At 68.1% G+C, this 56409-nt stretch carries 54 protein-coding genes (1 of these 54 only partly in view); 33 read left to right on the plus strand and 21 right to left on the minus strand.

All coding sequences use genetic code 11. From position 1 onward, the window contains the following. The first annotated feature begins 46 nt into the window (after positions 1 to 46). Positions 47 to 784, plus strand: coding sequence for a class I SAM-dependent methyltransferase (locus ACFORO_RS08730; RefSeq protein WP_377896516.1), 738 nt, complete (start codon positions 47 to 49; stop codon positions 782 to 784). Here ACFORO_RS08730 and ybaK read toward each other — a convergent pair. Next, a complete protein-coding gene (gene ybaK, locus ACFORO_RS08735; protein ID WP_377867871.1) occupies positions 781 to 1260 on the minus strand; it encodes a Cys-tRNA(Pro) deacylase in 480 nt (159 codons plus the stop codon). The two genes, ACFORO_RS08730 and ybaK, sit on opposite strands and share 4 nt — an antisense overlap. A 189-nt stretch (positions 1261 to 1449) precedes the next feature. Here ybaK and ACFORO_RS08740 point away from each other — a divergent pair, with 189 nt between their 5' ends. Further along, positions 1450 to 2076 carry a sigma-70 family RNA polymerase sigma factor gene (locus tag ACFORO_RS08740; protein WP_037355674.1) on the plus strand — a complete coding sequence of 209 codons (627 nt, stop codon included), beginning with the start codon at positions 1450 to 1452 and terminating at the stop codon, positions 2074 to 2076. After that, a complete protein-coding gene (rsrA, locus tag ACFORO_RS08745) occupies positions 2073 to 2396 on the plus strand; it encodes a mycothiol system anti-sigma-R factor (protein WP_116202568.1) in 324 nt (107 codons plus the stop codon). Before ACFORO_RS08740 ends, rsrA begins: the two co-directional genes overlap by 4 nt. A gap of 65 nt (positions 2397 to 2461) precedes the next feature. On the opposite strand, the gene ACFORO_RS08750 is transcribed toward rsrA, so the two are convergent. Further along, a complete protein-coding gene (locus tag ACFORO_RS08750) occupies positions 2462 to 2536 on the minus strand; it encodes a 50S ribosomal protein bL37 (RefSeq protein ID WP_098515123.1) in 75 nt (24 codons plus the stop codon). 192 nt (positions 2537 to 2728) lie between these two features. Here ACFORO_RS08750 and ACFORO_RS08755 point away from each other — a divergent pair, with 192 nt between their 5' ends. Together ACFORO_RS08755 and ACFORO_RS08760 are read left to right on the plus strand one after the other, a co-directional pair. Next, positions 2729 to 4249, plus strand: a complete 1521-nt coding sequence (locus ACFORO_RS08755) for a sensor histidine kinase (protein ID WP_344270812.1) — start codon at positions 2729 to 2731, stop codon at positions 4247 to 4249. Positions 4250 to 4293: 44 nt separating this feature from the next. Next, positions 4294 to 5250: a GNAT family N-acetyltransferase gene (locus ACFORO_RS08760; protein WP_377867870.1), complete on the plus strand. Its 957-nt coding sequence runs from the start codon at positions 4294 to 4296 to the stop codon at positions 5248 to 5250. 458 nt (positions 5251 to 5708) lie between these two features. Here the strand turns inward: ACFORO_RS08760 and ACFORO_RS08765 are convergent, their stop codons facing one another. Then, entirely contained in the window at positions 5709 to 5963 is a 255-nt protein-coding gene (locus tag ACFORO_RS08765) for a WhiB family transcriptional regulator (protein WP_009082948.1), read from the minus strand. 271 nt (positions 5964 to 6234) lie between these two features. After that, positions 6235 to 7161, minus strand: coding sequence for a diacylglycerol/lipid kinase family protein (locus tag ACFORO_RS08770; protein ID WP_116202565.1), 927 nt, complete (start codon positions 7159 to 7161; stop codon positions 6235 to 6237). Positions 7162 to 7517: 356 nt separating this feature from the next. Between ACFORO_RS08770 and ACFORO_RS08775 the strand changes: the two genes are divergently transcribed. Together ACFORO_RS08775 and ACFORO_RS08780 are read left to right on the plus strand one after the other, a co-directional pair. Beyond that, complete coding sequence (locus tag ACFORO_RS08775) at positions 7518 to 8000, plus strand: hypothetical protein (protein ID WP_370934327.1); 483 nt, start codon at positions 7518 to 7520, stop codon at positions 7998 to 8000. A gap of 120 nt (positions 8001 to 8120) precedes the next feature. Next, a complete protein-coding gene (locus tag ACFORO_RS08780; RefSeq protein ID WP_377867869.1) occupies positions 8121 to 9704 on the plus strand; it encodes an alpha/beta hydrolase in 1584 nt (527 codons plus the stop codon). 51 nt (positions 9705 to 9755) lie between these two features. Here the strand turns inward: ACFORO_RS08780 and ACFORO_RS08785 are convergent, their stop codons facing one another. Both ACFORO_RS08785 and ACFORO_RS08790 read right to left on the minus strand, forming a co-directional pair. Continuing rightward, positions 9756 to 10238, minus strand: a complete 483-nt coding sequence (locus tag ACFORO_RS08785) for a GNAT family N-acetyltransferase (protein ID WP_009082938.1) — start codon at positions 10236 to 10238, stop codon at positions 9756 to 9758. 1 nt (position 10239) lies between these two features. Beyond that, positions 10240 to 10830 (minus strand): acid phosphatase, encoded by a 591-nt coding sequence (locus tag ACFORO_RS08790; RefSeq protein WP_344270839.1) that lies wholly within the window; start codon positions 10828 to 10830, stop codon positions 10240 to 10242. Between the two features lie 86 nt (positions 10831 to 10916). Here ACFORO_RS08790 and ACFORO_RS08795 point away from each other — a divergent pair, with 86 nt between their 5' ends. Next, positions 10917 to 11393, plus strand: a complete 477-nt coding sequence (locus tag ACFORO_RS08795; protein ID WP_354750376.1) for a hotdog fold domain-containing protein — start codon at positions 10917 to 10919, stop codon at positions 11391 to 11393. A 124-nt stretch (positions 11394 to 11517) separates the two neighbouring features. Continuing rightward, positions 11518 to 13140: a GMC oxidoreductase gene (locus tag ACFORO_RS08800; RefSeq protein WP_377867868.1), complete on the plus strand. Its 1623-nt coding sequence runs from the start codon at positions 11518 to 11520 to the stop codon at positions 13138 to 13140. Here the strand turns inward: ACFORO_RS08800 and ACFORO_RS08805 are convergent. After that, positions 13137 to 13745 carry a dTDP-4-dehydrorhamnose 3,5-epimerase family protein gene (locus ACFORO_RS08805; protein WP_377867867.1) on the minus strand — a complete coding sequence of 203 codons (609 nt, stop codon included), beginning with the start codon at positions 13743 to 13745 and terminating at the stop codon, positions 13137 to 13139. The genes ACFORO_RS08800 and ACFORO_RS08805 overlap by 4 nt on opposite strands. Positions 13746 to 14116: 371 nt before the next feature. Between ACFORO_RS08805 and ACFORO_RS08810 the strand changes: the two genes are divergently transcribed. Together ACFORO_RS08810 and ACFORO_RS08815 are read left to right on the plus strand one after the other, a co-directional pair. After that, positions 14117 to 15298, plus strand: a complete 1182-nt coding sequence (locus ACFORO_RS08810) for an NAD(P)-dependent malic enzyme (RefSeq protein ID WP_377867879.1) — start codon at positions 14117 to 14119, stop codon at positions 15296 to 15298. A gap of 102 nt (positions 15299 to 15400) precedes the next feature. Then, positions 15401 to 16270: a TIGR03620 family F420-dependent LLM class oxidoreductase gene (locus ACFORO_RS08815; RefSeq protein ID WP_377867866.1), complete on the plus strand. Its 870-nt coding sequence runs from the start codon at positions 15401 to 15403 to the stop codon at positions 16268 to 16270. Between the two features lie 7 nt (positions 16271 to 16277). Here the strand turns inward: ACFORO_RS08815 and ACFORO_RS08820 are convergent, their stop codons facing one another. Together ACFORO_RS08820 and ACFORO_RS08825 are read right to left on the minus strand one after the other, a co-directional pair. Further along, the gene (locus ACFORO_RS08820) at positions 16278 to 17531 is read right to left on the minus strand and encodes an ATP-binding protein (protein WP_377867865.1); all 1254 of its coding nucleotides are present in this window, start codon (positions 17529 to 17531) and stop codon (positions 16278 to 16280) included. Between the two features lie 157 nt (positions 17532 to 17688). Further along, on the minus strand, positions 17689 to 19113 hold the full coding sequence (locus ACFORO_RS08825) for a bis-aminopropyl spermidine synthase family protein (RefSeq protein ID WP_354750702.1): 1425 nt from the start codon (positions 19111 to 19113) through the stop codon (positions 17689 to 17691). A 96-nt stretch (positions 19114 to 19209) separates the two neighbouring features. Between ACFORO_RS08825 and ACFORO_RS08830 the strand changes: the two genes are divergently transcribed. The 4 genes from ACFORO_RS08830 to ACFORO_RS08845 are packed head-to-tail and all read left to right on the plus strand — an operon-like array spanning position 19210 to position 22578. After that, on the plus strand, positions 19210 to 20298 hold the full coding sequence (locus tag ACFORO_RS08830) for an ABC transporter ATP-binding protein (protein ID WP_377867864.1): 1089 nt from the start codon (positions 19210 to 19212) through the stop codon (positions 20296 to 20298). Beyond that, positions 20298 to 20990 carry an ABC transporter permease gene (locus ACFORO_RS08835; RefSeq protein WP_354750700.1) on the plus strand — a complete coding sequence of 231 codons (693 nt, stop codon included), beginning with the start codon at positions 20298 to 20300 and terminating at the stop codon, positions 20988 to 20990. The genes ACFORO_RS08830 and ACFORO_RS08835 overlap by 1 nt, the downstream gene beginning before the upstream one ends. Then, positions 20987 to 21691, plus strand: a complete 705-nt coding sequence (locus tag ACFORO_RS08840; RefSeq protein ID WP_377867863.1) for an ABC transporter permease — start codon at positions 20987 to 20989, stop codon at positions 21689 to 21691. The genes ACFORO_RS08835 and ACFORO_RS08840 overlap by 4 nt, the downstream gene beginning before the upstream one ends. Further along, positions 21688 to 22578 (plus strand): ABC transporter substrate-binding protein, encoded by an 891-nt coding sequence (locus ACFORO_RS08845; RefSeq protein WP_377867862.1) that lies wholly within the window; start codon positions 21688 to 21690, stop codon positions 22576 to 22578. Before ACFORO_RS08840 ends, ACFORO_RS08845 begins: the two co-directional genes overlap by 4 nt. Here ACFORO_RS08845 and ACFORO_RS08850 read toward each other — a convergent pair. From ACFORO_RS08850 to ACFORO_RS08860, 3 genes are read right to left on the minus strand one after another with little or no spacing between them, the layout of a single operon-like run. Beyond that, on the minus strand, positions 22575 to 22844 hold the full coding sequence (locus ACFORO_RS08850; RefSeq protein ID WP_377867861.1) for a hypothetical protein: 270 nt from the start codon (positions 22842 to 22844) through the stop codon (positions 22575 to 22577). The genes ACFORO_RS08845 and ACFORO_RS08850 overlap by 4 nt on opposite strands. Next, on the minus strand, positions 22841 to 23212 hold the full coding sequence (locus ACFORO_RS08855) for a hypothetical protein (RefSeq protein WP_377867860.1): 372 nt from the start codon (positions 23210 to 23212) through the stop codon (positions 22841 to 22843). Before ACFORO_RS08855 ends, ACFORO_RS08850 begins: the two co-directional genes overlap by 4 nt. Before the next feature lie 18 nt (positions 23213 to 23230). Next, a complete protein-coding gene (locus ACFORO_RS08860; protein ID WP_377867859.1) occupies positions 23231 to 24685 on the minus strand; it encodes a helix-turn-helix domain-containing protein in 1455 nt (484 codons plus the stop codon). 184 nt (positions 24686 to 24869) lie between these two features. Between ACFORO_RS08860 and ACFORO_RS08865 the strand changes: the two genes are divergently transcribed. Next, positions 24870 to 25133: a hypothetical protein gene (locus tag ACFORO_RS08865; protein ID WP_377867858.1), complete on the plus strand. Its 264-nt coding sequence runs from the start codon at positions 24870 to 24872 to the stop codon at positions 25131 to 25133. 30 nt (positions 25134 to 25163) lie between these two features. Then, positions 25164 to 25949 carry a Scr1 family TA system antitoxin-like transcriptional regulator gene (locus ACFORO_RS08870; RefSeq protein ID WP_377867857.1) on the plus strand — a complete coding sequence of 262 codons (786 nt, stop codon included), beginning with the start codon at positions 25164 to 25166 and terminating at the stop codon, positions 25947 to 25949. On the opposite strand, the gene ACFORO_RS08875 is transcribed toward ACFORO_RS08870, so the two are convergent. Beyond that, the gene (locus ACFORO_RS08875; RefSeq protein WP_354747324.1) at positions 25922 to 26449 is read right to left on the minus strand and encodes a GNAT family N-acetyltransferase; all 528 of its coding nucleotides are present in this window, start codon (positions 26447 to 26449) and stop codon (positions 25922 to 25924) included. The two genes, ACFORO_RS08870 and ACFORO_RS08875, sit on opposite strands and share 28 nt — an antisense overlap. A 63-nt stretch (positions 26450 to 26512) precedes the next feature. On the opposite strand from ACFORO_RS08875, the gene ACFORO_RS08880 reads away from it, so the two are divergent. Next, positions 26513 to 26992, plus strand: coding sequence for a WapI family immunity protein (locus ACFORO_RS08880; RefSeq protein ID WP_377867856.1), 480 nt, complete (start codon positions 26513 to 26515; stop codon positions 26990 to 26992). Here the strand turns inward: ACFORO_RS08880 and ACFORO_RS08885 are convergent, their stop codons facing one another. Both ACFORO_RS08885 and ACFORO_RS08890 read right to left on the minus strand, forming a co-directional pair. Continuing rightward, positions 26993 to 28189, minus strand: coding sequence for an MFS transporter (locus ACFORO_RS08885; RefSeq protein WP_377867855.1), 1197 nt, complete (start codon positions 28187 to 28189; stop codon positions 26993 to 26995). It abuts the gene before it with no gap. 57 nt (positions 28190 to 28246) lie between these two features. Beyond that, on the minus strand, positions 28247 to 29485 hold the full coding sequence (locus tag ACFORO_RS08890) for an FAD-dependent oxidoreductase (protein WP_377867854.1): 1239 nt from the start codon (positions 29483 to 29485) through the stop codon (positions 28247 to 28249). A 150-nt stretch (positions 29486 to 29635) separates the two neighbouring features. Between ACFORO_RS08890 and ACFORO_RS08895 the strand changes: the two genes are divergently transcribed. Next, complete coding sequence (locus tag ACFORO_RS08895) at positions 29636 to 30091, plus strand: nitroreductase family deazaflavin-dependent oxidoreductase (RefSeq protein ID WP_377867853.1); 456 nt, start codon at positions 29636 to 29638, stop codon at positions 30089 to 30091. Between the two features lie 59 nt (positions 30092 to 30150). Here ACFORO_RS08895 and ACFORO_RS08900 read toward each other — a convergent pair whose 3' ends face one another. Then, entirely contained in the window at positions 30151 to 33843 is a 3693-nt protein-coding gene (locus tag ACFORO_RS08900; RefSeq protein WP_377896517.1) for a multifunctional oxoglutarate decarboxylase/oxoglutarate dehydrogenase thiamine pyrophosphate-binding subunit/dihydrolipoyllysine-residue succinyltransferase subunit, read from the minus strand. A gap of 696 nt (positions 33844 to 34539) precedes the next feature. On the opposite strand from ACFORO_RS08900, the gene ACFORO_RS08905 reads away from it, so the two are divergent. The 5 genes from ACFORO_RS08905 (at position 34540) to ACFORO_RS08925 (ending at position 37227) form a co-directional block, all read left to right on the plus strand. Further along, positions 34540 to 34812 (plus strand): hypothetical protein, encoded by a 273-nt coding sequence (locus ACFORO_RS08905; protein ID WP_354747335.1) that lies wholly within the window; start codon positions 34540 to 34542, stop codon positions 34810 to 34812. 175 nt (positions 34813 to 34987) lie between these two features. Then, positions 34988 to 35329 (plus strand): PadR family transcriptional regulator, encoded by a 342-nt coding sequence (locus tag ACFORO_RS08910; protein WP_377867850.1) that lies wholly within the window; start codon positions 34988 to 34990, stop codon positions 35327 to 35329. After that, complete coding sequence (locus ACFORO_RS08915) at positions 35319 to 35702, plus strand: DUF1048 domain-containing protein (protein ID WP_377867849.1); 384 nt, start codon at positions 35319 to 35321, stop codon at positions 35700 to 35702. The genes ACFORO_RS08910 and ACFORO_RS08915 overlap by 11 nt, the downstream gene beginning before the upstream one ends. Positions 35703 to 35728: 26 nt before the next feature. Further along, positions 35729 to 36469, plus strand: a complete 741-nt coding sequence (locus ACFORO_RS08920; RefSeq protein WP_446681573.1) for an ABC transporter ATP-binding protein — start codon at positions 35729 to 35731, stop codon at positions 36467 to 36469. Next, positions 36466 to 37227, plus strand: coding sequence for an ABC transporter permease (locus tag ACFORO_RS08925; protein WP_354747342.1), 762 nt, complete (start codon positions 36466 to 36468; stop codon positions 37225 to 37227). The genes ACFORO_RS08920 and ACFORO_RS08925 overlap by 4 nt, the downstream gene beginning before the upstream one ends. 269 nt (positions 37228 to 37496) lie before the next feature. Here ACFORO_RS08925 and ACFORO_RS08930 read toward each other — a convergent pair whose 3' ends face one another. Next, the gene (locus ACFORO_RS08930) at positions 37497 to 41213 is read right to left on the minus strand and encodes an ABC transporter ATP-binding protein (RefSeq protein WP_377867878.1); all 3717 of its coding nucleotides are present in this window, start codon (positions 41211 to 41213) and stop codon (positions 37497 to 37499) included. A gap of 564 nt (positions 41214 to 41777) precedes the next feature. Next, positions 41778 to 42893, minus strand: a complete 1116-nt coding sequence (ald, locus tag ACFORO_RS08935) for an alanine dehydrogenase (protein ID WP_377867847.1) — start codon at positions 42891 to 42893, stop codon at positions 41778 to 41780. A gap of 189 nt (positions 42894 to 43082) precedes the next feature. On the opposite strand from ald, the gene ACFORO_RS08940 reads away from it, so the two are divergent. After that, entirely contained in the window at positions 43083 to 44024 is a 942-nt protein-coding gene (locus tag ACFORO_RS08940) for a zinc-binding dehydrogenase (RefSeq protein WP_354747346.1), read from the plus strand. Positions 44025 to 44370: 346 nt separating this feature from the next. Here ACFORO_RS08940 and ACFORO_RS08945 read toward each other — a convergent pair whose 3' ends face one another. Next, positions 44371 to 45939, minus strand: coding sequence for a PucR family transcriptional regulator (locus ACFORO_RS08945; RefSeq protein WP_354747349.1), 1569 nt, complete (start codon positions 45937 to 45939; stop codon positions 44371 to 44373). A 71-nt stretch (positions 45940 to 46010) separates the two neighbouring features. Then, on the minus strand, positions 46011 to 46499 hold the full coding sequence (locus tag ACFORO_RS08950) for a hypothetical protein (RefSeq protein ID WP_377867846.1): 489 nt from the start codon (positions 46497 to 46499) through the stop codon (positions 46011 to 46013). 171 nt (positions 46500 to 46670) lie between these two features. Here ACFORO_RS08950 and ACFORO_RS08955 point away from each other — a divergent pair, with 171 nt between their 5' ends. Then, positions 46671 to 47978, plus strand: a complete 1308-nt coding sequence (locus tag ACFORO_RS08955) for a bifunctional o-acetylhomoserine/o-acetylserine sulfhydrylase (protein ID WP_377867845.1) — start codon at positions 46671 to 46673, stop codon at positions 47976 to 47978. Then, a complete protein-coding gene (gene metX, locus ACFORO_RS08960; RefSeq protein WP_377867844.1) occupies positions 47975 to 49102 on the plus strand; it encodes a homoserine O-acetyltransferase MetX in 1128 nt (375 codons plus the stop codon). Before ACFORO_RS08955 ends, metX begins: the two co-directional genes overlap by 4 nt. A gap of 92 nt (positions 49103 to 49194) precedes the next feature. On the opposite strand, the gene ACFORO_RS08965 is transcribed toward metX, so the two are convergent. Next, the gene (locus tag ACFORO_RS08965) at positions 49195 to 49965 is read right to left on the minus strand and encodes an SGNH/GDSL hydrolase family protein (protein WP_377867843.1); all 771 of its coding nucleotides are present in this window, start codon (positions 49963 to 49965) and stop codon (positions 49195 to 49197) included. A 195-nt stretch (positions 49966 to 50160) separates the two neighbouring features. Here ACFORO_RS08965 and ACFORO_RS08970 point away from each other — a divergent pair, with 195 nt between their 5' ends. From ACFORO_RS08970 to ACFORO_RS08995, 6 genes are all read left to right on the plus strand, one after another. Next, a complete protein-coding gene (locus tag ACFORO_RS08970; protein ID WP_354747359.1) occupies positions 50161 to 50751 on the plus strand; it encodes an SACE_7040 family transcriptional regulator in 591 nt (196 codons plus the stop codon). 52 nt (positions 50752 to 50803) lie between these two features. Beyond that, on the plus strand, positions 50804 to 51301 hold the full coding sequence (locus ACFORO_RS08975; RefSeq protein ID WP_354747361.1) for a hypothetical protein: 498 nt from the start codon (positions 50804 to 50806) through the stop codon (positions 51299 to 51301). Positions 51302 to 51497: 196 nt separating this feature from the next. Next, positions 51498 to 53111, plus strand: coding sequence for a carboxyl transferase domain-containing protein (locus ACFORO_RS08980; RefSeq protein WP_377867842.1), 1614 nt, complete (start codon positions 51498 to 51500; stop codon positions 53109 to 53111). A 5-nt stretch (positions 53112 to 53116) separates the two neighbouring features. Continuing rightward, positions 53117 to 55102 (plus strand): acetyl/propionyl/methylcrotonyl-CoA carboxylase subunit alpha, encoded by a 1986-nt coding sequence (locus tag ACFORO_RS08985; protein ID WP_377867841.1) that lies wholly within the window; start codon positions 53117 to 53119, stop codon positions 55100 to 55102. Next, the gene (locus ACFORO_RS08990; RefSeq protein ID WP_354747366.1) at positions 55099 to 56256 is read left to right on the plus strand and encodes an acyl-CoA dehydrogenase family protein; all 1158 of its coding nucleotides are present in this window, start codon (positions 55099 to 55101) and stop codon (positions 56254 to 56256) included. The genes ACFORO_RS08985 and ACFORO_RS08990 overlap by 4 nt, the downstream gene beginning before the upstream one ends. Positions 56257 to 56326: 70 nt before the next feature. Beyond that, positions 56327 to 56409 carry the start of a GNAT family N-acetyltransferase gene (locus tag ACFORO_RS08995; RefSeq protein WP_377867840.1) on the plus strand. It continues 427 nt past the right edge of the window, so the window shows 83 of its 510 coding nt (coding positions 1-83); the start codon lies at positions 56327 to 56329; its stop codon lies off the right edge, out of view.

Raw genomic sequence — 56409 nt, forward strand, 5'->3', positions numbered from 1 at the left:
CCGTCAGCGACCCGATCTTGGTCCATCCGCGGCTTACACGGTTGTCATGACACGGCCGGATTTCATGACTGCCAACGCTTCCGACGAGAGCCTCGCCAATGACTACGACACCTTCGGCGAGGCCTACGCGATCGAAACCGAGCACAGTCTCATCAACGCCTACTACACCCGACCAGCGATTCTGGACCTCGCTGGCGACGTGACCGGCCGCAAGATCCTCGACGCGGGCTGCGGCGCGGGACCGTTGTTCGCCTCGTTGCGGGACCGAGGCGCGCACGTGAGCGGCTTCGACTTCAGCGCCACCATGGTCCGCCTAGCGCGGCAGAGACTCGGTGAAGACGCGGACCTCCGGGTCGCCGACATCAGCCAGCCGCTGCCTTACGCCGACCAGCAGTTCGACGACGTCATCGCGGCCTTGGTCCTTCATTACCTGGAGGACTGGACCGCGCCGCTGGCGGAATTGCGGCGGATCATCCGGCCCGGCGGGCGGCTGATCCTGGCGGTCAACCACCCGGTCATCTACAAAATCATCCACCCCGAGGGCAACTACTTCGCCACCGAACGGTGGTCCGAGGAGTACACGTTCAACGGCCAAAAGGGCGTGCTCGAGTACTGGCACCGTCCGCTGCACGCGATGACCGACGAATTCACCAAGGCCGGGTTCCGCACGTCAGTGGTCAGCGAGCCGTATCCGGCGGAAGGCGCGCGTGAGAAGTTCCCTGACGAAATGCAGGGCAAGGAAGCTTTCCTCTGCTTCCTGTTCTTCGTTCTGGAAGCGGCTTAACCAGCTGCGATCCCAGCCACCACCGCACCAGTGAGGCGCACCAGCTCGGCCGGGTCCAGCTCCACCTCAAGACCTCGTCGGCCACCGGAGCAGAACATTGTCGGGTAGTTCAGCGCTGAGCCGTCCAGGACCACCGGCAGGCGGCTCCGGTGGCCGAGCGGCGAAATTCCGCCGAGGACGTACCCGGTGGCCCGCTGGGCAGCAGCGGGGTCGGCCATTTTCGCTTTTTTGCCTCCGGCCGCGGCGGCCAGGGCTTTCAGGTCCAGCTGGCCGGTGACGGGAACCACGCCGACGACGAGTTTCCCGTCCACGTCCGTGACCAGCGTTTTGAACACCCGGCCGGGTTCCAGGCCCAGCGCTTCCACCGCTTCCAGGCCGAACGACTCCGCCCGGGGATCATGGTCGTAGGTGTGCACGGTGTGCGTCACCTTCTGCTTCTGCAGCAGCGCCGTCGCCGGAGTGCCCTTGCCCGCCATGCGGGGAAGTCTACGAAACAGGCCGGGAATGCCCGGTCGGCACGTTCTGTTACAACCATCGTGACCACCACGCTCGCCATTTCCCGCCCCGCAAGGAGCCGTCCCGGGACCGGCTTCCCGAACCCCCGCGTAAACTCGGTGCTGCCGTATGCGCAGACGCGCATCGACGCCGAACGGGAAGGGAACGGTTTGCCGAGCACCCCCAACTCCGCGCCGGAGACGGCGGCCGACGAGCTGGAGCTCGCCGAGCGCTTCGAGCGCGACGCGATGCCCCTGCTCGACCAGCTGTACGCGGCCGCTATGCGGATGACCCGCAACCCGTCCGACGCCGAGGACCTGGTCCAGGAGACCTACCTGAAGGCGTACGCGGCGTTCGCGTCCTTCAAGGCAGGCACGAACCTCAAGGCGTGGATGTACCGCATCCTCACCAATACCTACATCAACGGCTACCGCAAACGTCAGCGGCAGCCGGTGCAGCAGCCCACGGACGAGATCAGCGACTGGCAGATCGCCAGGGCGGAAAGCCACACCTCGAGCGGCCTTCGCTCGGCCGAGGTCGAGGCGATGGACAATCTCCCGGACACCGACGTCAAGGCCGCTTTGCAGAAGCTGCCCGAGGAGTTCCGGCTCGCGGTCTACCTCGCCGACGTCGAGGGCTTCGCGTACAAGGAGATCGCCGAGATCATGGACACTCCGATCGGCACCGTGATGTCCAGGCTGCACCGCGGCCGCGCGCAGCTGCGCGACCTGCTGGCCGACGTCGCGCGCGAGCGCGGCTTCATCCGGGGGAACCGCGAGGAGGTGGCGAAACGATGAGCTCGGAAGACGTGCCCGCGGAGAAGATGCCCTGCGAGGACGCGCTCGCGGAGATCTACCTGCTGCTGGACCGCGAATGCAGTCCGGAGCGGGACGCGGAACTGCGCAGGCACATCGAGGACTGCCCGCCGTGCCTCGAGGAGTACGGCATCGACGAGCAGCTCAAGCACCTGCTCGCCCGCAAATGCGGCGGCGACCTCGCCCCGGCGGAGCTGAAGAGCAGGCTGCGCGCCTCCATCCGGCAGACCGTCGCCACGCAGGGCGGCGTCACCGTGGAGCGCACCGAGATCACCGTGGAACAGCGCACCAGCCGCGACTGACCACCACACGACAACGGCCCCCGTACCGATCCGGTGCGGGGGCCGTGTCAGGTCCTGGCGCTGACTCAGGCGTTGGGCTTCTTGCCGTGGTTGGCGCCGTTCTTCTTGCGGTCGCGACGCTTGCGGGCGCGCTTCGACATGTTCTCTCCTCGGTGTGCGCTGAGTGTCCCGGGGCGGGGTTCGACACACCGGCCGGGCACGGGTCAACCGCTCAAGTGTGGCATGCGGGCCGGAGACACCTCGGCGGCACCCGCTCCTGCGCTCTGGTTGGATGGACTCAGGAGGTGCGCAGGCATGAACGAACTCACCGCATTCGAGGGCGGCCGGTAGCCGTGTCGACCCTTTCCGACCTGCTCGCCGAGAACACCGGCCTCCCCGGTGAAGCGGCCGACCACCTGCAGACCGTCGTCGCGGAGTGGCAGCTGCTGGCCGACCTGTCGTTCGCCGATTTCCTGCTCTGGGTTCCGGTTTCCGCGGAACACCAGCCCGACGGCGGCGATTTCGTGTGCGTCGCGCACGCCCGGCCGACCACCGCGCCCACCGCGCATCCCGAGGACGTCGTCGGCACCCGGTTCACCGTGGACGAGCATCCGCAGCTGGCCAAGGCCATGCGCGAGGTCAAGATCTGCCGCGAGGAAGACCCGCACTGGTACCGCGACCTGCCGATGCGCCGCGAAGCGGTGCCGGTGAGCTTCGGCGGCGAGGTGATCGCCGTGCTGAGCCGCGAGACCAACCTCGCCGCGCCGCGCGTGCCGAGCCCGTTGGAGATCGCCTACCTCGGCAGCGCGGGCGACCTGTGCCAGATGATCGTGGACGGCACCTTCCCGCCCGCCGGCGGCAACCAGACCGACACGCACACCAGTCCCCGCGTCGGCGACGGTCTCGTCCGGCTCGACCAGGCCGGCACTGTCGTGTTCGCCAGCCCCAACGGCCTGTCCGCCTACCACCGGATGGGCCACGAATCGGACCTCGTCGGGCAGCGGCTGGCCCCGCTCACCCGGTCGCTGATCCGCGACCCGTTCGACGCCACCGAGGTGTCGCACCGGATCATCGAGGCCCTGGACGGCAAGCCGTCCACCCGCACCGAGGCCGACTCGAAGCGCGGCGCGGTCGTGCTGTTCCGTGCGCTGCCGCTGCGCCCGGCCGGGCAGCCCGCGGGCGCGTTGGTGCTGGTCCGCGACGTCACCGAGGTCAAGCGCCGCGACCGCGCGCTGATGTCGAAGGACGCCACGATCCGCGAGATCCACCACCGCGTGAAGAACAACCTGCAGACCGTCGCCGCGCTGCTGCGGCTGCAGTCGCGGCGCACCACGAGCGAAGAGGCCCGGCTGGCGCTGGGCGAATCGGTGCGGCGGGTGTCGTCGATCGCGATGGTGCACGAGGCGCTGTCGATCTCCGTCGACGAGCGCGTGGACCTGGACAAGCTGCTCGACAACGTGCTCCCGATGGTCGGCGAGGTCGCCACCGCGGAATCGCAGGTCGGCATGACGCGCAAGGGCTCGTTCGGCGTGGTCGTGGCCGAGATCGCGACGCCGCTGGTGATGGTGCTGGCCGAACTGGTGCAGAACGCGATTGAGCACGCGTTCCCGCAGGGACGGCCGGGCAAGGTCGAGCTGATCGTGGAGCGGTCGGCGCGCTGGCTGGACATCCTGATCCGCGACAACGGCCGCGGCCTGCCGTCCGGGTTCTCGCTGGAGCGCAGCGACGGGCTCGGCCTGCAGATCGTGCGGACGCTGGTCGAATCGGAGCTGCGCGGATCGCTTTCGCTGCGCCAGGTCCGGACCGACGAGGCGGGCAACCGGGTCCCGGGCACCGAGGCGGCGCTGCGGATTCCGCTGTCGCGGCGGCTCTAGAAAACCCGGCGACAGTTCGGCGGCGGCTGGTTAATGTCCGCCGTATGACCGGACTCACGTGGCGGCCGCTCACGAAAGCGGACGCCCAGTCGTCGGCCGATCTGCTCAACGACATCGAGGCAGTCGACCGGATCGGCGAGTACTACACCGCGGAAGACACGCTCCAGGAGCTGATCGATCCGTACGCCGATCTCGAACGCGCGAGCCTCGCCGCGTTCGACGGCGACCGCATGGTCGGCTACATGAAAGTCCGCTACAAGCTGTTCGCGAACGAGGTCGACCGGGTGTTTCTCGACGGCGGGGTGCATCCGGCCCACCGCCGCCGCGGAATCGGCGCCACGCTCGTGAAAGCCGGGATCGCAGCGGCGAGAACGGTGCACGCGGCGCACCACCCGGAGCTGAGGCTCTTTGTGGACGTCCACAAAGCAGAGCACATCGAGGGCGTGCCGGAACTCGTTCGCTCGCAAGGGTTCGCGCCGGTCCGGTATTTCCAGCGGATGGAACATCCGCTGGGCGGCGCGGTCGCGCCGATGCCCGGCGGGTTTCACGTCGAGCGGTGGTCGGCCGAGAACGCCGACGAGTTCCGGCTCGTCCGCAACGAGTCCTTTGCGGACCATTGGAACGCGCCGCCGCTGCCCGCGGACGCGTGGCAGCACAAATTCGCCAGTCACGCTCTGCGGCCGGAACTCAGCTTTCTGCTGCGGGACAAGGAAACCGGCGTTCCGGCGAGTCTCGTGCTCACCCTGTCGTGGGCCGCCGACACCGAGGTGACCGGCGTCCGCGACGCGCACTTCATGGTGATCGGCACCATTCCCGGCTACCGGAAACGCGGACTCGCCAGCGCGGGCATCGCACACGCGCTGCGGACCGCCGCCGAGCACGGATACGACCAAGCCAGCCTCATCGTCGATTCAGCGAGCGAGGCCGGAGCTCCTGGAGTTTTCGAGCGCGCCGGGTTCACGCCCAAGATGCGTTACGTGCGCTGGGCTCTCGAAGCCTGAGGTGTCCACATCGGACCCCAGACGCGTTGCCGGAGACTTTAAAACGGCGCGGCGATGCGAGTGTGCTGTCCGTGAGGGGAACCCTGAGGGACTCTGAGTCCCTCAGGGTTCCCCTCACGGACGAGGGCAAGCGCGCAGGCCTGATGTTGAGGCGGGTGTGGCGTCCGTTGCAGGCTGCCGAGCGCACGGCTGAAGTCCCTGGCATCGGACCCCAGACGCGTTGAAGGGCCAGTACCAGTGAAGCTCGGCGGTACCGGCCCGTTCAACGTTCCGCGGGAGGACTTGGATAGTCCTGGGTGAGGCGGCACCCGGATGCGGGGTGGCCGACCTCGGTTGTTACGCTCGAACCGGGTATGTGTCGCCATGTGCGGCACGGGCACGCGAATGCCCGCCGGGCGAAAGTCCGGTCCGGGGTGGTGGTGCTTGCGATTCTGGGTGCTGCAGCTGAGTCGTGAGACTCAGGCGGTGGTACGCGTGCCGATGTGCGTACGGCGGCGCTTGAGCGCGCGTCGCTCGTCTTCGCTCATTCCGCCCCAGACGCCGGCGTCCTGGCCGCTGGCCAAAGCCCAGGCCAGGCAGTCGGAAGCTGCGGGGCAGCGGTGGCACACGGCCTTCGCCTCGGAGACCTGCAACAGAGCCGGACCGCTGGTCCCCACCGGGAAGAACAGCTCGGGGTCCTCGTCTCGGCAGGCCGCGTCGTGGCGCCAGTCCATGTTCGTGAGCTCCTTCACAGTGACGCGGGAGGGCCGCGCCACAGTAGTGGCGGTCGTGTTTTTGGGTGCTTGTGAATGCTTTCACGAAGCACCGCGTTCGACAAGTGTTTCGACAAGATCGGTGAGTCAGCTCACCCGGCCGAGCTATGCCTCTGACCTGCGGTTTCGTTCTGAAAAGGTCCGCTCGCCGGAAGGCCGGTGCGGTGAACGGAGGGTTTGCGTCGCCGAGCGGCAGGGCGCACTTTGCCGCGGGCGATCAGTGGTCACCTCGTCATCCGACTACGGTGAGTGCATCCGGAACGCTCTGGAACTCGACCCGGGTGCGTTGCCCGACGAGGTCCCCGTCGACCTGGAAGTTGACCGGTTCAGCTGCGTCGATGCGGATCAGAGGCACATCGTCGCGGCGGAGCAGACGGCGGCCGTGCTGATCGCTCTCCGTGAGGAGAGCTTGCCGTACATGCGTGAACACGGTGGGCAATCGCAGACCGTTCAACGCGAACAGGCCCAATCCGGTCTCGAACGAGCAGCCGGAGTTGAGGTGGACCGGGCGTTCCCCGAGGTAAGTCCACGGATCGGTGTTCGACACGAACGCCGTCACCGCCTCGGCCGGTTCCTCGCCGGGGATCCGGACGGTCAGCGCCGGCCGCCCGAGCGGAGGACGGAAGTAGGAGCGGACGGCGGCCCGCAGATAGAGGCTCGCGCTGGTTTGCTTGCCGCGCCGTTTCGCGACGCGGCCGACGACGTCGGCGTCCCAGCCGAGCCCCGCGTTGAAGGTGAACCAGTGCCCGTCGGCCAGTCCGAGGCCGATCCGCCGGGTCCGTTCGGTTTCGAGCGCGGTGAGCAATTGGTGGGTCGCCTCGACCGGGTCGGCGGGCAGGCCGGCCGCGCGCGCGAACACGTTGGCCGAGCCGCCCGGCACCACGCCGAGCATCGGGACGGACCCGGAGCGTCCGGGAGCGCCCGCGGAATCGGCGAGCAGGCCGTTGACGACCTCGTTGACCGTGCCGTCGCCGCCGTGCGCCACCACCAGGTCGTAGCCGTCGCGGGCCGCTGACCGGGCCACCGCGAGCGCGTGCCCGCGATAGTCGGTTTCGACGACGTCCAGCTTCACCTGGCTGGCCAGCGCGTGCGCCAGCACGTCCCGGCCACCCGCGGTGGTCGAGGTGGCCTGGGGGTTCACGACGAGGATGGCGCGCACTACCGCAGGGTAAGTGCTTTCCGCCCGGCGGACGTACCTCCAGCGCCACATGGTGACGCGAAGCTCAGCCGCTCGCGCGCGCCGTCCCGGCTCGGTGACCTTGGCGACCCTGTGGCGGGCGGTCCTCCTCTGCAGACGGCGAAAACTCCGCGCGTCGTGACAAGTGCACCCGGGCCGACCGCCCGCTCATCCACGACTACCCCGATTTTCTCTTCGCCCGCCGCCCCGGAAAACGGCCGACCGGGTGGCATACGATCGGTAGTGCTCACGCACGGTGACTCGCGCTGGTCGGGTGGCTGTGCCCCCGCCCGGAAGTTCCCGCGAAGTTCCGCACAGCAGCTGAAAGGGCCGCGCCCGTGTCGCATCCCGAGAACCCGCCGCCCACCCCGCTCGAGGTCCGCCTCGCCGGCGTCCTGACCGGGCTGCCCGGGCTGGGCCTGCTGGTCTTCGGCGTGGTGCTGCTGGTGCACGGGCTGCAGAACCCGCCGATCCCGGGCAACAACGTGTGGGCCGAATTCGGCACCTACGCGGTGCTGGCGCTGATCTTTCTCGCCGCCTCGGTCGGGCTGCTGCTCGGGCAGACGTGGGCGCGCTCGCCCGGCGTCGTCGTGGCGCTGCTGGTGATCGGGGTCGGCTGGTACCTGCTCGGGCCGTCCGGACAGCCGCTGTGGGGCGTGCCGATCGGGCTGTTCGGGCTGGCGGCGCTGGTGCTGCTGTTCCGCCGTCCGTCGCGGGCGTGGGCGCTCGGAATGCACGACGACGAGACCGAGGAAGAGGCGGCCGAGCGCGGCGGTCTCGCGGGACGGCGTGCCGAGCGGGAGCGCCGCGAACAGGACTGAGCGACAGTGACGTCACGTCATAGCGGACAGGTGACGCGGCGACACTGGTCGTGACCCCTCTCTGGCGATGGAATCGGTACCGCGCAACCGAATTCATCCGAATTCCGAAGAGGGGAACCCATGAGGAGACTGCGTCTCGTCGTGACCAGCACAGCGGTCGTGTGCGGACTGCTCGCCGGCGGATTACCGGCAGCGGCGGGCACCGCTGAGATCCCGGCCCGCTACACCGGCCAAGCGCTGGACTGGCACGCCTGTGCCCCGGGCGAGCTGGCCGATCTGCCGCCGGGCACGGACATCTCCGGGCTCGAATGCGCCGGCTACCGCACGCCCCGGGACTGGGACCGTCCGGACGACGGACAGGACCTGACCATCGCGATCAGCAGGCTCAAGTCCACCGGCGCCACGACGGCGTCGGTGCTCACCAACCCGGGCGGCCCCGGCGGACCCGGCCGCTGGTTCCCGGCAATGCTGCGCGGCCAGAGCAAGCTGCGCGAGCATCAGGAGATCATCGGCATCGACACCCGCGGCACCGGCCGCAGCACCAACGTCACCTGCGGCGGCGCGGCCAGCACAGGTGAAGGTCTCGACCCGCGCGACCGCGACCCGCGCAATCTCAACCAGATCGTCGACGCCGTCCAGTACGTCGCGACCGCCTGTCACGAGGCCTCGGGCGAACTGGCGGAGCTGATCAGCACTTTCCAGAACGTGCGGGACCTCGACCTGCTGCGGACCCTGCTCGGCCGGGACAAGATCAACTGGATCGGGTACTCGGCGGGCACCTGGCTCGGCGCGCATTACGCCCAGCAGTTCCCGCAGCACACCGGCCGGTTCGTGCTCGATTCCTCGACCCAGTTCACCGGGACCTGGCAGCAGTCGTTCGACTTCCAGCCGGCGGGCTACGAACGGCGCTGGCGACAGGACTTCCTGCCGTGGCTTGCCCGCTACGACGCCAAGTACCACTTCGGCACTCGCGGCGAGGCGGCCCGGCAAACCTACGAAAGCGTCCGGTACGCGCTGGCCCGCGAGCCGGTCGAGGTGAACGGCACGAAGATCGGCGCGGTCAAACTGGACTCCTTCATCATCGGCGCGCTCAAGGCCAAGAGCCAGTTCCCGGCGATCGCCACCGTGCTGGTCCAGGTCAAAACGCTGACCGACGCGCGGGCTTCGGCGCAAGCCAAGGGCGACGCTCGCGCGGCGCTCGGCAAGACGTTGTCGGAGGCGAAGAAGTCCGGTCCGATGGACGTGGCGGCCCAGGCCGGTGCTGATGACGCGATGGTGTCGACGTTGATCACGACCCTGTGCAATGACGGGCCGTGGACGGGCGACCGGCAGTCGCTGATCCGCCGGTCGCAGGAATACCTCGACCGGGGCGTGACCCTGCACAGCTCGCTGTGGATGTCGACGCAGGTCTGTGCGTTCTGGCCGGGCAAGCCGCGGCCGATGCCGGTGCTGAACGGGAAGGGCGTGCCGCCGGTGGTGATCGTCCAGTCCGAGCACGACCCGGCTACGCCGATCGAAGGCGTGCGGAAGGCGCATGCCGCGTTCCAGAACTCGCGGATGCTGACCGTCACCGGGGAAGGCGACCACGGGATTTACGGGATCGGCGGCAACAAGGCGGTGGACAGGGTGGTCGACGACTATCTGGTAGACGGCGTCGTCCCGGCGGACCAGAGCCTGCCGGGGCTGCCGTTGCCTAAGCCGTAAGGGGACTCGTGCGTGCTGCTCACGGTGAGAACCGTGAGCAGCACGCACGACTCAGGCCTCCTTGGCGAGCACCTTCAGCGGCTCGTCCGTCAGCCGATACACCGACCACTCGTCCTGCGGCAACGCCCCGAGCGCCCGGTAGAAGCCGACCGCCGGGTTCCAGTTGAGCACCGACCACTCCAGCCGGTGATAGCCCTTGTCCACGCACTCGGCGGCCAGCGTCGCCAGCAGCACCTTGCCGAGGCCCGAACCTCGCTGTTCCTCGCGGACGTACAGGTCTTCCAGATAGATCCCGTGCGTGCCGCGCCAGGTGGAGAAGTTCAAGAACCACAAGGTGAATCCGGCGATCTCGCCGTCCACTTCGGCCACGTGGCCGAACAGCGCCGGTGCCTCGCCGAACAGCGCGCCGTGCAGCTGCTCGGACGTGAGATGACATTCCTGCGGGGCGCGTTCGTACTCGGCCAGCGCGTAGACGAGCTCCACGACGGCGTCGACGTCTTCCGGCCGGATCCGCCGTACGCGGGGGTCGGTCACTTCATCCCTCCAACGCGGGCAGCAGGTTCAGGTGCTCGATCTGCGGTTCGCCGCGCTCGTCGCCGAGCACCGCGAGACCGGCCGGGTCCAGTCCGAAGTGGACACCCGAGGTGCCGGGCAGGCCGAGCCAGCGCGCGACGAGCACGCGGCTGAAGTGCCCGTGTCCGACCAGGACGACGTCGCCGTTCTCGATTTCGCGCCGGGCCCGGTCGAGCACCTTGTCCGCGCGCGCCTGTACGTCCTGCGCGCTTTCGCCGCCGGGTATCGGGCGGGTCCAGACGGTCCAGTCCGGGACCGTCTCGCGGATCTCCGGCGTGGTGACGCCTTCGTAGTCGCCGTAGTCCCACTCGGCCAGGTCCTCGGTGACCTCGTCCACGCGCAGGCCGGCGAGTTCCGCCGTGCGCAGCGCGCGGCCGCGCGGGCTGGAAAGCACCAGCCCCGGCCCGCCGAGCAGGGTTCGCAGGGTGCCGCCCGCCGCGCGCGCCTGGTCCTCGCCCGCCGGGGTCAGCGGGATGTCGGTGCGTCCGGTGTGCTTGCCGTTCGACGACCATTCGGTCTGGCCGTGCCGGAGAAGAAAGAGCCGATGTGCCACGCGGCCGAATATAGCCGGGGCGGGTTTGCCCGGCAGGTTCGTCGTGTGCGAGGCTACTGGTGAGTAACTTCACCTGGGAGGTGCTGATGGGTTCGCCGTCGACGTACGGGCTGTGGCGCAAGCTGGCCGCCAAACCCGGTGGCAAGCAGCTGTTTTCCGCCGCGATGTGCCTGCGCGTGCCCTACTTCGGCACCGTCTTGCCGACCATCCGCGAGATCCGTCCCGGGCACTGTTCGGTGACCGCGCCGAAGTGGTGGGGTGTGCACAACCACATCCGGACCTTCCACGCGATCGCCGCCTGCAACCTCGCCGAGATCGCGATGGGCATGCTGGCCGAGGCCACCGTCCCGGCCACGCACCGGTGGCTGCCCAAGGGCATGGAAGTGAGTTACGTCGCGAAGGCCGGAACGGGGTTGCGCGCGATCGCCGAATTGCCGGAGATCCCCGAGTTCGGCTCCGCGGGATTCGATCTTCCGGTTCCGGTGCGGATCGTGGACTCGCGCGGGACTGAGGTGGTCACCGCGACGATCACTGTGTGGGTCACGCCCCGGAAAGCCGCCTGACCGGCGAAACCTGTACTTCCCGTTACCCCGGCCGAGTGAAACTTAACACCGTTTACTGGGCAAATGCGAATAGTGCTCATTTTAGCCTTGCCAGGGTGCGCGGAAGCGGGTCAGCATGCCGGGCATGGCCTCCCTCAACCGTCGCCGATTCCTCGGCCTCGCCGCGCTGAACTCCGCCGCGGCCCTCGGACTGACCAGCATTTCGGCGACGACCGCGCGCGCGGCGACGCCTCCACCGCTGCCGGACTACTCGCCCGCGGTGGTGATCGGCACCGGGTACGGCGCGGCGGTCACCGCGCTGCGACTCGGCGAGGCGGGCGTGCCCACGGTGATGCTCGAAATGGGCCAGTTGTGGAACGAGGCGGGCCCGGACGGCAAAGTCTTCTGCGACATGCTGAAGCCGGACCGGCGGTCGATGTGGTTCAAGAAGCGCACTGAAGCGCCGCTCGCGTCGTTCCTGTGGCTGGACGTCGCGAACCACGACATCGATCCGTACGCCGGGGTGCTGGACCGGGTGAACTACGGCGGGATGTCGGTGTACGTCGGGCGCGGCGTCGGCGGCGGATCGCTGGTGAACGGCGCGATGGCGGTGCAGCCGAAGCGTTCGTACTTCGAGGAAATCCTGCCGCAGGTGGACGCCGACGAGATGTACGGCAAGTACTACCCGCGCGCCAACGCGGGCCTCGGCGTGAACCACATCGACGAGGACTGGTTCGAGACCTGCAAGTCGTATCAGTTCGCGCGCGTTTCCCGGAAAGCCGCGCAGAAAACCGGCTTGAAGACCACGTTCGTGCCGAGCGTCTACGACTTCGACTACATGAAGCAGGAAGAGGCCGGCACCGTCGAGCGTTCGGCGCTGGCGTCCGAGGTCATCTACGGCAACAACCACGGCAAACGCTCGCTGGACAAGACGTATCTCGCGGCCGCGCTCGGCACCGGGCACGTGACCATCCAGACGCTGAGCGAGGTCCGCGAGATCATTCAGCAGCAGGACGGCACGTACACGCTCGTCGTGCGCGAGTCCGACGCGCTCGGCAACGTGCTGTCCACCAAGCATCTGTCCACGAAGTACCTCTTCCTCGGCGCGGGCAGCCTCGGCTCGACCGAACTGCTGGTGCGCGCCCGCGACACCGGACGGCTGCCGCGGCTGTCCGAGGCTGTCGGCCAGGGCTGGGGCACCAACGGCAACGTGATGCTCGGCCGCGCCAACCATGTGTGGGACACGACCGGCAGCCTCGAAGCCGGGATGCCCGCGCTCGGCATCGACGACTGGGACAACCCGACGCATCCGGTGTTCGCCGAGATCGCGCCGGTGCCCGCCGGGCTCGAGACGTGGGCGAGCCTGTACCTGGCGATCACCAAGAACCCCGAACGCGGCCATTTCACCTACGACGCCGCCAGCGATTCGGCGAAACTGCAATGGACTCCGGACCAGGGGCAGCCGTCGATCGACGCGGCGAAATCGTTGTTCGACCGGGTCAACAAGGCGAACTCCACGATCTACCGCTACGACCTCTTCGGCGACACGCGGGCGTTCGAGAACCGCTTCACCTACCACCCGCTCGGCGGATTGGTGCTCGGCGACGCGACCGACAACTACGGGCGCGTGAAGGGTTACCGGAATCTGTACGTGACGGACGGTTCGCTGATTCCGGGCAGCACCGGCGTGAACCCGTTCGTGACGATCACCGCGCTGGCCGAGCGCAATATCGAACGGGTCATCGCCGAGGACGGCGTGCGCGCCTAGCGGTGCGCTGACCGCAGCTTTTCGTAGTACGCCACGCAATCCGCGTAGGAGGGCAGCAGACCCTGGTCGAGCGCTTCGGCCAGGGTCGGCGCTGCTTTGTCCTTTTCGGACACAATAGGTGCCAGTCCGGCGGGCCACGGCAGGTCCAGTGCCGGGTCGAGCGGGCTGATCCCGTGCTCGCCCGCCGGGTTGTAGGGCTCCGAGCAGAGGTACGACATCGCGGTGTTGTCTTCCAGCGCGATGAAGGCGTGCCCGATTCCCTCGGCCACGTACACCGCGCGGAATTCGGACGAGTCGAGCCGTACCGAGTCCCATTCGCCGAACGTCGGCGAGCCGACGCGCAGGTCCACCACCACGTCCAGCAGCGAACCGCTCGGGCAGTAGACGTACTTCGCCTGTCCGGGCGGGGTGTCGGCGAAGTGCACGCCGCGGATCGAGCCCGCGCGGGAAACGCTGTGGTTCGTCTGCGCGACCCGCAGCGGGTGCCCGGCCGCGCGGACGAACGCCTCCTCCTGCAACGGCGCGACGAACAGCCCGCGTTCGTCGGGGAACACGCGCGGGACGAACTCGAAAGCGTCGGGGACCTTGAGCGGGCGGAACTCCATGGCCGTCACCATATCGAGTGCGTTTTACGGCGCCGGAACGGAACTGCTTCCGAAACCGGACGGACGTCTTGGGAATCGCGAATCTGTGACATGAGCCGCACCGAGGGGTCGGGTCCGACCGGGGGCCTGTCATGATTGACGAACCGCAGCGTCGGCGGCCATCGCCACACCCCACGGATCGGATGGCCGTGCAGACGCCTCGCCGACAGGCCGGCGCTACCGCGCTGGGCTGCCGTCCGGAGGACGAGTTCCCACACGCGACGGGCGTGTTCGCCCGTCGACCAGGTGGTCCCCCGCTCGCAGTCCCAGGAGTACGTTCGATGACCCAGACCCATCCGCCCGCTTCCGTCATTTCCACGACAGGAACCCCGATGACCGACCAGGCCAGCACCGTCGCGGCCGTGACCGACGCCGAGATCTTCACCGGGCACGAGGGCGGCAAGCTCTCCGTGGCGGCGACCCGGCCGATCTCCGACCCGCGCGACCTCTCGATCGCCTACACGCCCGGCGTGGCGAAGGTGAGCCGCGCGATCGCCGAGGACGCGGCCAAGGCGAAGCGGTACACCTGGGCGGACCGGCTCGTGGCAGTGGTCAGCGACGGCACCGCGGTGCTCGGCCTCGGGGACATCGGCGCGAGCGCGTCGCTGCCGGTCATGGAGGGCAAATCGGTCCTCTTCAAGACCTTCGGCGGGCTGGACTCGATCCCGCTGGTGCTCGACACCACCGACGTCGACGAGATCGTCGAGACCCTGGTGCGGCTGCGCCCGTCGTTCGGCGCGGTCAACCTCGAGGACATCTCCGCGCCGCGCTGCTTCGAGCTGGAGGACAAGCTCAAGGAAGCGCTGGACTGCCCGGTCATGCACGACGACCAGCACGGCACCGCGATCGTCACCCTCGCCGCCCTGCGTGGCGCGAACCTGGTGCTCGACCGCGACATCGCCGGCGAGCGCGTCGTGGTGTCCGGGGCGGGCGCGGCCGGGGTGGCCTGCGCGAAGATCCTGCTCGCGGCCGGGGTCGCGGACGTGACGGTGCTTGATTCGCGCGGCATCGTGCACGCCGGCCGGGAGGATTTGAACCCGATCAAGCGGCAGCTGGTGGAGACCACGAACAAGGCCGGGCTGACCGGCGGGTTGGCCGAGGCGTTGCGCGGGGCCGATGTGTTCCTCGGGCTGTCCGGGGCGACGATCGATCCTTCGCTGCTGTCGACGATGGCGGACGACTCGATTGTGTTCGCGCTGTCCAATCCGGACCCGGAGGTGCACCCGGCGGTTGCCGCGCAGCACGCGGCGATTGTTGCCACTGGGCGTAGCGATTTCCCGAACCAGATCAATAACGTGCTGGCGTTCCCCGGGGTGTTCCGCGGGGCGTTGGACGCTGGGGCCCGGGCGATCACGGAGAACATGAAGCTGGCTGCCGCGGACGCGATCGTGGCGGTGGCTTCGGATGATCTCGGTCGGGATCGGATTGTGCCCAGTCCGCTGGATCCTCGGGTCGCGCCGGAGGTGGCTGCCGCGGTGGCCAAGGCTGCTGCGCAGGACGGGGTTACTGGCTGACGGTCTTTGCGGGAAGGCCCCTTGGCGCCGGTCGCCAGGGGGCCTTTCTTGTACGGCGCTTTTGGACTTGCTGGTCCATTTTTTGCGCGCCACCTTGGTGACATGAAGATCGGATTGCGCGGGTACGGCGTTTGGCAGGCCGGGGCGTTGACGACCCCGGCGATGGCTTCCGAGATCGAGCGGCTGGGGTATTCCGGGCTGTGGCTCGGTGGTCCTGGGGTGGATCTGGCCGGGATCGACGAGCTGTTGGGGGCTACTGAGTCGTTGGTGGTGGGGTCGAGCATCGTCAATGTCTGGTCGGGGGATCCGGCGGTGCTGGCTCGCTCGTATCAGCGGGTCAGCGAGCGGTTTCCCGGGCGGTTTGTGCTCGGGATCGGGGTTGGGCATCGGGAGCAGTCGGCGGGGTATGAGCGGCCGATGGACGCGGTTCGGCGGTTTCTCGATGTGCTGGACGAGGGCGGGGTGCCGGTTTCCGGGCGGGTGCTCGCTGCGTTAGGGCCCCGGATGTTGGAGCTGGCTGCTGAGCGGGCTGGTGGGGTGGTGCCGTATTTGGTTCCGCCTTCGCATACGCGGCTTGCTCGGGAGGCGGTAGGTTCTGCTGGGTTTGTCGCGCCGGAGCAGAAGGTGGTGGTGAGTCCGGATGTGGTTCGGGGGCGTGAGATCGCTCGGGGGCGGGTGGAGCATCCTTATTTGGGGTTGGTGAATTACGCCAGCAATTTGCGACGGCTGGGGTATACGGATGAGGATTTGGCTGGGTCTGATCGGTTGATTGACGATCTCGTGGCGGTGGGGGATGTTTCCGCGGTTGTTGCGCGGTTGGGGGAGCATCGGGCGGCTGGGGCCGATCATGTTGTGGTGCAGGTGATTACGGAGAAGTACCAGACGCATCCTGGGTTGCCTGGGGTGCGGTTGCAGGTTTATGACGATGAGGTGATGGGGGTTTATCGGGAATTGGCGGAGGGGTTGTTTTAGAAGTAGGTCAAACTGCGAGCTGCCATAGCGCGCTGATAGGCAGTGCGCGGAATTTCGCTCCGAACGGAAGCGTGTCGGGTCCGGTATGGAGCACATAGCCGGCTAGGAAGTCGTCCCCGAGCCGTTGTTCGAGATGGCGGAGGCCGCGGAAGTCGCCGGATGTCACAGTGGTGGCTGCCTTGACTTCGATGGCGACTACTTGGCCGCGCGGGTTTTCGAGGACGGCGTCCACTTCGACTTTGTCTTTTGTCCGGTAGTGGTACAGCTCGGCCCGATTATCGGACCACGTAAGCTGCCTGGCGAGTTCCATGAGGACGAATCCTTCGAGGAGGGAGCCGAATTCGCCGCCCGGACGGATGAGGGCGGCGGGTTCGGCTTGCACGAGATCCGCCGCGATCCCGGTGTCCACGAACGCGACCTTGGGCGTGTCGACCGTGCGCGCTGTGATGGTGCGGGACCACGCGGGGATTCGTTTGATCAAGAAGATCTCTTCGAGCAAGCTGAGATATCGTTGGGTGGTGTGATAAGTCAGGCCGGCGTCGTTCCCGAGCGAGTTCGGCACGAGCAATCCGGCGTTCCGGCCCGCTATGAGCCGCAGCATCGCGCGCAGTTGGGCGAGCTTTTCAATCTCGCCCAGCTGCCGGATGTCCCGGGTGATCAAGTCCTCGAGATAGGACTGGAAGAAGCGTGCACGACGGCGCGGTTCGGTTCGCCGGACTGCCTCGGGGAATCCTCCCCGGACCGCTCGGTCGGCATAGTCTCGACGGCTGAGTTCGGAGCGGTGGTAAAGATCAGGGCCCAGCGTGAACGCGGCGTCGACGAAATCGTCTCGAGTGCCATCGATCTCGCCTTGCGACAGCGGCCATAGTTCGATGGTCTCGCTGCGGCCCGGCAACGTGTCAGGGAGTCCTCGAAGGGCAAGGATCTGCGACGAACCGGTGAGCAGGTAGCGGCCCGGACGAGGGTCTGCGTCGACTGCGGCCTTGATCGGCAGGAAGAGCTCCGGTGCTCGCTGGATCTCGTCGATGACCATCAGCCTGTCAAAGTCGACGAACCCGCTTGGGTCAGCATGTGCTGCCGCTAGATCCTGAGGATGGTCGAGATTGCGAACCTCGACGGACGAATCGTTCGCGATCATGCGGGCGAGCGTGCTCTTGCCTGCCTGGCGCGCACCGTTGATCAAGACGACTCGGGTGTCGCCGAGCGCCTCGGCGACCAAGTTCTGTGCACGCCTGCCGAGTAGGTCGATTCCTCCGGTCACAGTCAGTTATTCTAGCAGGTGCAGGCCCCAAATTCAGCTTACCTAAGGAGTTGATCTTCAATCTGGCCGCTAGGGTGACTGCAATCTGGCCGCGGCTGGATCTTCAATCCAGCCGCTCGGCACGCTTCAATCTGGCCGCTCGGCGACGCGCGCGGGGTTAGCCGGGGAGCAGTTCCGCCAAGCGGTGTCGGGGGACGTCCACCAGGCGTAGGTCCGCAAGGTCCTTGGGGACGTTCAGCGCGGCGTTCGCCAGCCTCGCGTGGGCGCGGGTCAGCAGGTCGGACGGGTGGTCCACTACGTCTGCCGCGACGATGGCGTGGCGGTTGTCGGGGGTGCTGCGCAGGAGGCGCAGGCGGTATTTGTCCGCCACCAGCGAGGTCAGGGCTGCTTGTGCGGCGGCGTCTGCGAGGTCGGGATGGTTGTTCGGCACCAGCAGCGCCAGGCGGCGGGCGTTGGTGCCCAGCAGGGTGCGCAGGAGCCAGGGGCCCGGATCAGCCGAGAGGTCCATCGCGACGGCGTCGCCCTCGGGGCCGGAGGTGGCCCAGCCGACGGGGCGGGTTTCCAGGGCCAGGCCGCCCTCGGAGGCGATTTCTCGGGCGGCCGCTAGGAGGCCCGGTTTGGTGGCGGCCGATTCTACTGATTGCGGGCCGTGGGTGTAGATCGCGGAGCTTCCCTTGCGGGCGAACGATTTCTTGGCCTTCGCGGTGGGTTGGCAGACGTAAAGGTCCGCTGCGCTGCCGATGGCTTGTGCGCCGGTGTAGCGGTTGAAGTCGGGGAGGATCGCTTCGAAGGTGAGGCCCAGGGTGGCGAGCGAGCGCTGTACCTGTGCGCCTAGGGCGGGGTGGCGCGGGCTGTAGCCGTAGGCCAGGAGGATTCGGCCTTCGGTGGGTTCCCGCAAAGCTTGCACTGCGCGTGCGGCGAAGAGGCCCATGCCTTCTGGGGTGTAGGGCGGATCGCTGAAGACCAGGTCTGCTTTGCCAGTGAGAGCCGGGGGCAGGCCGACGCGCAGGTCGGCGTGAGCGGTGAAGATGCCGCGTTCGCCAGTGGTGTCCAGGTAGGACAGGACGCGTTCGTCCAGGTCCACTACGGACAGTTCGGCCTCCGGGCACACTGCGCGCACAGCCAGGGAAGTCAGGTCGTGGTCGCCTAGGAAGAGGACCTTGCTGCGGCGGAGGTCGTAGCGAGAGTTCAGCCACAATGCGCGGCGCAGCACGGTCTCCGGGGTCGCTTGCACGTGGTCCAGCGCGGCCAGCGGCGGCGGGACGGCGGCGATTCGTTCGGCCAGCATGGTGAGCAGGGCGGGCTGGTCCGCGACTGCTGCGTCGAGGGGGTCGGGCAGCGGGGGCAGGGAGTAAGACGCGTAAGCGGGGCGCGAGCCAGGGGAGATTCGGACGCCGGCCGGGGAGCGTTCCAGGTCCGGTTCCAGTGCCGCGAGAAGGTCTTCGACGCTTCGGCGCGGGGCTGCGGTGAGCCGCACCAGGTCGGGCAGTTCGTACGAGCCGCTGCGGAGCAGGCCTAGTACTTCGTAGAGCGGGCGGACGGCGGCACCGTGTGCGGCGAGGACGTCGTCTAGGGCGGTCACGGGGTCCCAGACTAGTCGGCCACCCTGCGGGACGGGCTGCCAAGGCCGCGCGAGTGGGCTACCGTCGGACTCTGCACCGGACGTGGGGAGAAGTCTGTGACCATCGAATTCCGAGACGTCGTCAAACGCTATCCGGACGGCACGGTCGCGGTCGACGGCCTCTCGCTGACCGTCGAAGACGGCACGATCACGGTGTTCGTCGGACCGTCCGGCTGCGGCAAGACCACCTCGCTGCGGATGATCAACCGGATGGTCGAGCCGACCTCGGGCGCGGTGCTGCTGGACGGCAAGGACGTCAGCGAAGGCGACCCGGCGGTGCTGCGCCGCGGCATCGGCTATGTGATCCAGCACGCCGGTCTCTTTCCACACCGGACAGTGCTCGACAACATCGCTACCGTGCCGCTGCTGTCCGGGTGGGACAAACGCAAAGCGCGCGCTCGCGCGGGTGAGCTGCTGGAGACGGTCGGGCTCCCGACGGAACTCGGGAAGCGGTATCCGGCGCAGCTGTCCGGCGGGCAGCAGCAGCGCGTCGGCGTGGCTCGGGCGCTCGCGGCCGACTCGCCGGTGTTGTTGATGGACGAGCCGTTTTCGGCGGTCGACCCGGTGGTCCGCGAAGGGTTGCAGGACGAGCTGCTGCGGCTGCAATCCCAGCTGGGCAAGACAATCGTGTTCGTGACGCACGACATCGACGAGGCTGTGCGGCTCGGGGACAAGGTCGCGGTGATGCGCGTCGGCGGAAAGCTCGCGCAGTACGGCACTCCGGCCGAGGTGCTGCGGCATCCGGTGGACGACTTCGTCGCGTCGTTCGTCGGACGCGATCGTGGATATCGCGGGCTTTCGTTCCTTCCGGCGAGCGGTGTCGAGGTGTCGCCGGCTCGCACGATCGATCTTGGCACCAAGGTCGACGGTCCTTCGCAGGGCTGGCTGCTCGCGGTGAACGACGAGAAACAGCCGCGCGGATGGCTGCCGCCAGGCTCCACAGTGGACGGTCCATTGGCCGAAACCGACCTTGTGGCAGGCGGATCGCTGTACGTGCAGGGAACGCCGATCCGCGGGGCGCTCGACGCGGCGCTGTCGTCGCCCGCCAGCCTCGGCGTGGTCGTGGACGAGGAGAACCGCGTGCTCGGGACGGTGGTCGCGCACCAGGTCTTGGATGTAATCGAGGCCTCCCCGCAGGCGTCCTGATGGGCGACTTCTTCGGCGAGCTCGGCCGGTACCTTTCGAGCGCCAACAACCGCGACGAGATCCTCTCCAATCTCCTCCAGAACATCTATCTCGCGCTGGTGCCGCTGGTCGCGGGCATCGTGCTGGCGATCCTGCTCGGCTGGCTCGGGCATCGCTGGCGGCCCGCGCGCAGTGTGCTGCTGGTCGTGGGGAATCTGCTGTACACGATTCCGTCCTTGGCGCTTTTCGTGGTGATTCCCGGCATTATCGGCACGAAGATCCTGGACAGCGTCAACGTGATTGTCGCGCTGACGATCTACACCACCGCGCTGCTGGTGCGCCCGGTGCTCGACGCGCTGGAAGCCGTGCCGCCGCACATCGTCGCGGCCGCCACGGCGATCGGGTATCGCGAGCCGCGCCGGTTCTTCAGCGTCGAACTGCCGCTTTCGGTGCCGGTGCTCGCGGCTGGGGTCCGGGTGGCTTCGGTGAGCAATATCAGCCTGGTCAGCGTCGGTGCGCTGATCGGGACCGGGGCGCTCGGCGTGCTGTTCACCGACGGATTCCAGCGGGAATACTTCTCGCCGATCGTGGTCGGAATCGTGCTGACGATGCTGCTCGCGCTGATCGTCGACCTGCTGCTGGTGGTGCTGCGCAATCTGTTGACGCCTTGGGAGAGAGCGGGTCGCGCGCCGGCCGCGGAGGTGGCGGGATGATCGGCGACGTTTTCACCTGGTTCACCACCGCCGCGAACTGGCAGGGCTCGGACGGCATTCTCGCCCGGCTCGCCCAGCACGTCGGCTACATCGCGCTGGCGCTCGTCATCGCACTGGTGATCGCGATCCCGATCGGACTGTTCGTGGGCCACACCGGCCGCGGCGGCGTGGTGCTGGTCGGCGTCGGCAACGCGATCCGCGCGCTGCCGACGCTCGGGCTCGTCACGTTCCTGTTCCTGCTCTTCACCGAAAGCACGACGGCGACGATCATCGGCCTGGTGGTGCTGGCGATCCCGCCGGTGCTGGCCGGAACGTACGCCGGTCTGCAGGCGGCCGAACACGATGTCGTCGACGCCGCGCAAGGCATCGGGATGACCGGCTGGCAGCGGCTGTGGCAGGTGGAGGTGCCGATCGCGCTTCCGTTGGTGCTGGGCGGAATCCGCAACGCAGTACTGCAGCTGATCGCGACCGCGGCCGTGGCCGCGTACGTCGGTCTCGGTGGCCTGGGCCGGTTCCTGCTCGACGGACTGGCCATTTTGGACTACACCGAGGTCGTCGCGGGCGCGATTCTCACCGCCCTGCTGGCGATCGTGGTCGACCTGCTGCTCGCCGCGGCGCAGCGGGCTTTGGTGCCCAAGGGAGTCCGGCTGGCCGCACAGGCGGCGTCCGGCCGGGCAGTGGCTGCGGGAGGAGCGGCGTGAAACGGTGGGGGATCCTGGTTGCTGGCTTGGCGCTGCTGGCGTCGGCATGCGGAAACCCGTTGTCCGGCGGCGGTGAGGGCGGCAGTACCGGCGATATCATCATCGGCGCGTCCGATGTCGGGGAAAGCTCTTTGCTGGCCCAGATTTATGCCGGGGCTTTGCGGAATGTCGGCGCGCACAACGTGACGGTGCGGCCGCCGGTGGGCAGTCGCGAGGTCGTGGTGAAAGCTTTGCAGGACAAGTCTTTGTCAGTGGTGCCGGATTACTCGGGCAACTTGCTGCGGTATTTCGACAAGAACACCCCGGCGACCACTTCGGAAGACGTCTATGCGCAACTGAAGCAGAAAATTCCGGCTGGGTTCGAGGTTCTCGCGCAGTCGCCCGCGCAGGACAAGGATTTGCTCGTGGTGGGCAAGGAGTTCGCGGCCACCGGGGTGAAGACGTTCTCCGATCTCGGACCGCGCTGCAAGGACCTGGTGATGGGCGGGCCAGGTCAGTGGAGCAGCCGGTGGAAGGACCGGATCAAGCAGCTGTACGGGTGCGAATTCAAGGAAATCCGCACCACGGACACCGGCGGTCCAGTGACGGTGGCGGCGCTGAAGTCGGGTGATGTGCAGGTGGCGGACCTGTTCAGCACGTCGGCGACGATCGCGTCGAATGGGTTCGTGCCGTTGGAAGACGACAAGCACATGTTCCCGGCGCAGAACATCGTGCCGTTGGTGTCGCGGGGGACGTTGAACGATGCCGAGACGGCTGCGTTGAACCGGGTTTCGGCGGCGTTGACTACTGAGCAGCTGACTGAGCTGAATGTGCAGTACACGGATGAGAAGCGGAATGCGAAGGACGTCGCTGAGGAGTTTTTGCGGCGGAATGGGTTGAAGTCTTAGCTGAGTGCGGTGTATTCGTGTGGTGGGTTGAGCAGTTCTGGGTGCTTGGTCCAGTAGAGTTCTCCGTGGATCTGCAGCATCGCCCAATGCCAGGCCTCGTCGTGGAAGATCAGCCCGCGATACGGTGCTTCGGATGGTTCGTAGGGGTATCGCTTCAGGGCGGCTGCTCCGGCTTCGGCTGGGGTCATGTCGCCGTGGTGCTGCATGACCCAGGCGAAGTGGCGGCGTTCGTCTTCCAGGTATTCGACGTATTCGTCCTCGGTCATTGTTCGGGGCTAATCGTTTTCTCGATAGTCTCGAAAATGTCCGCGTCGGTCTCCTGCTGCCACTGCGGGAGCTGATCCCAGTCCGCGACGTACGCTGGCTTCGGGTCCGAGATGTGCTGGTAGATCTGCGCGATCCAGCACAGCGCCACGAAGCGGCTCTTCTGCGCTCGGGTCAGTTTCGCGGTGCTGCCACCGGAAATCTCGACGAACTGCCGAACCTGCGTGTAAACCGCAGCGGCGCTGGCTCGCTCCCAGTCTGGCGTTTCTTCCCACGGCGTGACATAGCCGGGTTTGGGCTCGCCGGGGAAATGCCGCCTGACGCCGGCGATCCAGGCGTCACGAAAGATGCGGCCGGGTTCCTCAGGCACGATGACGCTCCTTGCGGGTCAGACGACCGAGACGGTCTTGAGCTGGAGGATTTGCTGGTCGAGATGCCGGACGTGGCTGTCGGCCAGGAACGGCTTCAGTTGCGGCCGGAGGTTGTGCAGCATCCGGCCCACGTAGCCGGCCGAGCCGGTTTGCCGGGCGGCGTCGAGAGCGGCGTTGCCGTACATGACGAGTTGGTCGGTGTCTCGGCGCTGTACGCCGACCAAGGCGAGGTCAGCCAGAAGACTTCCTCGCCTGCGAGCGGAGACGGTCCGGTCGAGCGCGTCGGCAAGCGCGACTTCCGCCAGTTCGGGGCGGCGCAGTTCGACGTAACAGCGGCCGCGTTCTTCGGCCAGCCTTGAACCTTCGAACCGCAGCCAGCCGCTTGTGCGCGCCGGGCCGCTGAGGTGCGTGACCTCTTCGGCTGTGTCGAGGGCGCGCTCGCAGGCTGTCAGGTCGCCGAGCCCGGCATAGGTCTGCGCTTGCACCGCAGCGACCCATGGCCGGGTAGCAAGGCCGGAGTCGCCGCGCTTGGCGAGGACGGCAGCGCCGTTGAGGAGCGGTGCCGCATCGCTGAATCGGCGCTCGTAGACACCGAGAAAGGCGTGCCTGGTCAGAGCACAGGCCCATAGGTCGAAGGCTTCCGCCTCCTTGCTGGCACTCGCGGCCAAGGAGTAGCACTGCGCCGCGTCCGGGTACTGGTCGCTGTCGAAGAAAATCTCGCCGCAGAGCTGGAACAGGTCTCCCGCGAGCTGGCACAGCCGCCGTCGCCCGGCCTGAGTTTGCGGCTCGTGCAGTGCCTGGTTGAGAACGGACAGCTGGCTGCGCACCACCGGGAAAGCCAGGCGTTTGGACTTGGATTGTGCGAAAGCCTGCCAGAGTCGCTCGTTGACCTTGCCGTATTCGTCGAGCGTTCCCGGATCGAGCCTGGCTGGGCGGGACCCGGCGGTCTCCAACCGGTCGAGATCGAGCTGATCCGCGGCGGGAAGGGCGAGCAGGCTGCTGGCGAGGCTCAGCAGGCGCAACACTTCGCGACGGTTCACGTCGTCCCGCCCTTCGTCGACTGCGGGCCCCGAGTCCGGACCGGCGGCTGGCACCTTGAACCACAGCAGCTCGCCCGGGATTCGAAGAACACCAGCCCACTGTATGAGCGTGGCGAGGTCTTGCGGAGCGGGGCCGTTCTCGATCCGGCTGAGTTGTGGCTGAGTGAGGCCGAACCATCCCGCGACCACACTCTGTGACAGCGGGCGACCGTGCCACGGGTGGTAGCGGTAGGCCTGGATGACCCGGCCCATGTGCCAGGCGTCGACTGCCTCGCGCAGCTGGTCGGTGTGCCAGAATTCCACCGGTACGTTCGGGGCGTTGACCAGCGTGTTCCGCCGCTGGTCGCGGCAGGCCGAGCACAGGCTGCCGCGGTGATCTCCGGCCAGCCGCGCTCCGCAGCGACAGTGCCGCGCGATCGGGCGCATCCTCATCTCGTACCCGGTCCTTACTTCGTGTGAAGTGTCTGTGGCTCCGTGTGTCACCAGCCTAGACAGTCGATATGCGCGGCGCGTATGCGTCGCGCGCATTTTTTCCACTGAAAGATCGCGATAGCCGCTGTCGGCGGCCGCGGCGAACCTTGGTCAAGGACACCGGCGAGCGTCGACGGAGGTTGGGATGGATGCAGTGATTTACCTGGATCTCGCACATATTCACCCGGTTGTCGGAGGCGTCTGGCACCGGACCGACGTGGCTGAGGTCCCGGAACCGGGGCAGTCGGTGACCATGCTGTGCGGGCTGATCGCCTTCGCGGCGTTCGAACGTTACGACCAGCGAAGCGCGAATGGTCCGCTCAGGCAGTGCCCGTACTGCGACAGGATTTACCGCCAGTCGCTCGGCTGGATCGTTCCTCCCGGGAACCCGGCCCCTCGTCGACGTTGAGAATTCTTCCGGCAACAACCAGAGGACGACATGCGAGGCACGAGTGCGCTGACACCGCGGGCGAGAGCCCTTGGCACCGCGCTGCGTCGCGCGCGAGTCGATGCGCGGTTCGGGTTGCGAGAACTAGCCCGGCGGGTCGGCATCAATGCCGCGCTCTTGTCGAACTGGGAGCAGGCGCTGCGAGTGCCCAGCGTGGAAGATGTGGCCGGTCTTCTAGGCGCGCTTGGGGTTACTGGTCGGCGTAAAGAAGAATTGCTCGGCTTGGCGCGTGGTGTGCTGGGGCCGAATTGGGTTGCCGATAGCGGCCAAACGGCGGCAGACATCGTCTCGTCGCTCGAGCGGACGGCCGCCATCGTGATCGCCTGGCATCCGCTCCTCATCCCTCGCGCGCTGCAAACCGCTGAATACGGGCGCGTCGCGGCATCCGCCGTGCCCTACGGTTGTTCGGCTCCGACAGAAGCTTATGTCGGAGAAAACGCTCTCTCCACTGTGGTGGGTGGCGCGGACACGATGGGACGCCAGCTCTGTTTCCTGGCTGAAACCGCAGCTGCGGCAGAAGGTCCCATAGTGCGAGTCGTTCCGGCGAGTGTCGGCTGGCATCCCGCCCTGTCGGGGCCGTTTACCCTGTATCGAACGGCTAACGCGGCCGTGGTGCATTGCCAACACCACGACGCTGCCACGTTTCTCTTTGAGAATAAGGAGAACGGCAGACATCAGCCCGTGGTCGCGTCACTGCGCAGGCTGGCGCTGAGCGAGCAAGAGACTGCGGAACTCCTTGTCCGGAAAACTCAAAGCCGGTCAAAGGCCGCAGCGTAGCGGAAGGCTCCTCGATTCTCCGGGGCGTACGCAGCCAGCCGGAGGGCCTGGAAGTGCGGTGCCCATTCCGGCACCGGGGGCGTGATGCCAAGCGTTTCGGCCAGTACGAAGCCGAAGCGGGAGTAATAACCCGGGTCGCCCAGCAAGATGATCAGGCCGTACCCCAGGGCATTGGCGGCGCCGATCGTCGCGTGGACCAAGGCTGAGCCTGCCCCGCTGCGTTGGTGCGAGGGGAGGACGCCTAGCGGGCCGAAGCCGATGGCGGATTCTGGGTCGTCGCCTAGGTGGCCTGGGCTTGAGCAGGCGTGGCCGATCAGCTCGCCGTCGCGGTGGGCGACGAATGAGAGGGCGGGGAGCAGATCGCCGTCCGCGGTTAGTTCGGTTACTAGCTTGGCTTCGGGCATTTCGCCGGTGACGTCCTTGTTGTGGACACGGAAGGCGGCGGTGTGCACGGCGTGGATCGCGGGTGCGTCGTCGGCGGTCGACTGGCGGATCTGCATACCGCTCAGTCTCCCTGAGCGGCGGGCTGCGCGGAAATTGATTTCGGCACGGTGCATAACCTGGTGCTCGACGACGTGGGGGTAAGAGTGAGCGATGTCGAGTCGGCCTCGGTGACCATCGGGAGAAAAGGGGGTGATCGGCTGGTAATAACCGTGCTGGGACGGATGCACGTCGAGGCGGCCGATTTTTGGGACGGTAACTGGCTCTTCAGTCCAGTGGACATCGTCGTCGGCGGGTTCACCGCCCAAGTGCCCGCCGGGTTGCGAGCTGACGAGCTGCTGAGCTTTCGGGAGCAGCTGTCGAAGGCGTATGCCGAGTTCGGCGGTGTCGCTCGGCTGAAGTCGATGGAGAGGTGGCTCGGGCTGACGGTCACGGTGGAGAAGTCCGGCAGAGTCGAGATCGAAGGAGAGGCCATCGATGGGCACGGGTCGGGGAACCAGCTGTGCTTCGAGATCGACGGCCTTGACCAGTCCGATCTGCCGGCCATCGTCGGGGAGCTGTCCTCGATCGAGGCGCAGTTTCCGGTGCTCGGAATGCCCTGATCAGGCCGTTGCTGCTTGCGGAGCAACCTGTGCTGGACGGTCGTCGCGCATGAAAAGCAGAACCGCCGCTCCCACAAGCGGTCCGGCGGCCAGGGTGAGGAAAGCGGCGTAGAACGAGCCGGTCGCGTGGAAGACCGGGCCCACTACCGCGGGCACGATTACGCTGCCCAGCTGCCAGAAGGCGTTCACCGCACCGGCGGCGGAACCGGCTAGGCGGGGGCCGGTCAGGGCGGGGATCATGGCGGCGGTCAGGGGGCTGTAGGCGTAGGCGCCGATGCCGAGAATCGGGGCTACCACTAGGAAAGCGCTGTAGCTGTTCAGGGAACCGAAGACCAGCAGAGCCGCGCCGAAGAGGATGAGGACGGCGATGATGGGGATTCGCCTGCCCAGGCCGACTTTGTCGGTGAGCCAGCCGATCAGCGGTTTGATGACTACCGCGGTCCCGGAGAAGATCACCAGGACTACGCCCGCCCGCACGGGGTCGATGTGTTCGCCTCGGATCATCAGGGTGTTGGACCACGTGACGAAACCGTAGGTGCCCCATAGGCCGCCGAAACCGGCCAATCCCAGTAGCAGCAGGTCGCGGTTGCGGAAGAGCGGGCGCGGGTTCGGCAGGGTGCGGGGGCCGGTCGAGGGGGTGCCGTTGCGGATGAAGGCCAGGCACAGCAAGCCGAGTACGACGGTGACTCCGCCGAAGAGGTGGTACGACACCGGCCAGCCGCTGTTCTTCACCAGCGTGGGGACGACGGCGTTGGCTACGACGGTTCCTAGCGACGTCGCGGTCATGAAGATGCCGCTTGCCAGGCCGTGCTCCTCCGGGCGGAACCAGGTGGTGATCAGCTTGAGCCCGGCGGAGAAGTCGACTCCGGCGAACAGGCCGAGCAGGGCTTGCAGGACCAGGCCCCAGGCGATGGAGGTGGTGGAGCCGAACCCCACCATCAGGACGCCTGCGACCAGGGAGCTGATGCCTAGGACTGCGCGGCTGCCCAGCCAGTCGGAGAGGAATCCGCCGACGGTGTTGGAGATGACGTAACCGATGTAGTAGCAGGTGGCGAAGATCCCGAGCGCGGCCAGCGGGACGCCGAGCGAATCGCTGACTGCCGACGACGCCGGGCCCCACGTTGACCGGTCGACCGAGGTCATCGTGAACACTGCCCAGCAGAGCAGCAGGACGACCCAGCGATAGCGGCTCGGCATGGGGGCTCCTTCGGCCTGGGGACGATCAGGGAAGGTTCTCGTTACCGGGTTGGCGGGTCAAGCCAGGGCGCCTTGGCGGTGCAGTTCGGCGCGGATCGCGCGGACGTCGTGGGCGCGGCCGTCGACGTACTGTGCGGCGGCGATCCCCGCTGCGTGGCCGGTCGCGAAGGCGGTGCCCATGACTCGGACTGATGCGTATGCGTCGTCGTCGGAGCTGGTCAGGCGGCCGACGGCCCAGAGGTTCGCGGTGTCGGCGGAGCAGATCGCGCCGTAGGGGAGGTCGTACCAGCCTCGGTCGGCGATCGGTTCGTAGCGGGTGACGCCTGGCCCGGCGTGGTCTTCGATCGGCCAGCCGCAGCGGCCGATGGACGCGTCGGGGCGCTTGCGGGCGGTCAGGACGTCGCGGCCGGTGAGTTGTTCGCGGCCGACCAGGTGACGTCCTTCGCGGATGCCTAGCTGTGGGCCGGTTTCCTCGAGGCGTGCTGACGACCAGCCGGGCAGGTGTTTGCGCAGGGCGTCCAGGTATTGCCACGCCTGACGTCGCGCGCTGGCTTCGTCGCGGCTTAGCGCGGCGGCGTTCAGGACGTCGGTTTGTTCGTCCACTAGGAGCGCGATTACGTTGCGGGTCAAGGGAAGGTGCACGGCGATGCCGTAGTCGCGAGCCAGCTGGACGCCGGTTTCTCGTTGGTACGCGGCGACTGCGGCCCGCAATCCCTCGCGTGAGAGGTCGGCGTCTTCGGAGACGCCGGAGAATCGGCAGACGAGCGTGCTGGTTTGCCGGTCGCTCAGCGGCGTGATGCGGACGGCGGCTCCCGCGTCGGCCAGGAGTGCGCCGTCGCCACTGGCGTCGATGAACGCGCCGGCGGTGACGCGTTCCACGCCGCCGCGATGGTGCAGTTCGACCTCGGTGACGACCCCGTGCGTCCGCTTCGCGCCGATGAGTTTGGTGTGCAGGAGGACGTCCACGCCGGCGTCGGCGGCCAGCTCGTCGTAGACCAGTTTGGTGGTTTCCAGGTCGAGCAGGACGATCTTGTTGCCGGTCCAGCCCATCGTCTTTTCTTCGTAGGCGCCGCGCTGGCGCAACCGCCGCAGCACCTCGTCGCCGACGCCCGCGACGACCTGCTCGCCGGTCTGGTCGAAGAAACCGCACAGGGTCAGCACGGAGCTGATCGTCGCCGCGCCGCCAAGGTACGGGTACTGCTCGACCAGCAGCACCCGCGCCCCGGTCCGCGCCGCCCCGGCAGCGGAGGCGATACCCCCAGCACCGCCTCCGACTACGACGACGTCGTAGTGCACTCCAGCCCTCCTCGGATGTTTGTCAACCAGTCAACTTGGTCCGGCCGGTGCGCCGCCACTGCCTTTCCGGTACCCCGGGCATAACCGGAAGGTATATGTATGAGTACCAGAAAGTATGAAACTCATACAAGATGGCGTACCCTCGGAACCATGGACACCAAGGCAGCCGGATACCGGCGCAAGGTCAACACGATCAACCGGTTCATCACCGCCCTGCAGCGCGCGGGGCTCGCGTTCGGGCCGATGGAGCTGCTCACCGTCCCCGGGCGGCGCAGCGGCGAGCCGCGGACGTTTCCGTTGGCGGTACTGAAAGTTCAGGGCGAGGAGTACCTGATCCAGGCGTTCCCGAAGGCGGCCTGGGTGGCGAATGTCCGGGCGGCCGGTGCGGGCACGTTGTCTCGCGGGCGACGGTCGCGGCGGGTGCGGTTCGCGGAGCTGCCGGTCGCGGAGCGGGGGCCGGTGTTGCGCGAGGTGGTGGCTGGAGGGCCCGCGAGCGTGGGGAAGCGTTACGTCACGACGGGGCTGGCGGAATCGCCGACACCGGATGGGGTCGCGGCGGCCGCGGCTGCGGGGAGGATCGCGGTGTTCCGCGTAGAAGTGGTCTGAACAACGGCGAAGGCCGCCGCGGGAACGCATCCCGCGGCGGCCTTCGGAGCAAGCAACGATCAGTCGAACGCCTTGGCGATCAACGCCTTCTGCTCGACCTCGTGCACCTTGGACGAACCGGCCGACGGGGCGGCCATCGGACGCCGTGCGACCACGTCGAGGCCGCCGAAGAACTCCGGGAACTTCCGGGGCAGGTTGAGGCCGAAGAACGGCCACGCGCCCTGGTTTTCCGGCTCCTCCTGGACCCACGCGATCTGCTGGGCGTTCGTGTAGCGCTCCACCGCCGCCAGCAGCTTCTTCTTCGGCAGCGGGTAGTACTGCTCGATCCGCACGATCGCGACGTCGTCCGCACCGCGCTTCTCGCGCTCGGCCACCAGTTCCCAGTAGAGCTTGCCCGAGGTGAGCAGCACCTTGCGGACCTTCGCCGGGTCCTGCGTCGCGTCGTCGATGACCGACATGAACCGGCTCTGGCCGGTGACGTCCTCGACCGTCGACGTCGCCGCCTTGTTGCGCAGCATCGACTTCGGGGTGAAGACGATCAGCGGACGCTGGATGCCGTCGAGGGCGTGGCGGCGCAGCAGGTGGAAGTAGTTCGCCGGGGTGGAGGGCACCGCGACGGTCATCGAGGCTTCCGCGCACAGCGCCATGAACCGCTCGATCCGGCCGGACGTGTGGTCCGGGCCCTGGCCCTCGTGGCCGTGCGGCAGCAGCAGCACGACGTCCGAGCGCTGGCCCCACTTGGCCTCGCCGGAGGAGATGTACTCGTCGATCACGGTCTGCGCGCCGTTGACGAAGTCGCCGAACTGCGCTTCCCACATCACCAGCGCCTCGGAGTTCGCCACCGAGTAGCCGTACTCGAAGCCGACGGCCGCGTACTCCGACAGCGCCGAGTCGTAGATCATCACGCGGCCCTGGCCGTCGGCCAGGTTCTGCAGCGGCGAGTACTCCTGGCCGTTCTTGCGGTCGATGAACACCGAGTGCCGCTGGGTGAAGGTGCCGCGCCGGGAGTCCTGGCCGGACAGCCGCACGAGACGGCCTTCCAGCGCCAGCGACCCGAACGCGAGCAGTTCGCCGAACGCCCAGTCGATGCCGCCTTCGCGGGACATCTTGTGGCGGCGCTCCATGACCGGCTTGACCCGCGGGTGCGGGGTGAAGCCCTCGGGCAGGTTGACGAACGCGTCGCCGATCTGCTCGACGACCTCGCGCGACACGGCGGTGGTGACCTTCGCCGGGATCTGCTGCTCGCCCTCGACCGACGGGCTCGCCTTCGCCGGGTGCCGCTCGAGTTCGCGGACCTCGTTGAAGACGTGCTCGAGCTGGCTGGAGAAGTCGCGCAGCGCGGCCTCGGCCTCCTCGACGGAGATGTCGCCCCGGCCGATCAGCGATTCGGTGTAGGTCTTCCGGACCGAGCGCTTGGAATCGATGATGTCGTACATCGCCGGCTGCGTCATCGACGGGTCGTCGCCCTCGTTGTGGCCGCGGCGGCGGTAGCAGACCAGGTCGATCACGACGTCCTTGTGGAACGCCTGGCGGTAGTCGACCGCCAGCTTCGCGACCCAGTGCGCGGCCTCGGGGTCGTCGCCGTTCACGTGGAAGACCGGCGCGCCGATCATCTTCGCGACGTCGGTGGCGTACTGGCTGGAGCGCGAGTGCTCCGGCGCGGTGGTGAAGCCGACCTGGTTGTTGACGACGACGTGCACGGTGCCGCCGGTGCGGTAGCCGCGCAGCAGCGCCAGGTTCAGGGTCTCGGCCACGACGCCCTGGCCCGCGAAGGCCGCGTCGCCGTGCATCAGGACCGGCAGCACGGTGTAGCCCTCGCCGCCCTTGTCGAGGACGTCCTGCTTGGCGCGGACGATGCCCTCGAGCACCGGGTCGACGGTCTCCAGGTGCGACGGGTTGGACGCCAGCGACACCCGGGTCTCGCCGTCGCCGAACATCCGGAAGTACTTGCCCTCGGCCCCGAGGTGGTACTTCACGTCGCCGGAGCCGTGCGCCTGTCCCGGGTCGAGGTTGCCCTCGAACTCCTGGAAGATCTGGCTGATCGGCTTGCCGACGATGTTCGCCAGCACGTTCAGCCGGCCGCGGTGCGGCATGCCGATGACGACCTCGTCGAGTTCGTGCTCGGCGGCCTTGTCCAGGATGGTGTCCAGCAGCGGGATCGCGGTCTCGCCGCCTTCGAGCGAGAACCGCTTCTGGCCGACGTACTTGGTCTGCAGGAAGGTCTCGAACGCCTCGGCGGCGTTGAGCTTCGACAGGATGTACTTCTGCGCGGACGGCTCCGGCTTGCTGTGCCGGACCTCGACGCGCTCCTGGATCCAGCCGCGCTCCTCGGGGTCGAGGATGTGCGTGTACTCCACGCCGACCGTGCGGCAGTAGGAGTCGCGCAGCACGCCGAGGATGTCGCGCAGCTTCATCCGCTCGCGGCTGGAGAAGTCGCCGACCGCGAACTCGCGGTCCAGGTCCCACAGGGTCAGGCCGTGGCTCAGCACGTCCAGGTCGTGGTGGCTGCGCTGGCGGTAGTTCAGCGGGTCGGTGTCGGCCATCAGGTGGCCGCGCATCCGGAAGGCCTCGATCAGCTCCATGACGCGCGCGGTCTTGTCGACCGGGCCGTCCGGGATGTCGGCGACCCAGCGGATCGGCTCGTACGGCAGCCGCAGGCTGGTGAAGACGTCGTCGTAGAAGCCGTCCTCGCCGAGCAGCAGTTCGTGAATGCGCTTCAGGAACTCGCCGGACTCCGCGCCCTGGATGATGCGGTGGTCATACGTCGAGGTCAGCGTCATGATCTTGCTGACCGCGAGGTCGACCAGGGTCTTCTCACTGGTGCCCTCGAACGACGCCGGGTACTGCATCGCGCCGACGCCGATGATCGCGCCCTGGCCCGCCTGCAGCCGCGGCACCGAGTGGTTCGTGCCGATGCCGCCCGGGTTGGTGAGCGAGATGGTGGTGCCCGCGAAGTCGTCCGCGGTGAGCTTGTTCGTGCGGGCCTTCTTGACGATCTCCTCGTAGGCCTGCCAGAACTGCATGAACGTCATGTTCTCGGTGGCCTTGATGGAGGCCACGACGAGCGTGCGGGAGTCGTCCTTGCCCTTCATGTCGATGGCAAGCCCGAAGTTCACGTGCTCCGGCGTGATCGCGAACGGCTTCCCGTCGATCAGCTGGTAGTGCCGGTTCATGTTCGGGAAGTCCTTCAGCGCCCGCACCATGGCGTAGCCGATGAGGTGCGTGAAGGAGATCTTGCCGCCGCGGGTGCGCTTGAGGTGGTTGTTGATGACGATGCGGTTGTCCGCCATCAGCTTCGCCGGGACCGCGCGCACGCTGGTCGCGGTCGGCACGGCGAGCGAGGCGTCCATGTTCTTGGCGATCGCCGCGGCGGCGCCGCGCAGCTGCTTGGATTCCGGCGCGGACTTGGCTGCCGGAGCGGCCGCCGCGGGCTTCGCCGCCGGGGCGGACTTGGCTGCCGGGGCCTTCGCCGCCGGAGCCTTGGCGGCGGGGGCGCTGGCCGCCGGCGCCGCTGGGGCCGCCGGGGTCTTGGCGGACGGGGCGGGCTTGGCGGCGGGGGCCGGCGCGGAGGCCTTGACCTCTCCGTTCCCTCCCGCTTGCGTGCCGTTGCCGCCTGGAGTGGGCTTGTAGTCGGCGAAGAAATCGTGCCAGGCGGCGTCTACCGACTGGGGGTCCGCGAGAAACCGCTCGTACATTTCTTCGACGAGCCACTCATTGGCACCGAACTGCGATGCGGGACTGCTGCTGGCCACGGCTGGCTCTCGCCTCTATCCATTCTCGATCCGATATCACAAGCACCTGCTGACCGCCAGGCTAGTCCCCTGCCGGTGGCCTGAAACACGCCACCTGGACGCTCGTGAGACAGGTCATTGTCTGGATCGGTTGAGAGGCCCAGCCTGACAGACAGCAGGGACCACCGTACGCGTCGCAAGAGCCGAATGCCGTCACCTCGGCTGGTTTGAGGTGATCCCGGACACAGCGCGTGCCCGGTGTCACAGCTCGCTCGGCCGGCCGCGGCGGGCGGACGGTGGTGGCCCGGGTTGGTCCGGACCACGTGCGCCGGGCTTCGCGCAGGTCGGCTGACTTGTGCCCCGCTCTCAGCCCGCCGCGCGACTGGCGTGACCGCGGCGGGTGCCTCGCTGGTGAGCCGTTCGCCGGGCCGGGGTCGAGCTGGCGGCGGACGCGGGGGTTGTGCCGAAGTCGGGCAGCGCGTCGTAACGGTGGTGTCGGGGTGGTTCTCGCCGTGCTGTCCGTCGACCGTCGAGGTGCTCGTGCGGTCCGAAGTGGCTAGGTCGTTCGTCCAGGTGGGGCAGTGCGGGGTCGTCCGCGCCTGTTCCGGCCGAGTTGGGATGTGCGTAGCGGGTCGTTCACTGTGCGGTGTTGTGCTGTCGAAAGGCTGCGGCCTCACTCGGGCGCGGCGGTTTTCGAGGCGAGGCGGTGATGGCGCGATGTGGCTGGTCGAATGTCCGTCGTTCTGGGACCAGGGATTGATCCGCCCGCTCGTCACCGAGCACGGCACGGTCCTGCTGATGTGCGATTCCTGCACCGCGGTGTGGCGCACCCCGTCCGGCATCGACGAGTTCGAGCACGTCGAGCCGGAAGCGCCCGAGTGGTCCGTCGGCTCGGACACGCACGTTCGCCCCGGGACGACTCGCTGGGCCGAACTGGCCGACGTCGCCTCGGCGGGCTGGGGCGACCTCCGGTGGCGCGAGCTGCCCTGACTTCGCGGTCTCTCTGAATTTTTCCTGCCTGTCTCGTCCTGCCCGGAGACAGCCCCGTCGCCCGGGTCCGTTTGGCGTGGCTCCTCGCGGCGGTCCCGGAATGCCCCCCTGTCGCCAGTAGTCAGTGATACTATCTACTGGTACTCAGCGACACTGACTAGCTGAAGGGTGTTCGATGGGCAAGCAGGCGACGGAGATGCTCAAGGGGACCTTGGAGGGCATCGTCCTCGCGGTTCTTGCCGGGCGGCCCGCCTATGGGTACGAGATCACCTCCTGGTTGCGCGAACGGGGGTTCACCGATCTCGCCGAGGGCACCGTTTACGCGTTGCTCGTGCGGATCGAGCAGCGCGGGCTCGTCGACGTCGAGAAAGTGCCGTCCGAGAAAGGACCGCCGCGGAAGGTTTATTCGCTGAACGCTCCGGGGAGAGCGAGTCTTGACGAATTCTGGCGGAACTGGCGGTTTCTCTCGGATCGGCTCGAACAGCTGCGCAAGGAGGGAATCGATCATGGGGAATGAATCCAAGAGCAGATATCTGCATTATCTGGAGGTCGTCACCGGGCCGCTGGAGGACAAGAAGCGGTATCGGCGGTACAAAGCGCGCGTCGAGGAGCTGCCGCCGGACTATCGGGCGGCGATCAAGGCGTTGCACCGGTACCTGCAGTACTTCGGGCCGGGGACGGCGGAGAGTCACCTGCGGATGCTGGACGATCTCATCGACCTGTTCGAGCAGAGCGTGGCGAACGGGACGACCGTCCGGGAAATTGTCGGTGACGAGCCGGTCGAGTTCGCGGAAGAGTTTCTCCGGAGTTATCCCGAGGGAAACTGGATTTCCCGGGAACGGACGAAGCTGACCGAATCGATCGACCGCGCGGCCGGGGGTGCGCGGTGACGGCGCCGGCGATTCGGGTGCGGGGGTTGCGAAAGTCGTACGGGAAGCTGGAAGTGCTGCGCGGGGTCGATTTCGAGGTGGCGCGGGGCAGTATTTTCGCGCTGCTCGGGTCGAACGGGGCGGGCAAGACCACGGTCGTGCGGATCTTGTCCACGTTGCTCAAGGCCGACGCGGGGGAGGCGGAGGTCAACGGGTTCGCGGTCGCCGGCCAGGGGGCGGACGTGCGCGAGTCGATCAGCCTCACCGGGCAGTTCGCGGCGGTCGACGAAATCCTTACCGGGCGCGAGAATCTGGTGCTGGTCGCCAAGCTGCGGCATCTCAAGAACCCAGGTGCGATCGCGGACGGGCTGCTGGAGCGGTTCGCGTTGACTGACGCTGGTGCGCGCAAGGTGTCGACGTATTCGGGGGGTATGCGTCGCCGTCTTGACATCGCGATGAGCTTGATCGGGGACCCGCGGGTCATTTTCCTCGACGAGCCGACGACCGGGCTCGATCCGCAGGCGCGCAACGACGTCTGGAAGGCGGTGGAGGAGCTCGCCGAGCAGGGAGCGACGGTGCTGCTCACCACGCAGTATCTGGAAGAGGCCGAACACCTCGCCGACCGGATCGCGATCCTGCACGAGGGTCGGGTGCTCGTGAACGGCACGCTCGCCGAGCTCAAGCAGCTGCTTCCCCCGGCCAAGGTCGAGTACGTCGAGAAGCAGCCGACGCTGGAAGACGTCTTCTTTTCCCTTGTCGGCGCTGGAACCAAGGGGGAAGGGCAATGAGCGGCCACTTTGTCAGCGACAGCTCAGTCCTGTTAGGACGGTCGCTGCGGCACATCACCCGCAGCCTCGACACGATCATCACCACGACGGTCACGCCGATCGTCATGCTGCTGCTCTTCACCTACGTCCTCGGCGGCGCGATCAACTCCGGCTCCGAGTCGTACGTGACCTACCTGCTGCCCGGAATCCTCCTGATCACCATCGCCTCCGGGATCGCCTACACCGCGTTCCGGCTCTTCCTGGACCTGAAGGGCGGCATCTTCGAACGCTTCCAGTCCATGCCGATCGCCCGCTCGGCGGTGCTGTGGGCGCACGTGCTGACGTCGGTGATCGCGAACCTGATCTCGGTCGCGGTCGTGGTGCTCGTCGCGTTCGCGATGGGCTTCCGCACCAGCGCGGGGCCGCTGGCGTGGCTCGCGGTGCTGGGCATCGTGGTGCTGTTCACCCTGGCGCTGACGTGGCTCGCGGTGATCCCTGGGCTCACCGCGAAGTCCGCGGACGGCGCGAGTGCGTTCTCGTACCCGCTCATCTTCCTGCCGTTCGTCAGTTCGGCCTTTGTACCCACCGGGACCATGCCTGGGCCGGTGCGCGCGTTCGCTGAGCACCAGCCGGTGACGTCGATCGTGAACACCATCCGGGATCTGTTCGCGGAGCGTCCGGTGGGGAGCGGGATCTGGACCGCGCTTGCTTGGTGCGTGGGGATTTTGGTGGTGGCGTATGTCTTCGCGAATGTGATTTATCGTCGGAAGATTTCCTGACTCGGTCCGGCGGTCGCGGTTACGGGCAGTGCCTGTTGGTCGCGGCTCGTTCGGCGGGTGTTGTCTGGCGATGCGGTGGTGTGCAGGGAGCGCGGTGACGGGCTTGCTCGCCAAGGCGAGTTGTCGCCGCAAGCTTTTCTGGCGCACCCCGATGCCCGCAGCTGCGTGACGGCGAGGCCGGTTCGATGTTGCGGTTGTGGTCGGACACCAGGCGAGCGTCAGTTGGATAGCGGCGTTCGCGTGGTGTGCCGGAGTCTTGGCGGTCGCCGTCAGCCCAGCGCCCACAGTCGCGCGTAGTGGCCGTCCGCGGCGACCAGCTCTGTGTGCGTGCCCTGCTCGACGATGCGGCCGTGGTCTAGCACCACGATTCGGTCGGCCTTTGCTGCAGTTGCCAGGCGGTGGGCGACTACGAAGGTGGTGCGGCGGCGGGCCAGGTGTTCGGTGGCTCGCAGCACGGTGGCTTCGGTGGCTGGGTCCAGGGCAGCGGTGGCTTCGTCCAGCAACAGAACGTCCGGGTCGACCAATTCGGCTCGGGCCAGTGCGACGAGCTGCCGTTGCCCGGCGGACAGGGAGCGGCCGCGTTCGCCTACTGGTTGTCGGAAGCCGGCGGGCAACGCGGCTACGCCGTCCAGGGCGCCGACGGAGCGTACGGCGGCTTCGACTTCCGCGTCGGTGGCTTCTGGGCGGCCGTATCGCACGTTGTCCGCGACGGTGCCGGAGAACAGGTGCGCTTCCTGGGGAACTACGCCCATCCGGGCGCGCAGTGCGGGCAGGTCGTATTCGCGGACGTCGACGCCGTCGATCAATACCGCGCCGCCGGTGGCGTCGTAGTAGCGCGCGACTAGCTTCACCGCGGTGGACTTGCCTGCGCCGGTCGCGCCGACCAGTGCGACGGTTTCGCCTGCCGCGACGTCAAGCGTCAGGTTTTCCAGCGCGGGCTTTTCCGTGCCGGTGTAAGCGAAATCGACGTCCTTGAAACGCACTTCGCCGGACAGGTGTGCGGGCAGTTCGACTGGCTGTTCGGCTGCGGGCACCGACGTCGGCGTGCGCAGCAAGTCGCCGATGCGGCTCAGGCCGACGCGCGCCTGCTGGTAGCCGTCGAAGACCGACGACAGTTGCTGGATCGGCGAGAAGAATTGCTGCAGGTACAGCAAGAATCCGAGCAGCACACCGGCTTCGAGGGTGCCGCCTGCGACGCGGTGTGCGCCGACGACCAGCACCGTGGTGGTCGCCAGATCCGACAGCAGCGAGACGAGCGGGAAGTACGTCGCGATGTACCGCTGCGCGCGCAGCCGCGACCGGCGGTAGTCGTCACTGCGCGACGCGAACACCGCCGCCGAACGCTCTTCGCGCGTGTACGCCTGAGCGACGCGCAGACCGCTGACGTTCTCCTGCATGTCCGCGTTGACGACGCTCACCTTCTCGCGCGCCTCGCTGTACGCGCGCGAAGCGACCCGGCGGAACACGAACGTCGCGACGAGCAGGATCGGCAGCATGGCCAGCGCGTACACGGCCAGGGCGGCATCGGTGACCAGCAGCGCGACCGTGATGCCTACCAGCGTGAGCGCGCTGACGACTGCGGTGGCCAGGCCGGTTTGCAGGAACGTGGACAGCGCGTCGACGTCGGTGGTCATCCGGGTCATGATCTTCCCGGACAGTTCGCGCTCGTAGTAGTCCAGTCCGAGTCGTTGCAGGTGTGCGTAACTGCGCACGCGCAGCGAGTACAGCACCGTCTCGCCGACGCGCGCGGTGAGCCGCGTCTGCCAGCGCACCACGAACCAGTCGGCGGCCACGACGAGTGCGCCGATTCCGGCCAGCAGCCACACGACGCTCGCCACCCCGGGCAGTACGCCGTGGTCGACCCCGCGTTGATACAGCGCGGGCAGTGCGAGCGAGGCCAGCGCGTCGGCCGCGACGAGACCGACCACTCCGGCGAGCGGCCACCGCACCGGACGCAGGATCCGGGACAGCCGGAAGCCGGGATCCGGGGCCGTGACGTCCACATCGGACAGTCGTGGGCGGTCAGCGGCCGGGGGCAGCCGGCGGACGCCTTCCAACAGCTCTGGTGTCGGCGGCACGTCCGCGCCGCCGCTGCCCGCGAAGCCGCTTCCGCCGCCTGGTGTCCCGCCGCGGGATTGCGCGGCGTCGGCGAGAGCGTCGACCTCGTCTCGTTCGTCGTGCGGCCACAGGACTGCGGTGGTGCCGTCCGCACCGGGCTCAAGGTTGTCGCAGCGGTGCGGTTTTTCGACGTCGTCGCCCGGGCCGGCGACCAGTTCGCGGAACAGCGCGCACCGCGCCAGCAACTCCTCCTCGGTGCCGACGTCGACCACCCGGCCCTGATCCATCACCGCGATCCGGTCGGCCAGTTGCAGCGTCGACCGCCGGTGCGCGATGAGCAGCGTGGTGCGCTCGGCGGTGACCGCGCGCAGCGTGTCGTGGATCGCGGCTTCGGTGACGGTGTCGATCGCCGACGTCGCGTCGTCCAGGATCAGCACGCGCGGGTCGGTGAGCAGCGCACGGGCGAGCCCGAGCCGTTGCCGCTGCCCGCCGGACAGCGTGAGCCCGCGCTCGCCGACCTCGGTGGCGTACCCCTCCGGCAGCGCGCGGATGAACTCGTCCGCCTCCGCCGCGCGGGCGGCCGCGAAGACCTCCTCGTCGCTCGCGTCCGGGCGGCCGTAAGCGATGTTGTCGCGCACCGACGTGGAGAACAGGAACGCTTCCTCGAAGACCACGCCGATCGCCTGCCGCAGGTCTTTCAGCGGCACATCGCGCACGTCCAGGCCCCCGACGCGCACCGAACCCGAGTGCACGTCGTAAAACCGGGGCAGCAGCATGGAGATCGTGGACTTGCCGGACCCCGCGGTGCCTACCAGCGCGAGCGTTTCGCCGGGGCGTGCTTCGAGGGTGAGCCCGTCGAGCACTGGGTCGCTGCGGGTGTAGCCGAACTTCACGTCGTTCAGTTCCACGCCCAGCGTGCCGGGCGGCAACGGGCGCGCGTCGGGGCTGTCGGTGACCTCCGGCTGCGCGTCGATCAGCTCGTAGACCCGCTCCGCGCCAGCGCGCGTGAGCTGCGCCTGCACCACCAAGCCGGACAGGAACCGCGCCGGGCCGATCAACGCCGCGAGATACGTGGCGAACGCGAGGAACGTGCCCAGGCTGATCTGCCCGTTCAACGCCAGCATGCCGCCGATCGCCAGCACCGCGACCTGACCCGCGGCAGGCAGTGCCGACGTGGTCGCTGTCGGCAACGCGGACAGCTTCGCCGCGCGCAGCCGTTCCGCGAACAGCTTCCGCGCCGTGCGCTCCAGCCGGGCGACCTCGCGCGCCTCCTGCCCGAAACCCTTCACCACGCGCACGCCGGTGACGGTTTCCTCGACGTGCTGCGCGACATCCGCCGCGCGCTGCTGGGCCGACCAGGTCGCCGGGAACAACCGCCGCCTGCTCAACGCCACGACGATCCCGACCGCGGGCGCGACCACCAGCGCGATGAGCGTGAGCAGCGGCGACATCCACAGCATCGCGCCCAGCGCCAGCACCGCGAAAATCACCGAACCCGCCGACAACGGCACCTGCATCAGCAGCCCGGTGACCAGCTGCAGATCCGAAATCGCGCGCGACACGACCTGCCCGGTGCGCAACGCGTCCTGCTTCCCGCCGTCCAGCCGCGACACCGCGCCGAACACCCGGTTCCGCAGATCGTGCTGCACGTCCAGCGCCAGCCGCCCGCCGACATACCGGCGCAGGAACGCCGAGCCGAACGCCACGACCTGCAACGCCACCAGCCCCACCGCGAGCCCGCCCAGCTGCGACGTGTGCCCGGCCACCGCGTCGTCCACCGCCGACCGCACCAGCAACGGACTCGCCGCCTGCACGCCGACGCTCAAGACCGCCGCCGTCATCGCGAGCACGACAACGCCGCGGTGCTCCCAGCAGGCAGCGGACAACCGGCGCACCCAGCCGACCGGTCGGGGCGCCGTCTCAACAATCGGACGGTCTTGACGCGCAGGCGTCGCAGTGGTGGTCACATCACAAGGTTAGGGAGCGGCACCGACAATTTATTCCCCGACGAACCGCCGGCCCGGACCAAACGGGCACAACCGGCGCGCTCGCGAGCCCTCTCCGCGCAGAGGTGACGAAGGGCACCCCAGCCGGTTCCCCATGACCCTGTAAGCGGCATGGAGCAGGGAAAGCCTGGTCCGGCGGCCAAAGGCGGAAGGTTGAACGTTCACCTGGTCACCGGGAAGAACCCCGGCGAAACCCACCCCCGGGCGCGCGCTCCCGCCCAATGTTCTTTAAGCTAGTACTCGGCGACCCGCTCCCAGTGACCCCCAGGCTGGTTGAGCGGGTCGCCCCTTCTTCCCTTCCTCTGCTCGCGCCTGGCGGCGCTTCGCCGAGGAAGGGGCGTCGTATTACCCGGGGGCCGAGCCCCCGGACCCCCACGGTGCCTTCGGCGGCGGTTGGGTGGTGGGTCTTGTTGGTACAAAAATGCTTGGGGCATAAGAGAAGCGGCGAGGACCCTGAGGGCCTCGCCGCTTTCTTGTAGCTGTTGGTTACGCCAGGGCGGTTTCGACGGGGGTGTGGGGGAGGTTGTGGGCGGTGGCTACCGGGGCGTTGGTTAGGGCGCCGGCGTGGGTGTTGAGGCCCAGGGCCAGGGAGGGGTCTGCGGACAAGGCCTGCTTCCAGCCCTTGTCTGCCAGCTGCACTGCGTAGGGGAGGGTTACGTTGGTGAGGCCGTAGGTGCTCGTGCGGGGGACGGCGCCGGGCATGTTGGCCACGCAGTAGAAGACCGAGTTGTGGACCGTGTAGGTCGGGTCGTCGTGGGTGGTCGGGCGCGAGTCGGCGAAGCAGCCGCCCTGGTCGATGGCGATGTCTACCAGGACGCTGCCCGGCTTCATGCGGGAGACCAGGTCGTTGGAGACCAGCTTCGGGGCCTTCGCGCCGGGGACCAGGACCGCGCCGATGACGAGGTCTGCCTCGAGGACCGACTCTTCTACCGACAGGCGGTTCGAGGTGACGGTGCGGATGCGGCCGCCGAAGTCGTTGTCGATCTGGCGGAGGCGGTCGACGTTGGTGTCGAGGATCTCCACGTCGGAGCCGAGACCGAGGGCGACACGGGCGGCGTTGAGGCCGGCCACGCCGCCGCCGATGACGACCACGCGGGCCGGGTGCACGCCGGGGATGCCGCCGGGCAGGACGCCGCGGCCGCCGCTCGGCTTCATCAGGGCGTAAGCGCCGACCTGCGGGGCCAGCCGGCCCGCGACCTCGGACATCGGGGCCAGCAGCGGCAGCGCGCCGTTCGGCTTCTGCACCGTCTCGTAGGCGATCGCGGTGGTGCCCGCGGCCAGCAGCGCGTCGGTCAGCGGACGGTCCGCGGCGATGTGCAGGTAGGTGAACAGCACCAGGTCCTTGCGCAGGCGCGGGTACTCCTCGGCGATCGGCTCCTTCACCTTCAGCACGAGCTCGCCCTCGGACCACGTCTCGTCCGCCGTGGCGAGCACCTTCGCGCCCGCGGCGACGTACTCCTCGTCCGTGATGGACGACCCGGTCCCGGCACCCGTCTCGACGAAGACGTCGTGCCCGCGACCGACCAGTTCGTGCACGCCGGCCGGGGTCAACGCGACCCGGTACTCGTGCTTCTTGATCTCACGGGGAACGGCGATGCGCACTGCTTGCCTCCTGGCGGCGGTTCTGGCGAAGGTGTTGCCACTCACGGTGATCTACCCGGACGGCGGTGTCATCATTCCGCCACCACAGTCTTGCGCGGGGTCAGTAGTGCTGCCAGGACAACACCTTTGACCTCGACCGCACTTGAGGTAGTTGGCTGGCTCATGGCGGAGACTCGAGGAAGGGCATCAATGCGAGCGGTGTGGCTGCGGGAGTTCGGCGGTCCGGCGGTGCTGGAGGCGGGGGACGCCCCCGATCCGGCTCCCGGACCGGGGCAGGTGCTGATCGAGGTGGCGTTCGCCAACGTCACCTTCGTGGAAACGCAATTCCGGGCGACCGGCAACGGACCGTTCGCGGGCGCGCTGCCAATGGTGCCCGGCAACGGCGTCGGGGGTGTGATCAGCCGCGCCGGGGAGGGCGTGGACCCGGCGCTGGTCGGGAAACGCGTAGTGACGTCGACCGGCGGCAGCGGCGGTTACGCCCAGCGCGTGGTCGTGGACGCGGCGTTGGTGTTCCCGGTGCCGCAAGCGCTGAGCCTCGACGCGGCTGTCGCGTTGCTGGCAGACGGCCGCACGGCGACCGGGTTGGTGCACGCGACCGCGGTGGCGCCTGGGGAACGAGTGCTCGTCGAGGCTGCCGCAGGAGGGGTCGGCAGCCTCTTGGTGCAACTGGCGAAGGCTGCTGGTGCGGAGGTCGTGGCTGCGGCGGGCGGGGCGGAAAAGCTTGCTCGTGCTCGGGAATTGGGCGCGGACTTGGCCGTTGACTACACGGATCCGGAGTGGACTGCGTCGGCCGGTGAGGTGGATGTGGTGTTCGACGGCGTGGGAGGTGCGGTCGGTACAGCGGCGTTCTCTTTGGTGCGGCCTGGCGGGCGGATGGCGATTTACGGTCTGGCAAGCGGTTCGTGGGCGGAAGTGTCCGAAGAGGACGCTGCGGCGCGCGGAGTGAAGCTGGTGCGGTCGATCGGTGACGCGGCGGCGATGCGCGGGTACACCGAATCGGCGCTGGAGGCGGCTGCGGCTGGGCAGCTCACGCCGGTGATCGGGCAGCGGTTTCCGTTGGAGCGTGCGGCTGATGCGCATGCGGCGATCGAGTCTCGGGGCACGATCGGGAAGACGTTGCTGATTGCTTGAGGTGGTTTTCGCTGCGGTTTCGTACGGGTCGGCTTGTGCGGTTGGGCACCCCGAAGCTGATTGTGACTACGGCGCGGGGGTGCTTGTCAAGGCGGGAAAGATGCCTTGACAAGCACCCCCGCGCCGCGTTTTTGGCTTCGTATCGGGGTGCGGGGGGTGTGGCTGCCTTGGTTGGGTGCGTCGGCCGCGGTTGGTTGGTGGGCTGTGAAGGGCTCCTTGAGGGAATCTGGTTCCGTGAGGGGAACCCTGAGGGACTCTGAGTCCGTGAGGGTTCCCCTCACGGACTTCTGCGAGAGCGGGGCTGCGCGGCCGGAATCGTTGCGGGCCAACGATCTCAGCTACCGGGTCAGCTCCAGCGGAGTGCGATCAGCTGGGTGAGCAACGCGAGCCGGACGTCGGGGTCGTCGAGGTTCAGCGGGACCAGTTCCAGCAGTCGTTTCATCCGGTACCGCAACGTGTTCGGGTGAATGCGCAGGCGTTCCGCGGCGGCGCGGGGGTCGCCGGGATGTCGCAGCCATTCGTAGAGAGTGTCGACGTACCCGGCGTTGCTCGTCTCGTCGTGCGCGCGCAGCACGCCGAGCGGGCCGAGTTCTGACACCTGCGCCGCCGCTGCTCCGGCGGCGGCGCGGTGCAGGACCAGCGCGGTCCACGCTTCGTCGTAAGCCACGACGCGGCCCTCGACCAGTCCTGCCCGCAGCAGGCCCAGCGCTTCGTCCGCTTGGGCTCGTGACGCGGCCAGCGCGGTCGGATCGCCTGGTGCGCCAGCAGCCGCGCGAGGCAAGCCGCCTCGGCGGGAGGCGGGTTGGGCGAGCAGCGCCTCCCGCAGCTCCGGCCAGCCGCCTTCGCCGGTGCGGTCCGGGACCACGACGTACAGCAACCCGCCCAGTTCAGCCGCGACGGGACGGCGTCCGAAACCCTGCGAAATCCGTTCCAGCAAAGCCAGCAACAGCCCTTCGGCGTCCCGGCTGTCGCCGCCGCTGACGTCCACGACAACGACCCGGTGCGGCTCGTCGGACAGGTCCAGCTCGGCGACCACCCGGCGTGGCGGGACTTGTCCTTCCAAGACCGCGCGCAGCAATTCGGCGGAAGCTCGGCGCTGCGCGTCTGTGTGTGCGCGTCGGCGTAGGAGATGCAGGGCGACCACCGGGGCGGCGTCGGCGAAAGCCGCTGCGCGTTCCTCGGAAACCGGACCGGGGACGACGGCCCACATCGAACCCAGCAGTTCGCCGCCCATCCGGATGGGCACGATCAGCCGCGGCAGGGTGCCGTCGCGCTGGGCTGGCACGAAAATCGTCTGTCGGCCACGGGAAAGTTCGCGGAAAACGCCGCGCGAGCGGAACCGGGCGAGTACGTCGTCCGGGATGCGGCGGCCCATGATCGTCGCGACGCGCGCCGGGTCGGTGAGGTCTTGGCGGGCGGAGTAGGCGAGGACGCGCGAGTTGGTGTCCTCGATCGTCACCGACGCGTCGACCACCGCGGCCACGGCGTCGGCGAGCCGGAAAAGGTCGCCGGAACCTGGGTCGCCGCCCTCTTCGAGCGCTTCGGATTCGTCCGCGAGCGCGTCCAGAACCGTGCGCAACAGCCAGACCAGCTGGGCCCAGGACGTCGCCGCGTGCACCTGGATCAACGCGATCCCAGCCGACTTCGCCGCCCGCCGCACCGACTGCTTCGCGGCCAACGGCGGTTTCAACAGCACCGCCGCCGCACCCCGGCCGGCGCTCACCCGGACGAGCGCCGCGGCGTCAGCCGACTCGACGGTGGCGACGCCGAGCACCAGGTCACCGGCGGCGATGGCGGACTCCGCGCCCGGCTCGGCGATCACCACGTCGCCGACCGCGGGACAGCCTTCGGGCACGAGAAGCGCGTGGAGCAGCGTGGGACCGACCCGGTCCACGACGCTGCGCACCGAAACCACAGCTACCTCCAGCGCTTCTGACGTTCTTGCTGGAACGGTAGAAGACTGTGCCGGTTTCGCCACCCGCGGCACTAGTTAGCGCGACCGACCTTCGGCCACGGCTTGAAGTAAGACACCAACGTCGCCCCCAACAACAGCGTCAGCCCGACACTCATCGCCCCCGTCCCCGCCACCGCGCTCGCCCCCACTACCTCGCCCCGCGACGCCTGCTCGCCGTGCGCGACGAAAGACGGGACTACCAGCAGGTTCCCGCCGCCGAACAGGGCCAGTGTCGCCAGCAGTTTCCACAGCACCCAGTGGTAGCGCACCAGCTTCCACTTCGTGCCGAGCCCGAGGACGACACCGGTCGCCAGCGCGAGGAGGCTGGCCGGGAAATAGAGCGTGCCGGCGAGGATTCCGGCGATGACGTTCGCGCTGCGCGTGGTCACCGGGTCGAAGCCGGCGATCGCGAGAATGCTGCAGATCAGCACCGCGAGTTCGGCTCCGATCCAGCCGACCGACGTGACGACGTGGCCGAACAGGAACCACTTCCGGGTCGTCGGGCGCATTCTCCAGTCCATGCGCCTCAGCGTGCGCGGCACAGCACCGTCTCGTCGTCCGTCAGCGCTCGGCACTTGTTCATACGTACGGGTGCGTAGGACTCTCATCTCGTGAGAGCAGTTGGGCGGTTCGTCCGGCCTGGTTAGCGTCGGCGCCCAGCCGACCCGATCCCGACCGCTAGGAGCGAGCACATGCCGGAAGACACCACGAGCTGGTCCTTCGAGACCAAGCAGATCCACGCGGGGGCGGCACCCGACCCGGCCACCGGCGCTCGCGCCACGCCGATCTACCAGACCACCTCGTACGTCTTCCGCGACACTCAGCACGGGGCCGACCTGTTCAGCCTCGCCGAGCCCGGCCACATCTACACGCGGATCAACAACCCGACCCAGGACGTGCTGGAGCAGCGCGTCGCCACTCTCGAAGGCGGCGTCGCCGGTCTCGCGTTCGCCTCCGGTTCGGCGGCGGTCACCGCGGCGATCCTGACCCTGGCCAGCGCGGGCGACCACTTCGTCACCAGCCCGTCGCTGTACGGCGGCACCTACAACCTCTTCCACTACACGCTGCCGAAGCTCGGCATCGAGGTCACCTTCATCGACGACCAGGACGACGCGGAGCAGTGGCGGGCCGCGGTCCGGCCGAACACCAAGCTGTTCTTCGCCGAGACGCTGGCCAACCCGAGCAGCGCCGTGCTCGACATCCGCAAGGTCGCCGATCTGGCGCACGAAGCCGGTGTCCCGCTGGTCGTGGACAACACGGTGCCGACGCCGTACCTGGTTCGCCCGATCGAGCACGGCGCCGACATCGTCGTGCACTCGGCGACGAAGTACCTCGGCGGGCACGGCACGACGGTCGCCGGTGTCCTCGTCGACGGCGGCACGTTCGACTTCGGCAAGGACCCGTCCCGTTTCCCGGGCTTCAACGAGCCCGACCCGAGCTACCACGGTCTCAAGTACTGGGAGGCGCTCGGCCCGGGTGCGTTCGCGGCCAAGGCCCGCGTGCAGATCCTGCGCGACACCGGCGCGGCGATCGCCCCGTTGAACAGTTTCCTCATCCTGCAGGGCATCGAGACGCTGTCGCTGCGCGTGGAGCGGCACTCCAACAACGCGCTGGCCCTAGCGGAATGGCTGGAAGAGCGCGACGAGGTCGAGAAGGTCTACTACGCCGGACTGCCGTCGAGCCCGTATCACGCGGCGGCGCAGAAGTACCTGCCGCGCGGTGCTGGCGCGGTGCTGTCGTTCGAGCTGCGCGGCGGGATCGAGGCGGGCCGGAAATTCGTCGACGGCACCGAATTGCACAGCCAACTGGTGAACCTCGGCGACGTGCGCAGCCTGATCGTGCACCCGGCGTCGACCACGCACAGCCAGCTCGGTCCCGAGGAGCAGATCGCCTCCGGCGTCACCCCGGGTCTCGTGCGGCTCGCGGTCGGACTGGAAGGAATCGAGGACCTGAAGGCCGACCTCGAGGCAGGCTTCCGAGCTGCCAAGGCGGCGCTGTGACCGATCCCGGCGCGAGTCTCCCGCCCGTCACCGGCGCGTGGCGGGCGGGGGACCCACCCGGCAGACGGCACTGGTTCACCGGCCCCGGCGCACTCGCGCTGGAGGCCGGCGCCAGCCTGCCCGGCTACACCCTCGCGTTCGAAACGTGGGGAACGCTCAACTCCGACGGGTCCAACGCCGTCCTCATCGAGCACGCTCTCACCGGCGACAGCCACGCCGCCGGTCCCGCCGAACCCGGGCATCCGAGTCCCGGATGGTGGGACGGACTGATCGGTCCCGGCAAGGCTTTCGACACCGGCGAACTGTTCGTCGTGGCCCCTAACGTCCTCGGCGGTTGTCAGGGGTCGACAGGTCCGTCCTCGCCCGCCCCGGACGGCGAGGCGTGGGGCAGCCGATTTCCGGCTCTGACCGTCCGGGACCAGGTCAACGCCGAAGCGGCACTCGCGGACGCGCTCGGCATCGAACGCTGGGCCGCCGTCGCGGGCGGTTCGATGGGCGGGATGCGGGCTCTCGAATGGGCCGTAAGCGAACCCGATCGGGTCGCCTCCGCGCTCGTTCTCGCTTCGACCGCGCGCGCGTCCGCGGAGCAAATCGCTTGGGCGGCACCTCAGCTGCACGCGATCCGAGGCGACCTGGCCTGGCGAGGCGGCGACTACTACACCGCGGCCGAAGGGCCTTACCGCGGATTGGGCGTGGCCCGGCGGATCGCGCACGTCACCTATCGCTGCGAACCTGAACTGGAGACGCGTTTCGGGAACCGGCCGCAGCGGGACGAAGCCCCGCTGGCCGGCGGGCGATTCGCGGTCGAGTCCTATCTGGACCATCACGCGGACAAGCTCGTCCACCGGTTCGACGCGGGTTCCTACGTGGTGCTCACCGAATCCATGAACACCCACGACGTCGGCCGCGACCGGGGTGGAGTAGCTGCCGCACTGGGCCGGGTCACCGCGCGCACTGTGGTCGCCGCGGTGGACAGCGATCGGCTTTACCCGCCGTATCAGTCGCACGAGATCGCAGCGGCCGTCGGCGGCGAGGCCGCGGTGCTGGCTTCGCCGTACGGCCACGACTCGTTCCTCATCGAGACCGAGCAGATCGCCGCGCTGGTCAAAACTTTGCTGGGCTGACCTTGCTGGCCACTTGCTCGCCAAAGGTCGTGAGGGGAACCCTCATTGACTCTGATTCCCTCAGGGTTCCCCTCACGATCTTCAGTCCGTCGTCAGCCGATCGCCGAGGTCAGCGGCGAGTAGTAGCCGCCCCGCTGCCCGGCGGCAGTCGGGTGGTACGACTCGTCCACCGGCCAGGTCAAGCTGTGCAGATAGTCGCTCGCCGACGAGCAGATGTTGTGCCCGACGAAGGCCGACCGGACGTCCACGAACTTCCCGCCGGCGGCGGAAACCCGCGACGACAGCACCGAAGCCAGCGTGTCCGCCCCGGAGTTGATCGCCGAGCGCTTCGTGTCGCTCAACCCGACATTGCACGAGCCGGGCACGGTGTAGAACCGCGGATAAGACAGCACGACCAGTTGCGCCCCGGGAGCCTTGCTCTTGGCCGCCGAGTACACCTTGTCCAGCAAGCCGGGCAGGGTGTTCTGGACGTACGTCTTGGCGGTGTTGACCCGGTCCACGCAGGTCTGGTCGCTGCCCAGCGTGCACGTCTTGATCACGTCGGTGAAGCCGGCGTCGTTGCCGCCCACGGTGAGCGTGATCAAGGTGGCGTTGGACGGCATCGAACTGATCTGGTTCAGCACGTCGCCGGTCCTCGCGCCCGAGCAGGCGAGGAAGGTGAAATTGGTGCCGGAGTGGGCGTTGGCCCACAGCTGGCCGTACGAGTTGGCACTGCGTTTGCAGCTGCCGGAATCCCCGTAGCTCCCGGCGCCCACTCCGGAGGAGTAGGAGTCGCCGAGCGCGACGTAGTTTTGCGATGCAGCACTCGCGGCGGACGCGAACCCGAGCGAGGTAGCGAGAGCGACCCCCAGGGCCGCGCACATCCGAAGGATGCGTCGTGATGGTTGACGGGTGGTTGCAGCCATAGGTCACTCCTGTCGTGACAGCTTGACGGCGTAAAGCTTTACCAGGTGCAATCCCCACGAGACACCCCTGAAATCCGGGTGCCTCCACTTGGCCCAAGCAGGAAGTAGGACGGGAAGTTAGCGTTCGCTAACCGCGGGACCTACTATGTGCGGATGTCGGCGAATTCCCTCCCACTGGTGAACGGCGCGAAGCCGAACAGACGGGAACAGATCCTCACCGCCGCCGCCGAACTGTTCGCCCACCACGGTTTCCACGGCGTCGGCATCGACGACATCGGCGCGGCCGTCGGCATCTCCGGTCCCGCGCTGTACCGGCATTTCCGCAGCAAGGACGCGATTCTCGGGGAAATGCTCAACTCGATCAGCCACTACCTGCTCGAGGGCGGCACCAAGCGCGCCGCGGCGGGCGGCACCCCGGACGAGCTGCTCGCCGCGCTCGTGCGGTTCCACGTCGACTTCGCGCTCGACCACCCGTCGCTCATCACCGTGCAGGAGCGCAATCTCGCGAATCTCACCGACGGTGACCGCAAGCAGGTGCGCGCGCTCCAGCGGCAGTACGTCGAGGTGTGGGTGCGGGCGATTCGCGAAGCTGTGCCCGGCCTCGGGGAGCGCCAGGCGCGCTCGGCGGCACACGCCGTGTTCGGCTTGATCAACTCGACGCCTTACAACCGCCATCTCGGTGACGGCGCGCTCGCCGATCTGCTGTGCCGGCTAGCGCTGGGTGCGCTTTCCGCGGCGGGCTGAGGCCGCGATCCGGGGTATCCCGCCGACCGCCGGTCTGGTGTTTGATAGGCACGTGACCGCGGACCGGAGCGAGGGCGAGCAGAGGCTCGTCGAGAAGGCACAGCGCGCGCTCGTCGCCATCAGTCTTGGCGAGGACACGGAGGCGCTGGAAGAGGTCACGCCCTCGTCGCGGGAGCCGGGCGAACGCGACGAGGAGACGAAAGAGCTGATGCTGCTGCTCTTCGGCGAGTGCAGCGCGATGGTGTCCACGCTCGGTGACGGCGGCACCGCCCCGGTCAAGGTGCAGGTTTTCGACGAGGCGGGCGAAGAGGTTTCGATCGACCAGGCCGATCCGCCGGTCCGCACCGCCGTCCGCACGCTGCTCGCCGAGGTGCACGGCAATACCGCCGCCGCCCGTGAACAGGTCGAGATCGCGTTGGCGAGCGCGGCCCCCAACGAAGTGGACAGCCTCCTGCTGCAGGCGCTGCGCTGGACGATCCGGCTGTCGGTCGAATGCCTCGAACGGGATCTGCCGGTGGCGGGCTGGATCTCCGACGCCGTCGCGGGCTGAGTTCCCCGCTCGCCTCACCCGTCCGTGACCGCCCCAATGTGGCATTGGGTGCATCTGACGCACCGAACGCCACATTGGGTGCGTCGCATGCACCCAATGCCACATTGGGGCGCTTCGCGCGGGGCTGGACAGAGCGGTTAACGAGCACTAACATCTCCGGCGGAGTTAACGACCGCTAACGTCTCGACGGAGAGCCATGGACACGCCGGTACTGCGCAGTTCCGCGGATCCGAACAGCGACACTTTCACCCGTAGCGTCACCTCGCACGGCGAATTGGTCGAGGATCTGCACAAGCGGCTCGCCGCCGCCCGGCTCGGCGGGCCGGAGAAGTCGCGCGCCCGCCATGTGGAACGCGGCAAGCTGCTGCCGCGCGACCGGGTGGACGCGCTGCTGGACCCGGGATCCCCGTTCCTGGAGCTGTCCCCGCTCGCCGCGACCGGGCTGTACGACGACGAGGCCCCGTCCGCGGGCATCATCACCGGGATCGGGCGCGTGTCCGGCCGCGAATGCGTGATCGTCGCCAACGACGCCACGGTCAAGGGCGGCACGTACTACCCGATGACGGTGAAGAAGCACCTGCGGGCGCAGGAAGTCGCGCTGCACAACAACTTGCCGTGCATCTACCTGGTCGACTCCGGGGGCGCGTTCCTGCCGAAGCAGGACGACGTCTTCCCGGACCGCGAGCACTTCGGCCGGATCTTCTACAACCAGGCCACCATGTCCGCGCGCGGCATCCCGCAGATCGCCGCCGTGCTCGGCTCGTGCACCGCCGGCGGCGCGTACGTCCCGGCGATGAGCGACGAAGCGGTCATCGTGCGCAATCAGGGCACCATTTTCCTCGGCGGCCCGCCGCTGGTGAAGGCCGCGACCGGCGAGGTCGTCACCGCTGAAGAACTGGGCGGCGGCGACGTGCACGCCCGCCAGTCCGGCGTCACCGACCACCTCGCGGACGACGACGCGCACGCCCTGCGCATCGTCCGCGACATCGTCTCCACGCTCGGCCCGCGCACGCCGCGGCCGTGGGACGTCAAGGCGATCGAGCCGCCCGCCGCAGACGAACGCGAGCTGTACGGCGTGGTGCCGACGGATTCGCGCACCCCGTACGACGTGCGCGAGGTCATCGCCCGCGTCGTCGACGGCAGCCGGTTCGCGGAGTTCAAAAAGGAATACGGCTCGACGCTCGTCACCGGCTTCGCGCACATCCACGGCCACCCGGTCGGCATCATCGCGAACAACGGCGTGCTGTTCGCCGAGTCCGCGATGAAGGGCGCGCACTTCATCGAACTGTGCGACCGGCGCTCGATCCCGTTGGTGTTCCTGCAGAACATCACCGGCTTCATGGTCGGGCGCGCGTACGAGGCGGGCGGCATCGCCAAGCACGGCGCGAAAATGGTCACCGCGGTGGCGTGCGCGCGGGTGCCGAAGTTCACCGTGATCATCGGCGGCTCCTTCGGCGCGGGCAACTACTCCATGTGCGGCCGGGCGTATTCGCCGCGGTTCCTGTGGATGTGGCCGAACGCGCGGATTTCCGTGATGGGCGGCGAGCAGGCGGCGTCGGTGCTGTCGACGGTCCGTCGCGACGCGATCGAGGGCCGCGGCGGCGAATGGTCCACTGAGGACGAAGAGACCTTCAAGGACCCGATCCGCGAGCAGTACGAGGAACAGGGCAGCCCGTACTACTCCACCGCGCGGCTGTGGGACGACGGCGTGATCGACCCGGCGGACACCCGCACGGTGCTCGGGCTCGCGCTGTCGACCGCGGCCAATGCGCCTCTGCCCGAGGTCAACTACGGCGTCTTCCGGATGTGATGAGCGTGTTCGAGACTGTTTTGGTCGCCAACCGCGGCGAGATCGCGGTTCGCGTAATCCGGTCGCTGCGTGCGCTCGGGATCCGTTCGGTCGCGGTGTACAGCGACGCGGATGCCGACGCCCGGCACGTGCGCGAGGCCGACACCGCGGTGCGCCTCGGCCCGGCCGAAGCGGCGAAGAGCTACCTGTCGATCCCGGCGATTGTCGCGGCAGCACAGGAAACCGGCGCGCAGGCGGTGCATCCCGGGTACGGCTTCCTTGCCGAGAACACCGCGTTCGCGCGGGCTTGCGCGGAGGCCGGGCTAGTGTTCATCGGCCCGCCGCCGGAAGCGATCGACAAGATGGGCGACAAGATCCGGGCGAAGGCCACGGTGTCCGCGGCCGGTGTTCCGGTCGTGCCCGGCGCGTCCGATGTGGACATTCCGGAGGGCGGGTACGCCACAGCGGCGGCGAAAGTCGGTTATCCGCTGCTGCTGAAGCCGTCGGCGGGCGGTGGCGGCAAGGGCATGCGCCTCGTACACGAAGAGTCCGAACTGGACGCTGCGATCGAATCCGCGCGCCGGGAAGCGAAGAGTTCTTTCGGTGACGACACGTTGCTGATGGAGCGGTTCGTCACCACGCCGCGGCACATCGAGATCCAGGTGCTCGCCGACACGCACGGCACTGTGCTGCACCTCGGCGAGCGCGAATGCAGCCTGCAGCGGCGGCACCAGAAGATCATCGAGGAAGCGCCGTCGGTGCTGCTGGACGAGGCCACGCGGGCGAAAATGGGCGCGGCGGCCGCGGAAGCCGCGCGGTCGGTCGGCTACGTCGGCGCGGGCACGGTCGAGTTCATCATGTCCGCGCACAACCCCGACGAGTTCTTCTTCATGGAGATGAACACCCGGCTGCAGGTGGAGCACCCGGTCACGGAAATGGTGACCGGACTCGACCTGGTTTCCTGGCAGGTGCGGGTGGCGGCAGGGGAGCCGCTCGGACTGACCCAGGACGACGTGCGCCTCGACGGGCACGCCGTCGAAGCCCGGGTCTACGCCGAGGATCCGGCGCGCGGGTTCATCCCGACCGGCGGCACGGTGCTGGCTGTGCACGAGCCGTCCGGCGACGGCGTGCGAGTGGACTCGTGGATGTCGGTCGGCGCGGTGGTCGGGTCGAATTACGACCCGATGCTGGCGAAGATCATCGCGCACGGTCCGGACCGGGCGTCGGCGCTGCAGAAACTGGACCGCGCGCTGGCCGACACCGCGTTGCTCGGCCTCGGCACGAACATCGCGTTCCTGCGCGGTCTGCTGGCTGACGAGGACGTCCGCGCCGGAAAGCTGGACACCGAACTGGTGGACCGGCGACTGTCCGAATTGGTCTCTTCCGAAGTCCCAGCCGGGTTTTTCGTCGCCGCGGCCATGGATCGGCTGGTTTCGCTGCAGCCGACGGACGCGGTCGTGGACCCGTGGGACATCCCGAGCGGGTGGCGGCTCAGCGGCCCCGGCGGGATCACTTTCCGGCTGCGGACTGGGGAAAACCAGGCCGTCGTGCGGGTCGAGGGCACGCCGTCGAACGCTTCGGTGCAGGTGGACGACGCCGAGCCGGTGCGCGTTTCCGCCCGCCGCGAAGGCGATCTGCTCGAGGTGCGTCGGGCCAACGGCGTCGAGCGGTACCGCTGCGCCGACGGTCCACAGCGGACCGTGTGGCTGGCTCGCGAAGGCCAGTCGTTCGCGTTCGCCGACCAGGAAGTCACGTTGTCCTCGCGCGGCGAGGCGGCGGGTGCTGGTCCGGTGAAGAGCCCGATGCCGGGAACGGTGCTGGTGGTCAAGGCCGCCGAAGGCGACGTGGTGAGCGCCGGTACTCCGCTGCTGGTCGTCGAGGCGATGAAGATGGAGCACACCGTGACCGCGCCGATCGACGGTGTGGTGACTGAGCTTTCGGTGCGGGTCGGCCAGCAGGTCGCGCTCGACGAGACGCTTGCCGTCGTGAGTGCGGCAGAGGAGAAGCAGTGATCGACTTCCGGCTGGACGAGGAATACGAAGCGCTCCGCAAGACGGTCGAGGACTTCGCGCAGGCGGAGGTCGCGCCGGTGATCGGCCCGCTGTACGAGAAGGAAGAATTCCCGTACGACCTGGTCGCCAAGATGGGCGAGATGGGCTTGTTCGGCCTGCCGTTCCCGGAGGAATTCGGCGGCATGGGCGGGGACTACTTCGCGCTGTGCCTCGCGCTGGAGGAATTGGCGCGGGTCGACTCCTCGGTCGCGATCACGCTGGAGGCGGGGGTTTCGCTCGGCGCGATGCCCATCTACCGCTTCGGCACCCAGGAGCAGAAGGAAACCTGGCTGCCCATGCTGACCACGGCCGAGGCGCTCGGCGGATTCGGGCTCACCGAACCCGGCGGCGGCTCCGACGCCGGCGCCACCCGCACGCGCGCCCGGCTCGACGGCGACGAGTGGATCATCAACGGCAGCAAGGCGTTCATCACCAACTCCGGCACCGACATCACGAGGCTGGTCACCGTCACCGCGGTCACCGACGTGATGGAGAACGGCCGCAAGGAGATCTCGGCGATCATCGTCCCGTCCGGCACGCCGGGCTTCGCGGTGGCCCCGAAGTACTCGAAGGTCGGCTGGAACTGCTCGGACACCCACGAACTGTCCTTTTCGGACGTCCGGGTGCCCGCGGAGAACCTGGTGGGCAAGCGGGGCCGCGGCTACGCGCAGTTCCTGTCCATTTTGGACGAGGGCCGGGTGGCGATCGCCGCGCTGAGCGTCGGTCTCGCGCAGGGCTGCGTGGACGAATGCCTGAAGTACGCGAAGGACCGCGTCGCGTTCGGCCACCGGATCGGCGAGTACCAGGCGATCCAGTTCAAGATCGCGGACATGGAAGTGCGCGCGCACACCGCGCGGCTGGCGTATTACCAGGCGGCGTCGAAGATGCTGCGCGGCGAACCGTTCAAGAAGGAAGCGTCGATCGCGAAACTGGTGGCGTCGAACGCGGCGATGGACAACGCCCGCGACGCCACGCAGATCTTCGGCGGATACGGCTTCATGAACGAATTCCCGGTCAGCCGCTTCTACCGGGACGCGAAGATCCTGGAAATCGGCGAGGGCACCAGCGAGGTCCAGAAGATGCTGATCGCGCGCCACCTCGGGGTCGGCGCCTGAGACCCAGCGCCGCCGGGCGTCCGGGCGGAGTCCCGGCGGCGCTGCTTCACCAGATCCTTAGGGTGGAGCCATGGAGTTCACCATCCGGCCTGGGGTTGCCGGAGACGCAGACGTAATGCTGGGGTTTTTCGACGACGCCGTCGCATGGCTGGT

This window comes from Amycolatopsis halotolerans (assembly GCF_042647905.1).
Lineage (GTDB): Bacteria > Actinomycetota > Actinomycetes > Mycobacteriales > Pseudonocardiaceae > Amycolatopsis > Amycolatopsis halotolerans.

Bases quoted from the DNA above. Each gene is read 5' to 3' on its own strand.
- ACFORO_RS08955 (WP_377867845.1), top strand. From the start codon at position 46,671: ATGCCGGAAGACACCACGAGCTGGTCCTTCGAGACCAAGCAGATCCAC.
- ACFORO_RS08860 (WP_377867859.1), bottom strand. From the start codon at position 24,685: ATGAGGATGCGCCCGATCGCGCGGCACTGTCGCTGCGGAGCGCGGCTG.
- ACFORO_RS08840 (WP_377867863.1), top strand. From the start codon at position 20,987: ATGATCGGCGACGTTTTCACCTGGTTCACCACCGCCGCGAACTGGCAG.
- ACFORO_RS08905 (WP_354747335.1), top strand. From the start codon at position 34,540: ATGTGGCTGGTCGAATGTCCGTCGTTCTGGGACCAGGGATTGATCCGC.
- ACFORO_RS08870 (WP_377867857.1), top strand. From the start codon at position 25,164: ATGCGAGGCACGAGTGCGCTGACACCGCGGGCGAGAGCCCTTGGCACC.
- ACFORO_RS08895 (WP_377867853.1), top strand. From the start codon at position 29,636: ATGGACACCAAGGCAGCCGGATACCGGCGCAAGGTCAACACGATCAAC.
- ACFORO_RS08875 (WP_354747324.1), bottom strand. From the start codon at position 26,449: ATGCAGATCCGCCAGTCGACCGCCGACGACGCACCCGCGATCCACGCC.
- ACFORO_RS08795 (WP_354750376.1), top strand. From the start codon at position 10,917: ATGGGTTCGCCGTCGACGTACGGGCTGTGGCGCAAGCTGGCCGCCAAA.
- ACFORO_RS08810 (WP_377867879.1), top strand. From the start codon at position 14,117: ATGACCGACCAGGCCAGCACCGTCGCGGCCGTGACCGACGCCGAGATC.
- ACFORO_RS08865 (WP_377867858.1), top strand. From the start codon at position 24,870: ATGGATGCAGTGATTTACCTGGATCTCGCACATATTCACCCGGTTGTC.
- ACFORO_RS08950 (WP_377867846.1), bottom strand. From the start codon at position 46,499: ATGGACTGGAGAATGCGCCCGACGACCCGGAAGTGGTTCCTGTTCGGC.
- ACFORO_RS08765 (WP_009082948.1), bottom strand. From the start codon at position 5,963: ATGGACTGGCGCCACGACGCGGCCTGCCGAGACGAGGACCCCGAGCTG.
- ACFORO_RS08815 (WP_377867866.1), top strand. From the start codon at position 15,401: ATGAAGATCGGATTGCGCGGGTACGGCGTTTGGCAGGCCGGGGCGTTG.
- ACFORO_RS08910 (WP_377867850.1), top strand. From the start codon at position 34,988: ATGGGCAAGCAGGCGACGGAGATGCTCAAGGGGACCTTGGAGGGCATC.
- rsrA (WP_116202568.1), top strand. From the start codon at position 2,073: ATGAGCTCGGAAGACGTGCCCGCGGAGAAGATGCCCTGCGAGGACGCG.
- ACFORO_RS08915 (WP_377867849.1), top strand. From the start codon at position 35,319: ATGGGGAATGAATCCAAGAGCAGATATCTGCATTATCTGGAGGTCGTC.
- ACFORO_RS08980 (WP_377867842.1), top strand. From the start codon at position 51,498: ATGGACACGCCGGTACTGCGCAGTTCCGCGGATCCGAACAGCGACACT.
- ybaK (WP_377867871.1), bottom strand. From the start codon at position 1,260: ATGGCGGGCAAGGGCACTCCGGCGACGGCGCTGCTGCAGAAGCAGAAG.
- ACFORO_RS08730 (WP_377896516.1), top strand. From the start codon at position 47: ATGACACGGCCGGATTTCATGACTGCCAACGCTTCCGACGAGAGCCTC.
- ACFORO_RS08835 (WP_354750700.1), top strand. From the start codon at position 20,298: ATGGGCGACTTCTTCGGCGAGCTCGGCCGGTACCTTTCGAGCGCCAAC.
- ACFORO_RS08780 (WP_377867869.1), top strand. From the start codon at position 8,121: ATGAGGAGACTGCGTCTCGTCGTGACCAGCACAGCGGTCGTGTGCGGA.
- ACFORO_RS08970 (WP_354747359.1), top strand. From the start codon at position 50,161: ATGTCGGCGAATTCCCTCCCACTGGTGAACGGCGCGAAGCCGAACAGA.
- ACFORO_RS08805 (WP_377867867.1), bottom strand. From the start codon at position 13,745: ATGGAGTTCCGCCCGCTCAAGGTCCCCGACGCTTTCGAGTTCGTCCCG.
- ACFORO_RS08760 (WP_377867870.1), top strand. From the start codon at position 4,294: ATGACCGGACTCACGTGGCGGCCGCTCACGAAAGCGGACGCCCAGTCG.
- ACFORO_RS08800 (WP_377867868.1), top strand. From the start codon at position 11,518: ATGGCCTCCCTCAACCGTCGCCGATTCCTCGGCCTCGCCGCGCTGAAC.
- ACFORO_RS08965 (WP_377867843.1), bottom strand. From the start codon at position 49,965: ATGTGCGCGGCCCTGGGGGTCGCTCTCGCTACCTCGCTCGGGTTCGCG.
- ACFORO_RS08925 (WP_354747342.1), top strand. From the start codon at position 36,466: ATGAGCGGCCACTTTGTCAGCGACAGCTCAGTCCTGTTAGGACGGTCG.
- ACFORO_RS08885 (WP_377867855.1), bottom strand. From the start codon at position 28,189: ATGCCGAGCCGCTATCGCTGGGTCGTCCTGCTGCTCTGCTGGGCAGTG.
- ACFORO_RS08850 (WP_377867861.1), bottom strand. From the start codon at position 22,844: ATGACCGAGGACGAATACGTCGAATACCTGGAAGACGAACGCCGCCAC.
- ACFORO_RS08940 (WP_354747346.1), top strand. From the start codon at position 43,083: ATGCGAGCGGTGTGGCTGCGGGAGTTCGGCGGTCCGGCGGTGCTGGAG.